Origin of the sequence: Mesorhizobium sp. L-8-3, assembly GCF_016756615.1 — a bacterium.
In the GTDB taxonomy this organism is placed as follows: Bacteria; Pseudomonadota; Alphaproteobacteria; order Rhizobiales; family Rhizobiaceae.
In genome coordinates, this window is record NZ_AP023262.1 from 5,014,475 (window position 1) to 5,070,719 (window position 56,245).

54 protein-coding genes (2 of these 54 cut by a window edge) are annotated in these 56,245 nt (G+C 64.8%); 36 read left to right on the forward strand and 18 right to left on the reverse strand.

Annotation, left to right across the window (positions count from 1 at the left end):
- Together JN302_RS23235 and JN302_RS23240 are read left to right on the forward strand one after the other, a co-directional pair.
- A protein-coding gene (locus tag JN302_RS23235) for a VWA domain-containing protein (RefSeq protein WP_202329301.1) crosses the window boundary here: on the forward strand, nt 1-327 show its final stretch. It extends 408 nt beyond the left edge of the window; 327 of the gene's 735 nt are visible here — the last part of the coding sequence; its start codon lies beyond the left edge, outside the window; it ends in the stop codon at nt 325-327.
- Complete coding sequence (locus JN302_RS23240; protein ID WP_202305676.1) at nt 324-1,019, forward strand: DnaJ domain-containing protein; 696 nt, start codon at nt 324-326, stop codon at nt 1,017-1,019. The genes JN302_RS23235 and JN302_RS23240 overlap by 4 nt, the downstream gene beginning before the upstream one ends.
- Before the next feature lie 53 nt (nt 1,020-1,072).
- Here the strand turns inward: JN302_RS23240 and JN302_RS23245 are convergent, their stop codons facing one another.
- On the reverse strand, nt 1,073-2,464 hold the full coding sequence (locus JN302_RS23245) for a D-alanyl-D-alanine carboxypeptidase (protein ID WP_244845838.1): 1,392 nt from the start codon (nt 2,462-2,464) through the stop codon (nt 1,073-1,075).
- A gap of 295 nt (nt 2,465-2,759) precedes the next feature.
- On the opposite strand from JN302_RS23245, the gene JN302_RS23250 reads away from it, so the two are divergent.
- The 5 genes from JN302_RS23250 (at nt 2,760) to JN302_RS23270 (ending at nt 7,408) form a co-directional block, all read left to right on the forward strand.
- A complete protein-coding gene (locus JN302_RS23250) occupies nt 2,760-3,089 on the forward strand; it encodes a phasin family protein (RefSeq protein WP_202305678.1) in 330 nt (109 codons plus the stop codon).
- Nucleotides 3,090-3,335: 246 nt separating this feature from the next.
- Nucleotides 3,336-3,686 carry an ATP-dependent Clp protease adapter ClpS gene (clpS, locus tag JN302_RS23255; RefSeq protein ID WP_202314991.1) on the forward strand — a complete coding sequence of 117 codons (351 nt, stop codon included), beginning with the start codon at nt 3,336-3,338 and terminating at the stop codon, nt 3,684-3,686.
- A gap of 8 nt (nt 3,687-3,694) precedes the next feature.
- Nucleotides 3,695-6,157 carry an ATP-dependent Clp protease ATP-binding subunit ClpA gene (gene clpA, locus JN302_RS23260; protein WP_202305680.1) on the forward strand — a complete coding sequence of 821 codons (2,463 nt, stop codon included), beginning with the start codon at nt 3,695-3,697 and terminating at the stop codon, nt 6,155-6,157.
- A 157-nt stretch (nt 6,158-6,314) separates the two neighbouring features.
- Complete coding sequence (locus JN302_RS23265; RefSeq protein ID WP_202329303.1) at nt 6,315-7,058, forward strand: AzlC family ABC transporter permease; 744 nt, start codon at nt 6,315-6,317, stop codon at nt 7,056-7,058.
- Nucleotides 7,058-7,408 carry an AzlD domain-containing protein gene (locus tag JN302_RS23270; protein ID WP_202305682.1) on the forward strand — a complete coding sequence of 117 codons (351 nt, stop codon included), beginning with the start codon at nt 7,058-7,060 and terminating at the stop codon, nt 7,406-7,408. The genes JN302_RS23265 and JN302_RS23270 overlap by 1 nt, the downstream gene beginning before the upstream one ends.
- 90 nt (nt 7,409-7,498) lie before the next feature.
- Here JN302_RS23270 and JN302_RS23275 read toward each other — a convergent pair whose 3' ends face one another.
- The 4 genes from JN302_RS23275 to JN302_RS23290 form a co-directional block, all read right to left on the reverse strand.
- Nucleotides 7,499-7,930 carry an HIT family protein gene (locus tag JN302_RS23275; RefSeq protein ID WP_202305683.1) on the reverse strand — a complete coding sequence of 144 codons (432 nt, stop codon included), beginning with the start codon at nt 7,928-7,930 and terminating at the stop codon, nt 7,499-7,501.
- A gap of 76 nt (nt 7,931-8,006) precedes the next feature.
- Nucleotides 8,007-9,224, reverse strand: coding sequence for a GNAT family N-acetyltransferase (locus JN302_RS23280; protein WP_202329304.1), 1,218 nt, complete (start codon nt 9,222-9,224; stop codon nt 8,007-8,009).
- A gap of 51 nt (nt 9,225-9,275) precedes the next feature.
- Nucleotides 9,276-9,998, reverse strand: coding sequence for a glycerophosphodiester phosphodiesterase (locus JN302_RS23285; RefSeq protein WP_202329305.1), 723 nt, complete (start codon nt 9,996-9,998; stop codon nt 9,276-9,278).
- Nucleotides 9,999-10,005: 7 nt separating this feature from the next.
- A complete protein-coding gene (locus tag JN302_RS23290) occupies nt 10,006-10,470 on the reverse strand; it encodes a RidA family protein (protein ID WP_202329306.1) in 465 nt (154 codons plus the stop codon).
- 138 nt (nt 10,471-10,608) lie between these two features.
- Between JN302_RS23290 and JN302_RS23295 the strand changes: the two genes are divergently transcribed.
- From JN302_RS23295 to lpxB, 17 genes are all read left to right on the forward strand, one after another.
- Complete coding sequence (locus JN302_RS23295) at nt 10,609-11,436, forward strand: cell envelope integrity EipB family protein (protein WP_202329307.1); 828 nt, start codon at nt 10,609-10,611, stop codon at nt 11,434-11,436.
- Nucleotides 11,437-11,489: 53 nt separating this feature from the next.
- Nucleotides 11,490-11,780 carry a hypothetical protein gene (locus tag JN302_RS23300; protein WP_202329308.1) on the forward strand — a complete coding sequence of 97 codons (291 nt, stop codon included), beginning with the start codon at nt 11,490-11,492 and terminating at the stop codon, nt 11,778-11,780.
- Between the two features lie 97 nt (nt 11,781-11,877).
- Nucleotides 11,878-12,162, forward strand: coding sequence for a DUF4031 domain-containing protein (locus JN302_RS23305; RefSeq protein WP_202305694.1), 285 nt, complete (start codon nt 11,878-11,880; stop codon nt 12,160-12,162).
- The gene (locus tag JN302_RS23310) at nt 12,159-12,764 is read left to right on the forward strand and encodes a LysE family translocator (RefSeq protein WP_202329309.1); all 606 of its coding nucleotides are present in this window, start codon (nt 12,159-12,161) and stop codon (nt 12,762-12,764) included. Before JN302_RS23305 ends, JN302_RS23310 begins: the two co-directional genes overlap by 4 nt.
- 210 nt (nt 12,765-12,974) lie before the next feature.
- Nucleotides 12,975-13,757, forward strand: a complete 783-nt coding sequence (gene rpsB, locus JN302_RS23315; protein WP_202329310.1) for a 30S ribosomal protein S2 — start codon at nt 12,975-12,977, stop codon at nt 13,755-13,757.
- 122 nt (nt 13,758-13,879) lie between these two features.
- Entirely contained in the window at nt 13,880-14,803 is a 924-nt protein-coding gene (tsf, locus tag JN302_RS23320; RefSeq protein ID WP_202305700.1) for a translation elongation factor Ts, read from the forward strand.
- 121 nt (nt 14,804-14,924) lie between these two features.
- Nucleotides 14,925-15,644 carry a UMP kinase gene (pyrH, locus tag JN302_RS23325; protein ID WP_202305701.1) on the forward strand — a complete coding sequence of 240 codons (720 nt, stop codon included), beginning with the start codon at nt 14,925-14,927 and terminating at the stop codon, nt 15,642-15,644.
- A 280-nt stretch (nt 15,645-15,924) separates the two neighbouring features.
- Entirely contained in the window at nt 15,925-16,485 is a 561-nt protein-coding gene (gene frr / locus JN302_RS23330; RefSeq protein WP_202305702.1) for a ribosome recycling factor, read from the forward strand.
- A 39-nt stretch (nt 16,486-16,524) separates the two neighbouring features.
- Nucleotides 16,525-17,244, forward strand: coding sequence for an isoprenyl transferase (locus tag JN302_RS23335; RefSeq protein ID WP_202329311.1), 720 nt, complete (start codon nt 16,525-16,527; stop codon nt 17,242-17,244).
- Nucleotides 17,245-17,273: 29 nt separating this feature from the next.
- Nucleotides 17,274-18,086, forward strand: a complete 813-nt coding sequence (locus tag JN302_RS23340; protein WP_202334414.1) for a phosphatidate cytidylyltransferase — start codon at nt 17,274-17,276, stop codon at nt 18,084-18,086.
- 162 nt (nt 18,087-18,248) lie between these two features.
- The gene (gene rseP / locus JN302_RS23345; RefSeq protein WP_202329312.1) at nt 18,249-19,388 is read left to right on the forward strand and encodes an RIP metalloprotease RseP; all 1,140 of its coding nucleotides are present in this window, start codon (nt 18,249-18,251) and stop codon (nt 19,386-19,388) included.
- 220 nt (nt 19,389-19,608) lie between these two features.
- On the forward strand, nt 19,609-21,993 hold the full coding sequence (bamA, locus tag JN302_RS23350; RefSeq protein ID WP_202329313.1) for an outer membrane protein assembly factor BamA: 2,385 nt from the start codon (nt 19,609-19,611) through the stop codon (nt 21,991-21,993).
- A 51-nt stretch (nt 21,994-22,044) separates the two neighbouring features.
- Nucleotides 22,045-23,103, forward strand: coding sequence for a UDP-3-O-(3-hydroxymyristoyl)glucosamine N-acyltransferase (lpxD, locus tag JN302_RS23355; protein ID WP_202305706.1), 1,059 nt, complete (start codon nt 22,045-22,047; stop codon nt 23,101-23,103).
- Nucleotides 23,096-23,566: a 3-hydroxyacyl-ACP dehydratase FabZ gene (gene fabZ / locus JN302_RS23360; RefSeq protein ID WP_202305708.1), complete on the forward strand. Its 471-nt coding sequence runs from the start codon at nt 23,096-23,098 to the stop codon at nt 23,564-23,566. Before lpxD ends, fabZ begins: the two co-directional genes overlap by 8 nt.
- A 16-nt stretch (nt 23,567-23,582) precedes the next feature.
- Nucleotides 23,583-24,410, forward strand: coding sequence for an acyl-ACP--UDP-N-acetylglucosamine O-acyltransferase (gene lpxA, locus JN302_RS23365; protein ID WP_202314993.1), 828 nt, complete (start codon nt 23,583-23,585; stop codon nt 24,408-24,410).
- Nucleotides 24,397-25,278, forward strand: coding sequence for an LpxI family protein (locus JN302_RS23370; RefSeq protein WP_202305710.1), 882 nt, complete (start codon nt 24,397-24,399; stop codon nt 25,276-25,278). Before lpxA ends, JN302_RS23370 begins: the two co-directional genes overlap by 14 nt.
- Nucleotides 25,275-26,453, forward strand: a complete 1,179-nt coding sequence (lpxB, locus tag JN302_RS23375; RefSeq protein ID WP_202329314.1) for a lipid-A-disaccharide synthase — start codon at nt 25,275-25,277, stop codon at nt 26,451-26,453. Before JN302_RS23370 ends, lpxB begins: the two co-directional genes overlap by 4 nt.
- Nucleotides 26,454-26,645: 192 nt before the next feature.
- Here lpxB and gltA read toward each other — a convergent pair whose 3' ends face one another.
- Both gltA and gltX read right to left on the reverse strand, forming a co-directional pair.
- A complete protein-coding gene (gltA, locus tag JN302_RS23380) occupies nt 26,646-27,935 on the reverse strand; it encodes a citrate synthase (RefSeq protein ID WP_202329315.1) in 1,290 nt (429 codons plus the stop codon).
- A 179-nt stretch (nt 27,936-28,114) separates the two neighbouring features.
- On the reverse strand, nt 28,115-29,539 hold the full coding sequence (gltX, locus tag JN302_RS23385; RefSeq protein ID WP_202329316.1) for a glutamate--tRNA ligase: 1,425 nt from the start codon (nt 29,537-29,539) through the stop codon (nt 28,115-28,117).
- Between the two features lie 115 nt (nt 29,540-29,654).
- Here gltX and JN302_RS23390 point away from each other — a divergent pair, with 115 nt between their 5' ends.
- On the forward strand, nt 29,655-32,129 hold the full coding sequence (locus tag JN302_RS23390; RefSeq protein ID WP_202329317.1) for a ComEC/Rec2 family competence protein: 2,475 nt from the start codon (nt 29,655-29,657) through the stop codon (nt 32,127-32,129).
- Here JN302_RS23390 and JN302_RS23395 read toward each other — a convergent pair.
- Both JN302_RS23395 and lexA read right to left on the reverse strand, forming a co-directional pair.
- Nucleotides 32,113-32,985, reverse strand: a complete 873-nt coding sequence (locus JN302_RS23395) for an NAD-dependent epimerase/dehydratase family protein (RefSeq protein WP_202305718.1) — start codon at nt 32,983-32,985, stop codon at nt 32,113-32,115. The two genes, JN302_RS23390 and JN302_RS23395, sit on opposite strands and share 17 nt — an antisense overlap.
- A 25-nt stretch (nt 32,986-33,010) precedes the next feature.
- The gene (gene lexA, locus JN302_RS23400; RefSeq protein ID WP_202305719.1) at nt 33,011-33,730 is read right to left on the reverse strand and encodes a transcriptional repressor LexA; all 720 of its coding nucleotides are present in this window, start codon (nt 33,728-33,730) and stop codon (nt 33,011-33,013) included.
- Nucleotides 33,731-34,351: 621 nt separating this feature from the next.
- Between lexA and JN302_RS23405 the strand changes: the two genes are divergently transcribed.
- Nucleotides 34,352-35,191 (forward strand): FkbM family methyltransferase, encoded by an 840-nt coding sequence (locus tag JN302_RS23405; RefSeq protein WP_202305720.1) that lies wholly within the window; start codon nt 34,352-34,354, stop codon nt 35,189-35,191.
- A gap of 26 nt (nt 35,192-35,217) precedes the next feature.
- On the opposite strand, the gene JN302_RS23410 is transcribed toward JN302_RS23405, so the two are convergent.
- Genes JN302_RS23410 through JN302_RS23430 form a run of 5 tightly spaced genes read right to left on the reverse strand, consistent with a single transcriptional unit; the run spans nt 35,218 to nt 40,654 of the window.
- Nucleotides 35,218-36,429: a molybdopterin molybdotransferase MoeA gene (locus JN302_RS23410; RefSeq protein WP_202329318.1), complete on the reverse strand. Its 1,212-nt coding sequence runs from the start codon at nt 36,427-36,429 to the stop codon at nt 35,218-35,220.
- Nucleotides 36,426-36,923: a cyclic pyranopterin monophosphate synthase MoaC gene (gene moaC, locus JN302_RS23415; protein ID WP_202329319.1), complete on the reverse strand. Its 498-nt coding sequence runs from the start codon at nt 36,921-36,923 to the stop codon at nt 36,426-36,428. Before moaC ends, JN302_RS23410 begins: the two co-directional genes overlap by 4 nt.
- Nucleotides 36,924-36,926: 3 nt before the next feature.
- Nucleotides 36,927-37,739 (reverse strand): indole-3-glycerol phosphate synthase TrpC, encoded by an 813-nt coding sequence (trpC, locus tag JN302_RS23420; RefSeq protein ID WP_202329320.1) that lies wholly within the window; start codon nt 37,737-37,739, stop codon nt 36,927-36,929.
- 4 nt (nt 37,740-37,743) lie between these two features.
- Complete coding sequence (gene trpD / locus JN302_RS23425) at nt 37,744-38,754, reverse strand: anthranilate phosphoribosyltransferase (protein ID WP_202329321.1); 1,011 nt, start codon at nt 38,752-38,754, stop codon at nt 37,744-37,746.
- Nucleotides 38,755-38,764: 10 nt separating this feature from the next.
- Nucleotides 38,765-40,654, reverse strand: coding sequence for a SurA N-terminal domain-containing protein (locus tag JN302_RS23430; RefSeq protein ID WP_202329322.1), 1,890 nt, complete (start codon nt 40,652-40,654; stop codon nt 38,765-38,767).
- Between the two features lie 143 nt (nt 40,655-40,797).
- On the opposite strand from JN302_RS23430, the gene tpiA reads away from it, so the two are divergent.
- From tpiA to JN302_RS23450, 4 genes are all read left to right on the forward strand, one after another.
- Nucleotides 40,798-41,568 carry a triose-phosphate isomerase gene (gene tpiA / locus JN302_RS23435; protein ID WP_202329323.1) on the forward strand — a complete coding sequence of 257 codons (771 nt, stop codon included), beginning with the start codon at nt 40,798-40,800 and terminating at the stop codon, nt 41,566-41,568.
- A 170-nt stretch (nt 41,569-41,738) separates the two neighbouring features.
- The gene (gene secG, locus JN302_RS23440) at nt 41,739-42,143 is read left to right on the forward strand and encodes a preprotein translocase subunit SecG (protein ID WP_202329324.1); all 405 of its coding nucleotides are present in this window, start codon (nt 41,739-41,741) and stop codon (nt 42,141-42,143) included.
- Nucleotides 42,144-42,417: 274 nt separating this feature from the next.
- On the forward strand, nt 42,418-43,509 hold the full coding sequence (locus JN302_RS23445; protein WP_202329325.1) for a L,D-transpeptidase: 1,092 nt from the start codon (nt 42,418-42,420) through the stop codon (nt 43,507-43,509).
- 150 nt (nt 43,510-43,659) lie between these two features.
- Complete coding sequence (locus JN302_RS23450; protein WP_202305731.1) at nt 43,660-45,288, forward strand: CTP synthase; 1,629 nt, start codon at nt 43,660-43,662, stop codon at nt 45,286-45,288.
- Nucleotides 45,289-45,448: 160 nt separating this feature from the next.
- Here the strand turns inward: JN302_RS23450 and JN302_RS23455 are convergent, their stop codons facing one another.
- Nucleotides 45,449-46,798: a serine hydrolase gene (locus JN302_RS23455; RefSeq protein WP_202329326.1), complete on the reverse strand. Its 1,350-nt coding sequence runs from the start codon at nt 46,796-46,798 to the stop codon at nt 45,449-45,451.
- A 901-nt stretch (nt 46,799-47,699) separates the two neighbouring features.
- Here JN302_RS23455 and JN302_RS23460 point away from each other — a divergent pair.
- Entirely contained in the window at nt 47,700-48,794 is a 1,095-nt protein-coding gene (locus JN302_RS23460; protein ID WP_202329327.1) for an AI-2E family transporter, read from the forward strand.
- Between the two features lie 34 nt (nt 48,795-48,828).
- On the opposite strand, the gene cax is transcribed toward JN302_RS23460, so the two are convergent.
- Nucleotides 48,829-49,914 carry a calcium/proton exchanger gene (gene cax, locus JN302_RS23465; RefSeq protein WP_244741952.1) on the reverse strand — a complete coding sequence of 362 codons (1,086 nt, stop codon included), beginning with the start codon at nt 49,912-49,914 and terminating at the stop codon, nt 48,829-48,831.
- A 316-nt stretch (nt 49,915-50,230) separates the two neighbouring features.
- On the opposite strand from cax, the gene JN302_RS23470 reads away from it, so the two are divergent.
- From JN302_RS23470 to ppk2, 4 genes are read left to right on the forward strand one after another with little or no spacing between them, the layout of a single operon-like run.
- On the forward strand, nt 50,231-50,671 hold the full coding sequence (locus tag JN302_RS23470; protein ID WP_202329328.1) for a hypothetical protein: 441 nt from the start codon (nt 50,231-50,233) through the stop codon (nt 50,669-50,671).
- 3 nt (nt 50,672-50,674) lie between these two features.
- Entirely contained in the window at nt 50,675-51,904 is a 1,230-nt protein-coding gene (locus JN302_RS23475; protein WP_202329329.1) for an HlyD family secretion protein, read from the forward strand.
- A 17-nt stretch (nt 51,905-51,921) separates the two neighbouring features.
- On the forward strand, nt 51,922-53,640 hold the full coding sequence (locus JN302_RS23480) for a SulP family inorganic anion transporter (protein WP_202329330.1): 1,719 nt from the start codon (nt 51,922-51,924) through the stop codon (nt 53,638-53,640).
- A gap of 15 nt (nt 53,641-53,655) precedes the next feature.
- Nucleotides 53,656-54,489 (forward strand): polyphosphate kinase 2, encoded by an 834-nt coding sequence (gene ppk2, locus JN302_RS23485; protein WP_202329331.1) that lies wholly within the window; start codon nt 53,656-53,658, stop codon nt 54,487-54,489.
- Nucleotides 54,490-54,542: 53 nt separating this feature from the next.
- On the opposite strand, the gene JN302_RS23490 is transcribed toward ppk2, so the two are convergent.
- Nucleotides 54,543-55,421, reverse strand: a complete 879-nt coding sequence (locus tag JN302_RS23490; RefSeq protein ID WP_202305740.1) for a LysR family transcriptional regulator — start codon at nt 55,419-55,421, stop codon at nt 54,543-54,545.
- A gap of 85 nt (nt 55,422-55,506) precedes the next feature.
- Here JN302_RS23490 and JN302_RS23495 point away from each other — a divergent pair, with 85 nt between their 5' ends.
- Complete coding sequence (locus JN302_RS23495; protein ID WP_202305742.1) at nt 55,507-56,145, forward strand: class I SAM-dependent methyltransferase; 639 nt, start codon at nt 55,507-55,509, stop codon at nt 56,143-56,145.
- Nucleotides 56,146-56,221: 76 nt separating this feature from the next.
- Here JN302_RS23495 and JN302_RS23500 read toward each other — a convergent pair whose 3' ends face one another.
- Nucleotides 56,222-56,245 carry the final stretch of a VOC family protein gene (locus tag JN302_RS23500; protein WP_202329332.1) on the reverse strand. It continues 612 nt past the right edge of the window, so 24 of the gene's 636 nt are visible here — the last part of the coding sequence; its start codon lies off the right edge, out of view; it ends in the stop codon at nt 56,222-56,224.

Genomic DNA, 56,245 nt, shown 5'->3' on the forward strand with positions numbered 1-56,245 from the left:
GTCAATGCCGTGGTCTTCATCGGCGACGCCATGGAGGAGAGCATCGACGATCTCGCCGACAAGGCCGGCAAGCTTGGCCTGCGCGGCGTGCCGGTGTTCGTTTTCCAGGAAGGAGCCGACGCCGCCGTCGAGCGGGCTTTCCGCGAGGTCGCCCGGCTGTCGCGCGGCGCCTGGTTTCGCTTCGATCGCGACGCGGCCACCACACTGGCGCGTCTGTTGTCTGCCGTGGCCGTCTTCGCTACCGGCGGGCTGAAGGCCCTCGAAGCAAGGGGACGGTCCGAGGACAGGCTGATGATCGAGAATTTGCGGGGTAGCGGCAAGGGATGACAGTGGCCGTCTATGCCTTGCTGGTGCTGCTGTTCGTCGTCGGACTGGCGGCGGTGTTCGTGCGCGCCGATCCGGCACGATTGGCGGAAGGTTTGCGCAAGAGCGGTCCGATCGTGCTCGGCATCGCCGGCGCCCTGCTGCTCGTCACTGGCCGGGCAGGAGTGGGCGGCATGCTGATGTCGCTTGCCTTCGGCTGGTACGGCTATCAGCGCAGGAACCGCAACCTGCGCAAGACGCCGGGGAAACGATCCACCGTCAGAACCGCCGCGCTGGAGATGGAACTCGACCACGACAGCGGCGTATTGGAGGGCATCGTGCTCGCCGGCAGATTCGAAACCCGCATCCTCGGCGAGATGACGCTGCACGAGCTTGTCGAACTCCACGCCGAGTTGGCCGGCGACGGCGAGAGCCGGCAGCTACTTGAGGCGTATCTTGACGGCCGTTTTCCCGTCTGGCGCAAGGACGCTGAGGCGGATGTTGGCCGGGGGGAGCGAGTTGCGCCAGGTTCGGGCGCCATGACTAAGGAGGAGGCCTACAAGGTCCTTGGTCTTGAAACGGGGGCCTCCGCGGCGGATGTCCGCAAGGCGCACCGCCGCCTGATGCAGCGCCTGCACCCCGACATTGGCGGATCGTCTTTCCTGGCGGCGCGGATCAACGAAGCCAAGGATGTCCTGCTCTCCGATCACGATTAGATCTCCTTCGACACCGGTACTCTTCCTGGAGACGGTTCCATTGCCTCGACTGTTCACTGCTGGACCGCGTAGCAGGCGATCTTCTTCTTCTTGAGCGCGCCGCAGGCATCCCAGGCCGCGGTCTTCGTCGCGAAGCCGCCGAAGCGGGCGCGATAGTAGGTGATGCCCCCCTTGTCGAAGGTCGATGTGAAGCCCGAAGCGTCAGCCAGGATCGTTGGCGCCTGCTTGCTGACTTTGGCGAGCGCGGCCTTGGCTTCGGCATCGCTCGGCGAGGACGCGATCTGAACGACCCAGCCGGAAGGCTGCGTCGACGCGGTCTGCACCGCGTCCAGCGCCGCCGGGGTGGGAGCGACCTCGGCGTAGCCCTGCTCGACGGACGCGACTTCGGTGACGACCTTGACGGACTTGCCCGATGCCTTCGGCGCTTCCACCTCGGCAGTGGCGAGCTCGACCGCAAGTTCGGGGCGGCTGTCCGGAGTAGGTGCGTTGCGCTTCGGCAGGACCGCAGCGGCGACCGCCGTGGCGGCATTGTCGGCGGTGATCTGCGGCCGGAGGTCCGCCGGCTCGGCGCGGGCGACAAGGTCGCCGCCGTCGCGGCCGGATGCTTTCGGCAGATACTTCTTGATCAGCTCGGCCATATGGTTGTCGCGGGCGCGGCCGCTGGCGCCACCCATCACGACGGCGACGATCTTGCGGTCGCCTGATTTCACCGACGAGACAAGGTTGAAGCCCGACGCATTGGTATAGCCGGTCTTGATGCCGTCGACGCCCTGGACGCGGCCGAGCAGCTTGTTGTGGTTGCCCATGCGCTGACGCCCGAAGGTGAAGGAGCGGGTCGAAAAATAGCTGTAGTACTGCGGAAAATGCTCGCGCAGCGCGATACCGAGGACGGCAAGGTCTCGTGCGGTCGAGTGCTGCGCGGAGTTCGGCAGGCCCGAGGCATTCCTGAAGGTGGTGTCGCTCATGCCGAGGCGGCGCGCCTTGTTGGTCATGATGCGCGCGAAATTCTCCTCCGATCCGCCGAGATATTCGGCGATCGCAGCGGCCGCATCATTGGCCGACTTGGTGACCAGCGCGTAGACGATGGTCTCGACCGTGACCGAACTGCCGGCCTTGACGCCGAGTTTCGTCGGCGGCTTCGCGGCGGCGGAGGCCGAAAACGGAACACGCGTGTTCTTGGTGATCTTGCCGGACTGCAGCCCTTCGAAGATGAGGTAGAGGGTCATCATCTTGGTCAGCGAAGCGGGATAGCGCTGCGCGTCGGCATTGGCTGAAAACAGCGTCTTGCCGGTGTTCGCGTCGACGACGATGGCGGCATATCGCGAATTCGCCGCCGCCGCTTCCGATGCCCCCAGGCCGAGCGTTGCCGCGAGGAGGAGGGCGAGGAAGGGTTTGAGGGATATGGGAGATCGAGGAAGGTGACGGACCAGCGACGCCTGACGCACTGTTACATCCTTTGAGTTTTCGTTGGTACCCGGGGCGCGGCAAAGGATCCGGCCTCGCATTCGAAAACCCTAAGGCAAGCAATCTTACCAATCCGTTTATGGTAACCAGGATGTTGACGATTTCCGTCCGGCTTTACGCTTATTTCATTCGAATTTCTTTCGAACTGTGGCGACCGTCGATCGCCTTTGCGCGCGGCAGGTCCGGCTTGACTTTTTGTGCAATGCACAATAAGTAGGCTGCAGCGCACTATGGCGTGCGTGCATTGCTTCCACGTCGCAGCCGAGAGGTCCACCGATGACGCAGCCTTTTGAAGACGCCAACAAAGCTGGCAAGGAATATCTCGACGCCAGCCTCAAGAGCTTCGCCTCTATCTCCAAGAGCGTGCAGGCGATCGCCGCCGAGGCGAGCGAATACACCAAGAAGTCGTTCGAGGCGGGCAGCGCCGCTTTCGAGAAGCTGGTTGCGGCCAAGTCGCTGGACAAGGCCTTCGAAATTCAGGCCGACTACGCCAAGCAGGCCTATGAGAGCTTCGTCGCCGAGGCGACCAAATTCGGCGAGCTTTACGCGGACGTCGCCAAGGAAGCCTACAAGCCGTTCGAGGCCGTCGTCGCCAAGGCGAAGTAAGCGTCGCCCTGCAAGCTTCGCAAAAGGACCCGGCTGCATGGTCGCAGCCGGGTCCTTTTGTTTTTTCAGGCAGGATGAATGTCGACGATCTCCGCGTATCGCTCACCCGAATTTTGGCGCCTAGCCGAAAGGGCCATATTGTCAGCAGGAAAGAAGGCCTTAAAATCTGCCAATGAGCACCTACATGTCGAGGCCGGGAAGGGATTCGGCGACAAGGACAGCATTTTGACGATCGGCGGGTTTGCCATGCAAGCGAGCACGGCGCGTATGCAGAACGGCGAGGGCGGTGGCAACGGCCCCGGCCGGGGTACTGCGGTCATCACGCGGCCCAGAGCCAAGACCAAGAAGCCCAGTCTTTATCGCGTGCTTATCCTCAACGACGACTACACCCCTATGGAATTCGTGGTCCACGTGCTGGAGCGCTTCTTCCAGAAGGACCGGGAGGCGGCGACCCGCATCATGCTCCACGTTCACAATCACGGAGTGGGCGAGTGTGGGGTCTATACTTTCGAAGTGGCGGAGACCAAAGTGACGCAGGTCATGGACTTCGCCCGCCAGCACCAGCATCCGCTGCAATGCGTGATGGAGAAAAAGTGAGGTTTTGAATGCCGGCTTTCTCGCAAGGCCTCGAAAAGGCGCTTCATCAGGCACTCACCCTTGCCAATGAGCGTCACCACGAATACGCGACCCTCGAGCATCTCCTGCTCGCGCTGATCGACGACAACGATGCGTCGGCGGTCATGCGCGCGTGCAACGTCGATCTCGACGAACTCAAGCAAACCGTCCTGACCTACATCGACACCGAACTCGACAATCTGGTCACGGGCTACGATGAGGATTCCAAGCCGACCGCCGGGTTCCAGCGCGTTATCCAGCGCGCGGTCATCCATGTGCAGTCGTCGGGCCGGGAAGAGGTGTCCGGCGCCAATGTGCTCGTCGCCATCTTCGCGGAGCGCGAGAGCCACGCCGCCTATTTCCTCCAGGAACAGCAGATGACGCGCTACGACGCGGTCAACTACATTTCCCACGGCATCGCCAAGCGTCCCGGCGCCAGCGAAAGCCGTACGCCCCGTGGCGCCGAGGAAGACCAGTCCAGCCAGGGCAACGGTGAAGCGGCGGAAGACAACGGCAAGAAGAAGCCGCAGGACGCGCTTTCCGCCTACTGCGTCAATCTCAACCAGAAGGCCAAGTCCGGCCGCATCGACCCGCTGATCGGTCGCGAGTCCGAGATCAGCCGTACCATCCAGGTGTTGTGCCGCCGCTCGAAGAACAATCCGCTCTATGTCGGCGATCCCGGCGTCGGCAAGACGGCGATCGCCGAGGGGCTGGCAAAGCGGATCGTCGAAGGCGACGTGCCCGAGGTGCTCGCCGGCGCGACCATTTTCGCGCTGGACATGGGCACGCTGCTCGCCGGCACCCGCTATCGTGGCGATTTCGAGGAGCGGCTGAAGCAGGTCGTCAAGGAGCTCGAGGATTATCCGGGCGCGGTTCTGTTCATCGACGAGATTCATACTGTGATCGGCGCCGGCGCGACGTCGGGCGGCGCCATGGATGCATCGAACCTGCTGAAGCCGGCCCTGTCCTCCGGTGCGATCCGCTGCATCGGCTCGACCACCTACAAGGAGTTCCGCCAGTTCTTCGAGAAGGACAGGGCGCTCGTACGCCGCTTCCAGAAGATCGACGTCAACGAGCCGTCGGTGGTCGACGCCATCGAAATCATGAAGGGTCTGAAGCCCTATTACGAGGACTTCCACAAGGTCCGCTACACCAACGACGCGATCAAGGCGGCGGTGGAGCTTTCGGCGCGCTATATCAGCGACCGCAAGCTGCCGGACAAGGCGATCGACGTGATCGACGAAACCGGCGCTTCGCAAATGCTGTTGCCGGAAGGCAAGCGCAAGAAGACGATCAGCGTCAAGGAAATCGAGGCCACCATCGCCACCATGGCGCGCATTCCGCCGAAGACGGTCTCGGCGGACGACGAGAAGGTGCTCGCCGGGCTGGAAGATGAACTGCGGCGCGTCGTCTACGGGCAGGACACCGCCATCAGCGCGCTCGCTTCCGCGATCAAGCTCGCCCGTGCCGGCCTGCGCGAACCGGAGAAGCCCATCGGGTGCTACCTGTTCTCCGGCCCCACCGGTGTCGGCAAGACCGAGGTTGCCAAGCAGCTCGCCGCCTCGCTCGGAGTCGAGCTTCTGCGCTTCGACATGTCGGAATATATGGAGCGCCACACCGTCAGCCGGCTGATCGGCGCGCCTCCCGGCTATGTCGGCTTCGACCAGGGCGGCCTGCTGACGGATGGCGTCGACCAGCACCCGCATTGCGTGCTGCTGCTCGACGAGATCGAAAAGGCGCATCCCGATCTGTTCAACATCCTCCTGCAGGTCATGGATCACGGCAAGCTGACGGATCACAACGGCAAGCAGATCGACTTCCGTAACGTAATCCTGATCATGACCACGAATGCGGGCGCCTCCGAGATGGCCAAGGCTGCGATAGGCTTCGGCTCGTCGAAGCGGGAGGGCGACGACATGGAGGCGATCAACCGGCTGTTCACGCCGGAGTTCCGCAACCGTCTCGACGCGATCATTCCCTTCGGGTCGCTCCCGGTTCCGGTCGTTCACCAGGTCGTTCAGAAATTCGTCATGCAACTCGAAGCCCAGCTGTCGGAGCGCGGCGTCACCTTCGACCTGTCGCCGGATGCCGTCGCCTGGCTCGCCGAGAAGGGTTACGACGAGCGCATGGGCGCGCGGCCGCTCGCCCGCGTCATCCAGGAGCACATCAAGAAGCCGCTGGCGGAAGAGGTCCTGTTTGGCAAGCTCAAGAAGGGCGGCACGGTCCGCGTCACGATCGAGACGAAGGAGACCGGTGAAACCGGCCTCAAGCTGGAAACGATCGCCGACGAGGTTCCGGTGAAGCCGAAGAAGGAAGAGCCGAAGAAGGATCCGGCGCCGCGCCGCGCGGCCGCAAAGAAAACGGCCAAGAAGGCCGTTGCGCAGAAGCCAAGACCCGGGGGCAGGGACGGTGCTAAGCGCAGCCTCGTCCCACAGCTGCCCCGTAAGGGCTGAGAGAGGTTCCGGTCAGGTCAAGGCCCCGGCAACGGGGCCTTTCCACTTGGCGGCAGCCCTCGGTTGGCTGGCCCCCGGGATCCACCATCGTGGCGCAACATATCGCCTGGGCCGGGCGCTGACTCGGGGTTCTTTCCCGTGTTAAGCGCAGGAGCGCATGCCTGAAGTCGAACCATCCTTTCCCCCGAGCTTCGATCTGCACTGGACCTGGTTCCGGCGCGGGGTTCGGGCGTCGGTGTCCATTCCCGGCCTGATCCTGACCAGTGCCTTCGTGGGCTTCGCCGGTCTTGCCAAGGACGCTGGCCTCGGCCTCGGCGAGACGGTCTTCATGGTCGCCGTCGTGTGGGCCTTGCCGGCGAAGGTGGTGCTGATCGGCGCTGTCTTGTCCGGCAGCTCTGTCTGGGGCGCGGCCTTCGCCGTGGCGCTTTCTTCCGTCCGGCTGATGCCGATGGTGGTCGCCCTGGTTCCCGAGATGCGCGGGCCGCGGACGCCGAGATGGGTGCTCTACGCGCTCTCGCATTTCGTCGCCGTCACCTCCTGGGTCCTTGCGATGGACCAGTTGCGCCACGTGCCGCGGGATCTGCGCACGACCTACTATGCCGGGCTGGGCGGGACGCTCGTGCTCGCCAACATGGTCGTGGTCGCGGTCGTGTTCTCGATCGCGGGAAGCTTGCCGCCGCTCGTTTCCGCGGCGCTGCTGCTCCTGACGCCGATGTATTTCCTCACCTCGCTCTGGGGATCCGCCAGGGAAAGGGCAGGGCATGTCGCTATGGCGATCGGCCTCGTGCTGGGACCGCTGTTCCACATACTGCTGCCCGGCTTCGACCTGCTCGCCGCCGGCGTGATCGGCGGCGGTGCGGCGTATGCCTTTCACCTCGCTGCCCGGCCGAAGGCGTCATGATGACCTTCGATGCCCTCGACGCCTGGTGGTGGCCCTTTCTCTTCATCCTGATCGCGGGCTGGCTGGCCACCGACGCATGGCGATTTCTCGGCGTGTATTTCGGCGGGCGGATTTCGGAGGGGGCGGGCTTGCTCGTTCTGGTCCGCGCCGTTGCCACGGCACTGGTGGCAGCGGTGATCGGAAACCTGATCGTGTTCCCGTCAGGCGTGCTGGCCGCGGCGCCGCTCGCCCTGCGTGTCGGGGCGGCGGCAGCCGGGTTCGTCGCTTATCTGTGGCTCGGCAAACGAATCCTCGCAGGCATCGTGGTCGCGGAGGTCGTGCTCGTCGCCGGATTGATGCTCGGTGCCTGACGGCCTGCGCCGCGATTTCTGGCGCGCGGCCGATTTCCCCACCGATGGCGCGGGGCACGACCGTTGGCGACCTGTTTCCCTGAAAGGACGTCAGGCCTCGGAGAGTGCTGCCCTGATCCGCTCGGCATTGGCCGCGAGCACTTCGGGCTTTTCCATCTGGCCGGTATGGGGCTTCAGCGCCACGCCCTCGAAGCGGGGCAGGATATGGACATGGAGATGGAACACCACCTGTCCGCCGGCCTGCTCGTTGAACTGCTGGACGGTGACGCCATCGGCCGAAAACGCCTTCTTGACGGCGCGCGCCAACCTCTGCGTGGTCCTGGCAACGGCTGCAAGGCTATCCTGCTCGACGTCGAGGATGTTGCGCGACGGCTTCTTCGGGATGACGAGGCAATGACCGTCGCCGCGTGGCATGATGTCCATGAAGGCGAAGGTGTCCGTGTCCTCGTAGAGCTTGTGAGCGGGCAACTCGCCGCGCAGGATTTTCGCAAAGACGTTGTTGGTGTCGTAGGCAGCGGTCATCGTGTCCCTCGTCGTTTCGTGCCCGGCGGTGTTCACCGGCGCAGGCGGTCCCAGTGTCGAAGATGGCGGCCCGCCGTCAAGCCGTTCCCTCGTCCTTGCGGAACGGTCCGTGCCCCTCCAGATAGGCGCCCATTCGCGCAACGTCCCGGCGCTCGGCGACGAGATAGTCCGCGACTGCCTTGCGCAGTCCGGGATGGGCGATGTAGTGCGCCGACTGCACCGTCACGGGCAGATAGCCGCGGGCGAGCTTGTGCTCGCCTTGCGCACCGGCCTCGACCACCTTCAGTTTCCTTTCGATCGCGAAATCGATCGCCTGGTGGTAGCACACCTCGAAATGCAGGAACGGATGATCCTCGATGCATCCCCAGTTGCGGCCGTAAAGAGCCTCCGACCCGATGAAGTTGATGGCGCCGGCAATGTAGCGTCCATTTCGCCTGGCCATGACGAGCAGGACGTCGTCGGCCATACGCTCGCCGATCAGTGAGAAGAAGCGCCGATTGAGATAGGGCCGGCCCCATTTGCGCCCGCCCGTGTCCATGTAGAAGGCAAAGAAGTCGTCCCATAAGGCTTCGGTGATATCGGCCCCCGTGAGCCGGTCGATCGTGATGCCATCGGCCACGGCCTTGCGCCGCTCGGCCTTCAGCGCCTTGCGCTTGCGCGAGGCAAGGGAGGCCAGGAAGTCGTCGTAGCTTCCATATCCTTCGTTGAAGAAGTGGAACTGCTGGTCGTTGCGCACGAGGTAGCCGGCTGCGTCCAGTGCCGTCATGTCGGCCTCCTGCGCGAAGGTCACATGCGCGGACGATACGCCGAGGCGGTCGGTCACCATCTTCAGGCCGGTGGCGAGGGCCGCGCGCAGGCTGCCGGCGTCGCCGTCGGAAGCGACCAGCAGGCGAGGGCCGGTCACCGGCGTGAACGGGACGGAGACTTGCAGCTTCGGATAATACTGCCCGCCGGCCCGTTCGAGTGCATCGGCCCAGCCATGGTCGAACACATATTCGCCTTGACTGTGGGACTTGGCATAACAGGGCACCGCACCGACAAGCCTTCCGTCCGACGTCTCCAGCCTCAGATGGTGGCCCTGCCATCCTGCACGGGCGACAGCGCAGCCGGATTCTTCCAGCGCGGTCAGAAAATCAAATGAAAGAAAAGGGTTGTAGTAGTTCTGTGAACTGATTTTCGAGGTTCCTGCGAGCGATTCCCATTCGCTCCTGCGGAAGGCGCCAATGCTGGTGGCGGCTCGGATGGCATAAGCGCCATCCGCTTCCGGTCGTGCGGCTTCGGTCCCGTTACCCATGGCGTTTACTTACGTCTCGTTCCGCAATGCGCAAGGCCGGCACGATCACCTTCATGCGACGCGCGCCGGTTCAAATCCTTCGAACGTCATCTGGTCGGCCTCGGCGAAGGTCTTGTCGACCATCGGCTGGTCGCGCACCGTCCAGGTGATGACAGGCATCGCCAGCCTTTCGCGCACGAAGGTGACGAACGGGTTGGGCAGATGGACGACGCTGTAGGAGACGAAGGAGATGCCGTTGGCGAGCATGGAGAAATGGGCCTCGATCTCGTGCGGCTTGTCTCCCCAGGCGGTGAGACCGGCCGGAATTCCCGACGCCTGCGTCGGGAACTCGCGGATCAGCCAGTGGTCGAAGGACATGATCGCCACCTCGCCCTTGTAGTTGCGCAGCGCCGCGGCGACCTTGGCGACCAAGCCCGCATCCTTGCCGGGAATGCCCTTGAGCTCGATGACGAGGGGCACGCGCCCGCGAACCAGCGACAGCAGTTCGCCCAGCGTCGGCACATGGTCCGCGGTTCCGCCGACACGCAGTGCGCCGAACTCGGCCGCCGTGCGCTGCCACACATAGCCTTCCGTGCCGGTCAGGCGCCTGAGGTCGTTGTCGTGGAAGACGACCACCTCGTCGTCGAGCGTGAGATGCACGTCACATTCGATCGCGTAACCGCGTTCGGCTGCGGCCTCGAAGGCCGAGAGCGTGTTCTCCCAGCGCGCCTTGTTCATGTCGTGGAAGCCGCGATGGGCGACCGGCGTCTTCGTCAGCCAGGAAATGTCGCGCATGGCGGTCCTACTCGAACTCGATGATGGCTTCGATCTCGACCGGTGCATTGAGCGGGAGGGCGGCGGTGCCGACGGCCGAACGCGCATGCTTGCCCTGCTCGCCGAGCGCGGCAACCAGGAAGTCGGAGGCACCGTTGGCGACGAGGTGCTGCTCGACGAAGTCCTTCGTGGACGCGACGAAGACCGTGATCTTGACCACGCGCACGATTTTTTCGAGATCGCCAAGAGCGGCCTTGGCCTGGGCAAGGATGTTGATTGCGCAATATTTGGCGGCCTCCTTGCCGGCTTCCACGTCGACGTCGCGCCCCAGGAGCCCTGTCGAGGAAAGCTTTCCGTCCTTGAAAGGAAGCTGCCCGGCCGTCAGGAGCAGATTGCCGGAGCGCATGAAGGGAACATAGTTGGCGGCAGGGGCAGCAGCGGCCGGCAGCGTCACGCCGAGATCTGCCAGGCGGGTTTCGATCGTTTGGGCCATGATGCGGTCCTTGTTCGGGGTGGGATGGCGAGAAGCGGGGAAGGTGCTATTTTTGCCTCGCTTCCGCCACGACTTTTTTTATTGTGGCCTATCGATCATCGCGGCCTGATGAAAGGCCGTGCTTCCGGAGTTTTCCTGATGCGCTTGAAGCGCCTTGTCCTGCTTGCCCTGGCCTCTCCGTCGCTGCTCGTAATCCAGCCCGCTTTGTCGGCGCCGATTCTCGCGCCTCATCGCGCCGTCTACGATCTCATTCTCGACAAGGCTTCGGACCGCTCGGGGATCACCGGAATAGCCGGACGCATGGTCTACGAGTTCAACGGCTCGCCCTGCGAAGGCTATACCGTGAAGTTCCGGTTCGTCACCAAGATGGACACGCGCGATGTCTCGCGGCTTACCGACCAGCAGACGACGACTTTCGAAGATGGTGCCGGCAAGTCCTTCAATTTCGTCACGAAATCCTTCGTGGACCAGAATCCCGATCGCGAGGTGAAGGGCTCGGCCCACATCGAGCCGTCCGGAGTGCGGGTCGACCTGGAAAAACCCGACAGGAACATGCTCGAACTTGGCAAGACGCAATTCCCGACCCAGCATCTGATCGAGATGATCGATAGGGCCAACAAGGGCGAGACCTTCTACGAGACGACCCTGTTCGACGGTTCGGAGGATGCCGATCGGGTGATGACTACCACGGTCGTGATCGGCAAGGAGGAGAAGTCCGGCAAGGACGATCCGGAACTCCCCGTCATGAGCGAACTGGCGCCGGAACCCTACTGGCCGGTCGACATCGCCTATTTCGATCTGTCTAAGGCCGGCAGCAGCGGCGAGGAAGTGCCGGAGTACCATATCTCCTTCAAGCTGCATGAGAACGGCGTCACCCGCGATCTCCTGATGGACTACGGCGATTTTTCCATGAAGGGCAAGCTCGTCAACCTGTCGCTGTTCGATGCCCCGAAGGACTGCGACTGAAAAGGACTCCTGGAGAGCCGTGCGTCCGCGTGGATGCACGGAGATTGCCGAGCATGTTTAGCGGCTGCGCGACGACTACTGCAGGGTCGCTGCGCGACACGGTCAGCCGATTCGTCCCGCAGCCGGCCGGACCGCGCAGGGCGCATATCCGCGTGCCCGATCCACTGCCGCTGCACGGTTTCGAAGGCTCGGTCGGCGCGGCGCTCGGCGAGTTGCGCTGCCGCATGCGATCCGCGATCGACTACGTGATGGGCGAACGTGAGGCTGCCGGCGGCTTCATTTCCTATGGCAATCCATTCTATCTTCCCGCAGTTGAGCGCACACTGGGGATATCTGGGTCTTGAAGAGCATCCTGCATCTGCAACGGCGTTTGCTACGCCCGGCTCCATGCGGCGACACGCCGAGAGTGCGGGGCGTCCTGCCGGCCGCAGGGGAGGTCGCATGACGGTCTATGTCGACGATGCGATCTGGAACTGGGCGGGGCGAAGATGGTGCCACATGCTGGCAGACGACATCGCGGAGCTTCATCGCTTTGCCGCACTGCTCGGCATCCATCATCTATCCTATCAGGGACCGCCAAAGACGTCGGCGCCGCATTACGACATCACCGGCTTCGAGCGAGATCGCGCGGTCAGGCTGGGCGCGGTGCCGTGTGGCCGAGAGGAAATCGTGGAGGTCTTCCGGCGCGTGCGCGTGGCGCGGCGGGCAGGGAGCGTGGCGGCATGACCCTGGCGGCATTTTTGGCCTATTGCGCTGCGATCACCCTTGCCGCGGCCACGCCGGGGCCGGCGATGTTCGCTGTCATATCGACGGGACTGTCACGAGGTTTCACGCCGGCCGTCCTTGCCGGCGCCGGTGTCGCCTTGGCCGATGCAATTCTGGTCGTCCTTGCTCTGCTCGGTCTGGTAGCGCTCGTGCAGGCTTTCGAGTGGATACTCCTGGTCCTCAAATATGCGGGCGCTGCCTATCTGGTCTGGCTCGGCGTGAAGATGTGGCGTGCTCCGGCTGCGGCCGAGGGCAAGCCTGCAGGTGGCAGCCGGGCGCGCCCCTTTGTTCTCGGCGCGTCGATAGGCCTGAGCAATCCGAAGGCGATTCTCTTCCACGCCAGCATTATGCCGCTGATCCTCGACCTCGACGTCCTCACCATCACGGACGGTATGGTCGTGATCGCAGTGGTGATCGGCGCGAATGCGGTGGTGATGGGCATCTATGCCGGCCTCTCAACCGGCGCCGCGCGCCTCTTCGGGACGGAATGGCGCATGCGCATGGTCAACCGCATTTCCGGCGGTGCGATGATCAGTGCCGGGGCGCTGATCGCCTCGCGCTGACCGCTTTCCGCGCCAGCCGACCAGGTGCGGGCGCATAAGTCGGGTGCAGGCGCTTGCTTTTCCGGCGCGCAGCCTCTATATGGCCGCCCATTCCACACACGGACATGGGTTACCGGCCGGGAGAAATCCGGCGGAACCTCCGGTGGCGTAGCGGGACCCTCCCGACAACGTCAAGCGTCCGTGGAGGCTCAACCGGAAAGGAAAGTTGTAATGGCTCTGCCAGACTTCAGCATGCGCCAGCTTTTGGAAGCTGGTGTTCACTTCGGCCACCAGACCCATCGCTGGAATCCGAAGATGGCGCCTTATATCTACGGCGCCCGCAACAACATCCACGTCATCGACCTGTCGCAGACGGTTCCGCTGCTTCACCAGGCCCTGAAGCAGGTGTCTGATGTCGTCTCGCGCGGCGGCCGCGTGCTCTTCGTCGGCACCAAGCGCCAGGCGTCCGACATCGTCGCCGACGCCGCGCAGCGTTCGGCGCAGTACTATGTCAATTCGCGCTGGCTCGGCGGCATGCTGACCAACTGGAAGACGATCTCCAACTCGATCCAGCGCCTGCGCAAGCTCGACGAGCTGCTCGCCGGCGAAGCCCAGGGCTTCACCAAGAAGGAGCGCCTGAATCTCGAGCGTGAGCGCGAGAAGCTTGACCGCGCGCTGGGCGGCATCAAGGACATGGGCTCCACGCCGGACCTGATGTTCGTCATCGACACCAACAAGGAGGCGATCGCCATCCAGGAGGCCAAGCGCCTCGGGATCCCGGTCGTGGCGGTGATCGATTCGAATTGCGATCCGGACAAGATCGACTACCCGATCCCGGGCAATGACGACGCGCAGCGCGCCATCGCGCTTTATTGCGACCTCGTCGCCAAGGCCGCGATCGACGGTATCGCGCGCCAGCAGGGCGCGCTCGGGGTCGATCTCGGCGCTTCGGCCGAGGCCCCGGTCGAGCCGGCCCTCGACGAGGGTGCCGCAGGCGACCAGGCCGGCGCCTGATCCGCGAAGGTTCACCGCGACCTTCACATTATCTTGGACTTGGCGCGCTATGTCGCGCTGGCGGCCGGCGCATCATCGATCCCTCGGTGATGCGCTGACGCGTTGAATATGAAGAGGCGAAAATGAGCATTTCTGCTGCACAGGTTAAACAGCTCCGCGACATGACCGGCGCGGGAATGATGGACTGCAAGGCGGCCCTTGCCGAGACCAACGGCGACATGGAGGCCGCAGTCGACTGGCTGCGCAAGAAGGGTATCGCCAAGGCCGACAAGAAGGCCGGCCGCACTGCCGCCGAGGGCCTGGTCGGCGTCGCTTCCGACGCCAACGGCGCCGTCGTGGTCGAAGTCAATTCCGAGACCGACTTCGTCGCCCGCAATGCCGCCTTCCAGGAGATCGTGCGCAACGTCTCGCAGCTTGCGCTCGCCACCGACGGCTCCTCCGAAGCTGTAGCCGCCGCGGCCTATCCCGGCACCGGCAAGAATGTCGCCGACACCATCAAGGACGCCGTCGGTACGATCGGCGAGAACATGAGCTTCCGCCGTTCGGCCAAGCTTTCGGTGTCCGCCGGCGCCGTCGCGACTTATGTCCACAACGCCGTTGCCGACAATCTCGGCAAGATGGGCGTGCTGGTGGGCGTCGAGACCACGGGGAATGCGGAAGCCGCGCGCGCCTTCGGCCGCCAGGTCGCCATGCATGTCGCCGCGACCAATCCGCTCGCCTTGACGGCCGAGGAGATCGATCCGGCAGTGGTTGCCCGCGAGAAGGACATCTTCTCGGATCAGGCGCGCCAGTCCGGCAAGCCCGAGAACATCATCGAGAAGATGGTGGAAGGGCGCCTGCGCAAGTTCTACGAGGAAGTTGTGCTCCTGAAACAGGCCTTCGTGCTCAATCCCGACATCACCGTCGAGAAGGCGCTGAAGGATGCCGAGAAGGAGATCGGCGCTCCGGCGAAGATCACCGGCTTCGTGCGTTTCGCGCTTGGCGAGGGCATCGAGAAGGAAGAGAGCGACTTCGCCGCCGAAGTCGCCGCGGCAGTGAAAAAGTAACGCCGCATCAAACGCTTCCCGCCAGTTACTGAAGGGCGCCCCGTGACATGGCGGCGCCCTTCGTGTATCGAGCGGCTCCAGGCGGGATGCAAGGCGGCAGAAGAGGATTGACGAGGAACCAATGACGGCGAAGCCCCTTTACCGGCGTGTCCTGCTGAAAGCGTCGGGTGAGGCGCTGATGGGTGACCAGCATTTCGGAATCGACGTCTCGGTCGTCGACCGCATCGCCGCCGACATCGCCGAGGCAAGGGCGCTCGGCGTGGAAGTGGGCGTGGTGATCGGCGGCGGCAACATCTTCCGCGGCGTCGCCGTCGCCTCCAAGGGCGGCGATCGCGTCACCGGCGACCATATGGGCATGCTGGCGACCGTCATCAATTCGCTGGCCCTGCGCACCTCCCTCGTCAAGATCGGCGTCGACGCCGTCGTGCTCTCCGCGATCGCGATGCCGGAACTCTGCGAAAGCTTCTCGCAGCGCCAGGCGACTTCCTACATGAATGCCGGCAAGGTGGTGATCTTCGCCGGAGGTACCGGCAACCCCTTCTTCACCACGGATTCCGCCGCGGCGCTGCGCGCCGCCGAGATCGGCGCAGACGCCCTGTTCAAGGGCACCCAGGTTGATGGCGTATATTCGAGCGACCCGAAGAAAGACCCCGACGCCGTTCGCTACGACCGCATCAGCCACGAGGAAGTGCTGGTCAGGGGGCTCGCCATCATGGATACCGCTGCGATTGCACTTGCGCGGGAAAACCACATTCCGATAATCGTCTATTCGATACATGAAGCGGGCGGCTTCGGTGCGATCCTCAGGGGCGGCGGACACTGCACCGTCGTCACGGATTAGGGCATGTCGCTCGAAAGGGGGCCCGGTTTCGGGATGGCGACATGCGCAAAGTCAATTACCCGCAGCATGTTGCGTGAACCTTCTTCGCACAGCATGCTGCGGGTGCCGCGATCGGGGATCACGCTGCACTCATGCTGGAAGCGAGTTCCGGCGGAGACGGTTTGGTGAAACCGGCGGGTCCGGGTTTGACGTTCCGGGCGCGAGCGCCAGATGAAATGCTAAGATGGCCACACGGGCAGGCGGTTCGGTTTCCGCATCGCGGGTGGAAGGAGACTTCAGGATGAGCAACGGGGTTGATTTCAAGGATCTGCAAAGGCGCATGGACGGGGCGGTGGCCGCCTTCCACCACGACCTCGCATCGCTGCGCACGGGACGCGCGTCGAGCAACCTGCTCGACCCCATCCACGTCCAGGCCTACGGCTCGCCGATGCCGATCAACCAGGTCGCGACGGTCTCCGTGCCGGAGCCGCGCATGATCTCCGTATCGGTGTGGGACAAGCAACTCGTCGGCGCCGTCGACCGTGCCATCCGGGAATCCAATCTCGGTTTCAACCCGATCGTCGACGGCACGACGCTGCGCATTCCTCTGCCGGAGCTCAACGAGCAGCGCCGCAAGGAATTGGTCAAGATCGCGCATCAATATGCCGAGCATGCGCGCGTCGCGGCGCGCCACGTTCGCCGTGACGGCATGGAGCATGCCAAGAAGGCCGAGAAGGACGGCGAGATCGGCCAGGACGAATCGCGTGTCCAGTCCGACCGTGTCCAGAAGCTGACCGATGATACCATCGCCCAGATCGACAGCATGCTCGCCGAGAAGGAAGCCGAGATCATGCAGGTCTGACCGTGGCGGCGCGGTCGGCGAGAAGGCGGTAGGCACAAAATGACGACGCCCGCGCATGTCGCGATCATCATGGACGGCAACGGTCGCTGGGCCAAGGCGCGCGGCCTGCCGCGCGTCGCTGGACACCGCGCCGGCGTCGAGGCGTTGCGCCAGACGGTGCGCGCCGCCGGCGAGATGGGGATCAACTGGCTGACGGTCTATGCCTTTTCGTCCGAGAACTGGTCTCGGCCGAAATCCGAGGTCAGCGACCTGATGGGTTTGCTGAAGCTGTTCATCCGACGCGACCTGGCGGAACTTCACCGGAACGGCGTGCGCGTCCGCGTGATCGGCGAGCGGGAAAATCTCGCCCCGGATATCCGGGCGCTGCTCGAAGAGGCGGAGGACCTCACCCGTTCCAATCGCTCGCTCAATCTGGTGATCGCCTTCAACTACGGCTCCCGGGACGAGATTGCGCGAGCGGCCCGCAATATGGCGATGGCGGTCAAGTCCGGCCAGATCGACGCCGATTCGATCACCGCGGAGTCGTTCGCCGGCTTCCTCGATACGGCAGGAATTCCCGACCCCGATCTCATCATCCGGACGAGCGGCGAGTTGCGCCTGTCGAACTTCCTGCTCTGGCAGGCAGCCTATGCCGAACTGGTGTTCCTGCCGTGCTATTGGCCTGATTTCGGACGAGCTGACCTCGCCGAGGCCTTGCGCAGCTTTGCTTCGCGTGAAAGGCGATTCGGCGGCGTCATCGCAAGCGACATCGCCTTATGACCAATGGCGCGACCAAGCCCGCCGGGCGGTTGAGCAACCTGCAGATGCGGATCATATCGGCGGTCGTGCTGGGCATTGTCGTTCTGGCGCTCACCTGGTTCGGCGGAGCGGCTTTCAGGCTGCTTTGCGCGGTGATTGCGGCGGCGATCTTCTATGAGTGGACCAGGATGTCGCGACCCGCAGGCATAGCCCCGCACCAGATGGTCGCGGCGGCGTTGCTCGCCGTGGTGCTGCTCGTGTTCCTTGCGCAGCCTTCCGCCGCTCTCGTCTTCGGCGCCGCGGCCGGCGCGGTCGCGCTCTGCGCTCTGGACTCCAGGTTGCGCGGTCAGCAAGCGGGCACGACGGTCGGGCTGGCCTACGCCGCGCTCTCCGGCACATCGCTTGCGCTGCTGCGCGACGACGACCGCGAAGGCTTGATGGCGATGCTTTTCCTGTTCGCGACCGTATGGGCGACCGACATCATGGCCTATTTCGTCGGGCGGGCGCTGGGCGGGCCGCGGCTCGCCCCCGCCATCTCTCCCGGCAAGACCTGGAGCGGGGCGATCGGCGGGGCTGCCGGAGGCGTCCTTGCCGGGGGAGCGGTGGCAGCCGTCACCGGTCATGGAGGTCCCGCGCTGCTGGTGACGGCGTTGCTGCTGTCGGTTGTCTCGCAGGTCGGCGATCTTTTCGAATCGTGGGTCAAGCGGCGCCACGGCGTGAAGGATTCCAGCGGGCTGATCCCCGGGCACGGCGGCGTGATGGACCGCGTCGACGGGCTCGTGGCGGCGGCCTTCGTGCTGTACCTGATCGGCGCTCTGCTCGGCGGTGCGGACCGGCCCGCCCATGGCCTGTTCGTCCTGTGAGGGAGGCGCCGCCGTGCCCCGAGCGGATCCGCCCGCCGGACCGCGTAAGCCCCGTGACAGGTCTTCCTGCGAAGATCAAACTCCAGCGTCACGGATTCGCCCGTTTTCACATGACATTTCGAGCCGCGGCTTCGGCCGCGGACGCACTGCCGAGGACCTGACTTGACCGAGCTTTTCTCCTCTATCTTCAGCACGGACAACGTCCTCCTCGGCACGATCGTGCCGTTCCTGTTCGTGCTCACCGTGGTCGTCTTCGTGCATGAGATGGGCCACTATCTCGTTGGCCGCTGGTGCGGCATCGGCGCTACCGCCTTCTCGATCGGATTCGGACCCGAATTGATCGGCTTCAACGATCGCCACGGCACGCGCTGGAAGCTCTCGGCCATTCCGCTCGGCGGCTATGTGAAGTTCGTGGGCGACATGACCGTGACCAGCCAGCCGGACAAGGCGGAAGCCGACGCGCTGCCGGAAGGGCTGCGCAAGGTGGCTTTCCACACCCAGCCCGTCTGGAAGCGCGCGGCGACCGTCTTTGCCGGGCCGCTGTTCAGTTTCCTGCTCACCATTGCCGTCTTCGCCGTGATGTTCTCCCTCTACGGCCGCTTCGTCACCGAACCTACTGTTGCCGAGGTCAGGCCCGGCAGCCCGGCCGCCGAGGCCGGTTTCCTGCCGGGTGACCGCTTCGTCAGCGTCGACGGCGCCAAGGTGGAGACTTTCGCCGATGTCCAGCGGCTCGTTTCAGGTCGGGCGGGGGATCCGATCCGCTTCGTCATGTTGCGCGACGGCAAGGAGGTGACGCTCCAGGCGACGCCCGAGGTCAGCGAGCAGACGGACGCGCTCGGCAATGCCATAAAAGTCGGCATCATCGGGGTCGTCAACAATCAGGCGATGGGGCAGCCCCGCGTGATCAGCTACTCGCCGCCCCAGGCGTTTGGCGAGGCTGTGATCGAAACCGGGCGTATCATCGCCCGGACCGGACAATTCCTGAAGCGTTTCGTCGTCGGGCGCGAGGACAAGTGCCAGCTCGGTGGCCCGGTGAAAATTGCCGACATGGCGGGCAAGGCCGCCAAGCTGGGATTCGAGTGGCTCGTGCAACTCGTGGCGCTCCTGTCCGTCGGCATCGGAATCCTGAACCTTCTGCCAATTCCGCCTCTGGACGGAGGTCATCTGGTCTTCTATGCCGTCGAGGCTGCGACCGGTCGACCCGTGTCGGAGCGCGTGATGGAATTCGTCTATCGCGCCGGATTTTTTCTGGTACTGGTGTTCATGGGATTCGTTTTCTGGAACGATCTGTTCGGCTGTTGAAATCATGAGGAAATTGGCTTCGGGGGAAGCCGAATTGAGATTGCATTTACCATCCGGCGGAATAGGCGTGACGCGAAAGCCACGCTCGTCGGTTTAGTAAATTCAAATTAACCAGAAGCCTTGCGTGTAGGGAAAATCCGGCTATTACGGTATCGAGTTTGACGCCGCGACGTCCGGATTTCTCGCCGTGGGGACTACGAGAAAAAGGTTCTACAGCCCGATGAAGGCAGCATTGAAGTTTATGAGCGCCGCTTCGGCGGTGGCTTTGTCCGCGGGTCTGGTTGTTCCGGGTGCGGTGGCCGTCCAGTTCATTACTGTGTCCGCGGCCGAGGCCGCCGTCGTCAGTCGTATCGAGGTGCGTGGCAACCAGCGCGTCGATGCCGAAACGATTCGCAGCTATGTCGGCATCGCGCCGGGCCAGCAGTTTTCCAATGTCGACATCGACGAGGCCGTCAAGCGCCTGTTCGGGACGGGCCTGTTCTCCGACGTTCGCATCAACCAGGCGGGCGGCACGCTGGTCGTCGAGGTTGATGAATATGCGATCGTCAACCAGGTGCTCTTCCAGGGCAACAAGAAGATCAAGGACGCCGAACTCGCTGCCAACATCCAGCTGAAGCCGCGCGCGACCTTCTCGCAGTCGCAGCTCGAGGCCGACGCAGAGACCGTGCGCGGCGCCTACCGCCGCATCGGTCGCGAGGACGCGCAGGTCACGACGCAGGTCGTCGATCTTGGCGACAATCGCGTCAACGTCGTCTTCGAGGTCAACGAAGGCGGCCGCACCAAGATCGCGACCATCAACTTTGTGGGTAATGAAGCCTTCGGCGACCGCCGTCTTTCGGACGTCATCTCGACGAAGGAGTCCACCATCCTGTCGTTCCTGTTCCGCAACGACATCTATGACGAACAGCGCTTGCGCGCCGACGAAGAAGCGCTGCGCCGCTTTTATTACAATCGCGGCTACGCGGACTTCCAGGTCATCTCGTCCACCGGCGAACTGAACGAAGCCAACAACGAGTATGTGATCACCATCACCGTCGAGGAGGGTGAGAGATACACCTTCGGCGACGTCAGCGTGGAGAGCACGATCGAAGGTGTCGACGCGCAGTCGCTGAACTCGCTGATCGAGACCCGTACGGGCGATACCTACAGCGCCAAGAACGTCGAGGACACGATCATCGCGATCACCGAGCAGGTGGCCGGCAGGGGCTACGCTTTCGCCCAGGTGACGCCGCGCGGCGACCGCAATTTCGAGAACCGTACGATCTCGGTCGTCTATACCGTGGACGAGGGCCCGCGCACCTATGTCGAGCGCATCGAGATTCGCGGCAACAGCCGCACGCGCGACTATGTGATCCGTCGCGAGTTCGACGTCAGCGAGGGCGACGCCTTCAACCAGGTGCTGGTCCAGCGCGCCAAGCGCCGGCTGGAGAAACTCGATTATTTCGAGAAGGTCGAGATTGCGACCGCTCCGGGTTCGGAGCCGGACCAAGTCATTCTGGTGGTGGATCTCGTCGAGAAGTCGACGGGCGAGTTCTCGATCGGTGCCGGCTATTCGACGGGCGGTGAGAACGAAGGCGTCAATGTGGAAGGCTCTATCACGGAGCGAAACTTCCTCGGACGTGGTCAGTATATCAAGCTGTCGGCGGCGGGCGGCGCGAATGCGCGCGATTTCACGCTCTCCTTCACCGAGCCTTACTTCCTGGGACGTCGTATCTCGGCGGGCTTCGACATCTATCGCCAGACCCGCTACTACACCAATTACGACAGCGAGCTCACGGGCGGTACGATCCGCTTCGGCTTGCCGATCACCGAGGCTCTGACCACGCAGTTGGCCTACAATCTGTCGCGAGAGAACTACGCGCTCGACGACGATTGCATTCCCATAACTGACGCCACTCCCAATGGAAATTGTTACATCTCCCAAGCGATCCTGAATGGTATCGAGACGAGTCCATGGATCAAGTCCTCGGTCAGCGCCACGCTGCTCTACAACACGATCGATGACATCAAGAATCCGCATGACGGCTTCTATGCGACTGCCACGACCGAGTTTGCCGGCCTGGGCGGTGACGCCCAGTTTGTGAAGTTCTCGGCGCGCGGCAACTACTACAAGACCCTGTCGGAAGAACTCGATGTCGTGGGCCTGCTGGTGGTGGGCGGCGGCTATGTCGCCTCGACCGGCAACGACCTTCGCGTGTTCGACATGTTCAAGAGCAGCGACCGCATGATCCGCGGCTTCGAATACAACGGCATCGGCCCGGCGGATCAGCTTCCCGATGGAACCTTCGAACAACTCGGCGGCACGACCTATTTCAACGCCACGGCGGAAGCGCAGTTCCCGCTCCCGGTCATCCCGGAGAGCTACGGGCTCAAGGGTGCCTTCTTCGCCGATGCCGCGACGCTCTATGGCAACAACATTCGGAACGACGACGGGTCCTACTCCGCCGACGTTTCGAGGGGCATGGAATGGCGCGCTTCGGTCGGCGCCAGCTTGATCTGGGCGTCACCGTTCGGGCCGCTTCGCGTCGACTACGCCGTCCCGGTCATGAAGCAGGACTCGGACCAGGTCCAGAATTTCAATTTCGGCATGTCGACCCGCTTCTGATAGCGGCGGGCGACGCTTCCGGGCCGTTCCGGCCCGGAAGAAAAGGCATATATGACAGATCCGGTCTTCTTCGCGCCGTCACGCCGGTATACAGCCGCTGAGATTGCCGCCCTGACCGGCGCGCAACTCCTTGACGGCGACGCCGCTTCCGTGGCGGTGACCGGCATAGCTCCGGCAACGCAGGGGGGCGTCGGCAAGCTCGTCTTCGTCGAAGGCAAGCGCAATGCGAGCCTTCTTGAAGGCCTCGCGGCGGCCGCCATTCTATGCACCGCTGAACTCAGCGGGCAGGTGCCGGCCGGGATCGCGCGGCTGATAACGCCGCGCCCTCAATATGCTTTCGCACTGGTGAGCCGGGTCCTTTATCCGACCTCCGTCGCGTCTCGTCCGCTGACCGGCGAGACGGGCATATCGCCTGCAGCGCATGTCGCGAAGTCCGCAAGGATCGAGGAGGGCGCCGTCGTCGAGGCCGGCGCCGTGATCGGCGAAGAGGCAGCAGTCGGGCGCGGCACCGTGGTGGCGCCGAATGCCGTGATCGGCGCGATGTGCCAGATCGGCCGCGATTGCTATATCGGGCCCAACGTCTCGGTGCAGTACGCCTTGCTTGGGGATCGAGTCTTTGTTCATGGGGGCGCCCAGATCGGTCAGGACGGCTTCGGCTTCGTGCCGGGCCCGGCGGGGCCGGAGCGCATTCCGCAGATCGGTCGCGTCATCATGCAGAACGATGTCGAGATCGGCGCCAACACCACCGTCGACAGGGGAGCGATGGCCGACACCATCATCGGCGAGGGCACGAAGATCGACAATCTGGTGCAGATCGCCCACAATGTCCGCATCGGCCGTGGCTGCGTGATCGCGGGGCATTGCGGCCTGTCCGGTTCCGTGACCGTGGGCGATTTCGTCATGCTTGGCGGCCGGGTCGGTATCGCCGACCACATTACCATTGGCTCGAGGGCGCAGATCGCGGCGTCGTCCGGCTTGATGCACGACGTGCCATCGGGCGAAAGGTGGGCGGGCTCGCCGGCGCGTCCGATGCGGGAGTTCTTCAAGGAAGTCGCGGCGATCCGAAGCCTGATGAAGCCGAAGTCATCGAAGGGGGACAATAATGGCTGACACGGCCGGAGCAACTCTCGAGGCCATGGACATCATGCGGCTGATGAAGCTGCTGCCGCATCGCTATCCTTTCCTGCTGGTCGACAGGATCATCGAGGTCGACGGCGACAAGTCGGCTGTCGGGATTAAGAACGTGACCGTCAACGAGCCGCATTTCCAGGGACATTTCCCCGGGCACCCCGTGATGCCGGGTGTGCTGATCATCGAGGCGATGGCGCAGACGGCGGGCGCGATCTGCATCAACAGCACGGCGGGCGACAGGCCTTCGCTGGTCTATTTCATGACCATCGACAATGCGAAGTTCCGCCGGCCGGTCGTGCCCGGCGACCGCTTGGAAATCCGCGTCACCAAACTCAAGCAGCGCGGCAATATATGGCGCTTCGGCTGCGAGGCGACCGTCGACGGCGCCAAGGCGGCCGAGGCCGAAATTTCGGCGATGATGTCGCCCAAGGTAGCGGAATAGACAGATCTTGACCGGGATGCAGAACGTGATGATTCATCCGAGCGCCGTCGTCGAAGACGGAGCGGTGATCGGCGAGGGCAGCCGCGTCGGTCCGTTCTGCCATGTCGGCAAGGATGCGGTGCTCGGCCGGAACGTCGAACTCGTCAGCCATGTATCGGTCATGGGGGCCACCACCCTCGGCGACGGCTGCCGCGTATTTCCCCAGGCTACCCTCGGCGGCGCACCTCAGAACCTGAAGCACTCCGGCGCGCGCACCACGCTTACCATCGGCCGCAACACCATCATCCGCGAAGGTGTGACGATGCATGTCGGCTCGGACACCAGTCGTGGCGCGACCATCGTCGGCTCGAACGGCTATTTCATGGGCTACTCACATGTGGCCCATGACTGCACGGTTGGCGACAACGTCACCTTCGCCAACGGCGCGACCCTGGCCGGGCATTGCGACATCGGTGACAACGTCGTCATCGGCGGATTGACCGCCGTTCACCAGTTCACCCGGATCGGCAACAATGCCTTCCTCTCGGGCTGTTCGGCGATACCGGGCGACGTGATCCCGTTCGGGCTGGCCCGCGGCAACCTTGCCAAGCTGCGTGGCCTCAACGTGGTCGGCATGCGTCGGACCGGCATGTCCAAGGCCGACATACAGGTCGTGCGCCGGGCCTATCGCACCATTTTCGACCGTACGCGGACCGTCGGCGAGAATCTCGATATCGCCCGCCGCGATTTCGCGGACTCGGCCGTCGCCATGAGCCTGGTCTCGTTCCTGTCGGAACGCGGCAAGCGCTATTTCCTGACGCCCCCTCTCGGTGCCGGCGACGACGGCGGCGATGACGAGGACTGATCCCACCATCAGGCTCGCTCCAACCGACCGCGTGGCGGTACTCGCCGGTAGCGGTCGTCTGCCGGTCAATGTGATCGAAGGTCTGGCCGCGTCAGGCCACGAGCCTTTCGTGGTGCTGATCGGAGGCGAGGCCGACGACGATCCGCGTCTTACGGCCCACGACCATGCCACGCTCGAGCTGGAGAATTTCGGTGGGCTGGTTTCGCTTCTGAAAGCCAACCGCGTCACGCATGTCGTCATGGCGGGCGGCATCGGCCGGCGTCCGAGCTGGTGGCGCATGCGGATAACGCCGGCATTCCTGTCGGTCGCGGCGAAGGCGCTTTATGGCCTGTCGCGAGGCGACGACGGCCTGCTGCGGACGATTGTCCGCGCCTTCGAGGGCAAGGGGTTCAAGGTCGTCGGCGCTCATGAGATCGTACCCGACCTGCTCACCCCCGAAGGCCGGCTCACCCGGGCCGGGCCGACCGCCGCCGACAGGCGCGATCTTGACGCGGCCTGGGTCGCGGCGCAGGCGATCGGCGCGCTCGATATCGGCCAGGGCGCGATCGCGATCGGCGGGCGTGTTATCGCGCTCGAAGGCATCGAAGGCACGGACGGGCTTCTGGAACGGACGAAGGCGTTGCGCAGCCATGGCCGACTGGCTTCGGCGAAACGGGGCGTCCTGGTCAAATGCGCGAAGCCGGGCCAGGAACTGCGCGCGGACTTGCCGGCGATCGGTCCCGCGACCATCGATGGGGCCCATGCGGCCGGGCTCGCCGGAGTGGGCGTGGAAGCGGGAAGATCGCTGATCCTCGATCATGGCGCGATGATCGCGCGCGCCGACGCGCTCGGCCTCTTCGTCGTCGGTCTTTCATCGGACGCGCGATGACGGCCGCTGACGCTCCGCTGAGGATCGCGATCGTCGCAGGAGAAGAGTCCGGTGACCTGCTCGGTGCCGACCTCGTGCGGGCGCTTGCCGCGAAATCGCGCCGCAGCGTCGAACTGACGGGCGTGGGCGGCCGCCACCTCCAGGAACTGGGGCTGAAGCCGCTTTTCGATCCCGGCGACATCGCATTGATGGGCCTGATGGCGGTGCTGAAGGATCTGCCGCGGCTGGTCAAGCGTATCGGCCAGACGGCCCGCTTCGTGGCGGACCAGAAGCCGGACTGCCTCATCACGATCGACGGCCCGGATTTCACGCTTCGTGTGGCAAAGAAGGTGCGCTCGCTGGCGCCCTCGATCCCTATCGTCCACTATGTGTGTCCGAGCGTCTGGGCCTGGCGGCCGGGCAGGGCGCCGGCCATGCGTCCGCATGTCGACAGGGTGCTCTGCCTGTTGCCTTTCGAACCGGCGGCATTGAAACGGCTCGGCGGACCGCCCGGCACCTATGTCGGACACCGGCTGAGCAACGATCCCGGCGTCGTCGCGGCGTCGAAGGCGCAGTCGGCGAACCGTGATCTTTCGCCCGATCGCGAAAAGACGCTGCTTTTGCTTCCCGGCTCTCGCCGCGGCGAGGTCCGCGGCCTGATCGATGTTTTCGCCAAGACGGCCACGATCCTGGGCGAGCGGGGTCACCGGCTGCGGCTGTTGTTGCCCACGGTTCCCCATGTCGCCGGTCTCGTGAAGGAAGCGGTCGCCCATTGGACGCACAAGCCGGATGTCATCGTCGATCCCGCAGGCAAGTGGCGGGCTTTCGGCGAAGCCGACGCTGCGCTCATTGCGTCGGGCACGGTCTCGCTGGAACTCGCGCTTTCCGGTGTCCCGATGGTCTCCTGCTATCGCGTCGAGCCTGTGATGCGTCCGGCACAACGCTTCATCACCGTATGGTCGGCGGCGTTGCCCAACCTGATCGCCGACCGGCCGGTCGTGCCGGAATTCTACGATCCCTATGTGAAGCCCGAGAACCTCGCCCGCCAGCTCGAAGCCCTGATGAGCGACAGCGGCATGCGTGCCTGGCAGAAGGACGGCTTTGCCGAGGTCCGACGCCGCATGGCCACGGATCGCCCGGCGGGCGAGCTCGCCGCCGACGCTGTCATCGAGACTATCGCAACCCATAGGGGTTAAGATAAAACATCGACCGCTGGCGCGCGTGACCGTGTGGCCCACGTCTTTTTGGTGCGAAGCCGGGCGACCCGGATCGGCCGTGCCGGCGAGCGAGGCCGCGCTCGGAACGTCTCCGCACAACCGCGCCGGAAGCACCCCGTGGAAACAGAAAAGGCGCCCGGAGGCGCCTTTGGGACCAGGTGGCGGAGCCGATCAGCGCTTGGCGATCGGAACGTAGTCGCGCTCCGTCGCGCCGGTGTAGAGCTGGCGCGGACGACCGATCTTCTGGTGCGGATCCTCGATCATCTCCTTCCACTGCGCGATCCAGCCGACGGTGCGTGCCAGCGCGAACAGCACGGTGAACATGGTGGTCGGGAAGCCGAGCGCCTTCAGCGTGATGCCGGAATAGAAGTCGATGTTGGGGTAGAGCTTCTTTTCGATGAAATAGTGGTCGGTCAGAGCGATCTTCTCCAGCTCCATTGCCACGTCGAGCATCGGGTCGTCCTTGATGCCGAGTTCGCCCAGCACCTCATGCGTGGTCTTCTGCATGATCTTGGCGCGTGGGTCGTAGTTCTTGTAGACGCGGTGGCCGAAGCCCATCAGGCGGAACGGATCGTTCTTGTCCTTGGCCCGGGCGATAAATTCCGGGATACGATCGACGGTGCCGATCTCGCTCAGCATGTTGAGCGCCGCCTCGTTGGCGCCGCCATGCGCGGGTCCCCACAGGCATGCGATGCCGGCCGCGATGCAGGCGAACGGATTGGCGCCGGAGGAGCCGGCGAGACGCACGGTCGAGGTCGACGCGTTCTGCTCGTGATCGGCATGGAGGATGAAGATGCGGTCCATGGCCCGCGCCAGGACCGGGTTCACCTTGTATTCCTCGCAAGGCACGGCGAAGCACATATGCAGGAAGTTCGCCGCGAAGTTCAGCTCGTTCTTCGGATAGATGAAGGGCTGGCCGACATGGTATTTGTAGGCCATTGCCGCGATCGTCGGCATCTTGGCGATCAGGCGGATCGAGGCGACCATGCGCTGATGCGGATCCGAGATGTCGGTCGAGTCGTGATAGAAGGCCGAGAGGGCGCCGACCACGCCGCACATCACCGCCATCGGGTGGGCGTCGCGGCGGAAGCCCGTGAAGAAGCGCGACATCTGCTCATGCACCATTGTGTGGCGCGTGACGCGGTAGTCGAAGTCGTCCTTCTGCGCCTTCGTCGGCAGCTCTCCGTAGAGGAGCAGATAGCAGACTTCGAGGAAATCACCGTGCTCGGCGAGCTGGTCGATCGGGTAGCCGCGGTGCAGCAGGATGCCCTCGTCGCCGTCGATGAAGGTTATCTGGGACTCGCAGCTCGCGGTCGAGGTGAAGCCCGGATCGTAGGTGAAGGTACCGGTCTGGCCGTACAATGAGCCGATATCGATCACGTCGGGCCCAACCGAGCCACTTCGCACCTTGAGCTCCAGAGTTTTGCCGCCAAACTCGAGCTTGGCCATCGAATCGCTCATTGCAAACTCCTTTTGCTTCAAATCGCCCGGACGGGCCCGTACTTGCATGGCATCGGGTTGAAAAAGCCGTAAAGCGCGCTTTTGCTATCGCATTTTGGATGGCGTGCCAAGTTCGCCCGGAACGTAATGTTGCACCGCAACAGACCGGATTCAACGGAGGAATCCGGCGCTGTCGGCATTCAATCGATTTGGTCTCCGATGCGTGCGAGACTTTCCTCCCGGCCGAGCACGGCCAGCACGTCGAACACGCCGGGTGACGTGCTTCTGCCGGTCAATGCAGCCCGCAAGGGTTGCGCGACGGCGCCCAGCTTGTGACCCTGAGCGGTCGCGAAATCGCGGATCGCGGCCTCCGTCGTCGCGGCCGTCCACTCGGCGCCGACTGCCTCCAGCGATGCCTTTGCGCCGGCCAGGATCTGCTTTGCCGGGCCGGCCGCCAAGGCGGCCGCCTTCTCGTCGAGTTGCAGCGGCCTCCCGGCAAAGAGATAGCCGGCGCTGTCGGCGAGTTCGACCAGCGTCTTGGCGCGCTCCTTCAGGCCGGGAAGGGCGGCGAGCAACTGCTTCTTCTTCGTCTCGTCCAGCTTGGCGAGGATGGCCGGTCCGTTCTCCAGATAGGGAAGCGTGGCGACAAAAATGTCGAGCAACTCCTGATCCGGCGTTTGACGCATATAGACGCCGTTCAATGCCTCCAGCTTCTGGAAGTCGAAGCGCGCCGCCCCCTTGTTGACGTCCTCGATCTCGAACCATCGAATCATGTCGTCGAGGCTCATGATCTCGTCGTCGCCGTGGCTCCAGCCGAGGCGGACCAGATAGTTGCGCAGCGCAGCCGGCAGATAGCCCATGGCGCGGTAGGCGTCGACGCCGAGCGCGCCGTGCCTCTTGGAGAGTTTCGCGCCGTCCGATCCGTGGATCAGCGGTATATGCGCCATGACGGGCACCTCCCAACCCATGGCATCATAGATCACCGTCTGGCGCGCGGCATTGGTGAGGTGGTCGTCGCCGCGGATGATGTGCGTGACGCCCATGTCGTGATCGTCGACCACGACGGCGTGCATATAGGTCGGCGTGCCGTCCGAGCGCAGGATGATGAAATCGTCCAGGTCCTTGTTGGGGAAACGCACGTCGCCCTGCACGCGGTCGTACACCACCGTCTCGCCCTCGGTCGGCGCCTTGATGCGGATCGCGGGTTTTACCCCAACTGGCGCCTCTGACGGATCCTTGTCGCGCCAGCGGCCGTCATAGCGAGGCGGTCGGCCCTCGGCACGCGCCTTCTCGCGCATCTCCTCGAGTTCAGCCGGAGTCGCGTAGCAATAATATGCGTTGCCGCGGCGCACCAGTTCCTCGGCCACCTCGCGGTGGCGCGCGACGCGGCCGAACTGGGAGATCGGTTCGCCATCCCAATGCAGGCCGAGCCAGGTCAGGCCGTCGAGGATCGCCGCGGTCGCGGCGTCGGTCGAGCGCTCCCTGTCCGTGTCCTCGATGCGCAGCAGCATCGTGCCGCCCGTGTGGCGGGCGTAGAGCCAGTTGAAGAGCGCAGTGCGGCCGCCGCCGATATGCAGGTAGCCGGTCGGCGAAGGAGCAAAGCGCGTGACGACGGGTTTGGACATGACATTCGTTTCCGGGGTTTGCGCGGCCCGGTCGGGCGGGAGGCGGCGGCCTGCGCGTGGCATTCGATCGAAGGCTCATGTAGCATAGGCGGTCGAGCGTGCAAGGGGCGCCCGTATGAGTGAGGGCAGGGCGGGGGAGATCGCAGGCGAAACGTCGCTTTTCGCGATGCGGCCGGCTGCCCGCGATCATCCCGGCGGCGCTCCAGCCGATCCAGTCGAAGAGAACGATCGTGGCGGCATATCCGCTCGACCGCCAGGTGCCATCCGCCGCCGCCTCCCGTCGGGTTTGCGCCTGCCCGAACTCGGAACCGCGATCGGTGAGGCCCTCGTCACCGAATGGGAGCGCGGCACCGCCTTCCTCTTCATCCCGGTATTCCTGGCGGCGGGGGCCATCGCCTATTATTCTATCGAGACGGAGCCGGGCCTTTCCTCTCTGGCGGGAGGCGTCGCGATTCTCTGTGCCGCGAGCCTGCTTGCCAGGACACGTCCGCTGCTGCAACTGGCCGTGGCGGCGCTGCTGCTCATCCTTCTCGGCATGCTCTTTGGCTCGGTCGAGACCCGCCGGGCGGGAACGAGGGTGCTCGGCAGCGAGATATCGACGGTGTTGACGGGCCGTGTCGCCGCGATCGAACACCAGGCGAACGGTCGTGTCCGGCTGACGCTCGACGTGCTCGATACGGCTCGCCCGAAGCTTCGCTATGCCCCCGAGCGCGTACGCGTCTCCGCCAGGGCCGTCCCGGCCGATCTCGTCGCCGGATCGGTGGTGACCGGCGTCGCCCGGTTGTTCCCGCCGTCCGGGCCTCTCCGTCCCGGCAGCTACGATTTCTCCTTCGAGAGTTTCTTCGACGGCATTGGCGCCAATGGCTTCTTCCTGAAGGACCCCGAGGTGACGACATCAGTCTCGGCGCCGGTGCCGCTCGAAGCCCGCTTTCATGCCGTGGTCGAGAACGCCCGTACCGCACTTGCCCAACGCATCCGCGGCCGGATAGGCGGGCCCGAAGGCGAGATCGCGGCGGCGCTGATCGCCGGCACGCGCGCCGGTATCCCGGAGGAGGTGAACGAGGCTCTGCGCCGCACCGGCCTGGCGCATGTTCTGTCGATCTCCGGGCTGCATATGGCCTTGGTGGCAGTTACGATCATGACCGCCCTGCGCCTCGGCTTTGCGCTCTTCCCTGGCTTCGCCTCACGCAGGCCGGTCAAGAAATATGCGGCTGTCGTCGCGCTTGCCGCGACTGCCGTCTATCTCTTCATCTCGGGGTCGGCGGTCGCCGCCGAGCGCAGCTTCATCATGCTGGCCGTGATGCTCCTTGCCGTCATGGTCGATCGCGCGGCTCTCACCATGCGCAACCTTGCGATCGCGGCGATTGCAGTGATCGCGCTCTCACCCCATGAGGTCGTGGGGCCAAGCTTCCAGATGTCCTTTGCTGCGACCGCCGCGCTGATTGGCGCCTATGGCTGGTGGGCGGAGCGGCGGGCAAGCCGTCCCGCCACGGCACCGCCGGCGGATGCTTCGATCGTGATGCGCCTCGCAAGGGGCGTGACGCGCAATCTCGCCGGCCTCGTCATGGTGTCGATGATCGCCGGGCTCGCGACCAGTGTCTACGGCGTCTACCATTTCCAGCGGGTTTCTCCGCTCAGCATCGTTGCCAACCTGGCCGCGATGCCGATCGTGTCTGTCATCGTGATGCCGTGCGCGGTGGTGGCGATGGCGGCCATGCCTTTCGGCCTCGACGGGATATTCCTCGACACGATGGGCCGGGGGCTGGCGGTCATGGTCTCGGTCGCCGATTGGTTCTCCGACCGCTCGCCCCTGGACGCCGTCGGAACCGTCCCGGTCGCAGCGGTGGTGTCGATCACGGCAGCACTCGTCATTGCGACGCTCGCCTCCACCTGGCTGCGCGCACTGTCGCTGCCGTTCGTGGTCGCCGGCCTCGCCCTGGTCGCAACGCGCTCTTCGCCCGACGTGCTCGTCTCCGAGGATGCGCGCCTGGTCGGGATGCCGCTCCAGGATGGCCGGCTCGCCGTCAACCGCTCCCGTCCGAACGGCTTTACGGTAGAGGATTGGCAACGCGCTACAGGAACGGCGGCCTTGGCGAAGCCCAGCCGGACGGGATCGGGCGCCGCCGCACCGGAAGGGGCGAAAGCCGGACGGACCCAAGAGGGTGCGTCCGGCCCGGTCGGCGTGTCTCCTGCAAGGTTGCTGCGGCACGGCGACCTGCCGGTGACCGTCGGCTTTCTCTGCGGCGGGGGCCTGTGCCTTGGGCGACAGGCGCCCGACGTCTTCGTGGCTCATGCTGAGACGGCCGAGGCGGCTCTGGCTGCCTGCGGCTTCGCCGCACTCATCGTGATCGACGATGCGACCGCTGAGAACCCGTGCCCGCACGACAGCTCGCTCGTGATCACGAAGCGGCATCTGGCGCGCCAGGGAACCGCACAAATATCGCTGTCCGGCGAGAGGCCGATCGTCAGATTCACCTTGGCGGAGCCCTATCGGCCATGGCACGCGCATCGGCAATTCTCGCGGGAGGCGCGCGGACTGCCGCCGTTCCGGCCGAAGGCGCGGAAGTCTGCGGTCACGATGCCGGACTAGGCAATGGCGAAGGATCGCAGTCGCCTGCAAGGACGGCCAGACCGTCGTATCGCGGTTGGAAGCCCAATCCCCTGCGAGCCTTCTCCGTGGCATAGATACGATCGATCCGTGCCGGCAGACGATACCCCGCCCGCCGGAAGGCGTGGGCGAAATCCGGCGCGCGGGCTTCGATGACGCCGCGCGCGTCGTTCCACAAGGCTTCGGCATCGTCGGGCAGGAACGGCGACGAGGAGGAGATCACATAGACTTCGCCGCGCGGGCCTTTGCGCCGCAGCGCAGCGAGATGGGCATCGACCACGTCACGCCGGTCGATGCCGCGATACAAGCGCCAGAGCGCCATGTCTGGCGAGGGTTCGGAAAAGCAGCGGCCCATGCGCAGGATGGTCGCCCGGATTCCGGACGCCGCGGCCAGCACATGCTCCTCGGCCGCGCGCTTCGTCACATCGTAGATGTCGCGCGGTTCCGGCGTGACGCTTTCATCGATCCAGGCTGCGCGTCCCTCGGCAACCAATGCATGTCCGTAGACGGATGTGGAACTGGTAAAGACGAAGTGGCTGGCGCCGTGGGCGACCGCCAGATCGACGAGGCGCGCCGTGCCCTCCGCATTGACCTTCCAGAACCGTGCCTCGTCGATCGAGCCGACATGAGGCGCATGCAGCGCCGCAGTGTGAACCACCGCCTCCACATTCTCAAAGGCGCGCGAAAGCTCGTCGCTGCGACAGGCAACATCCGCCAGCACATCGACCTGGGCGCCCGGCCTGATATCGACGCCGACGACTTCCGCCGTTCTGCGCAACGCGGCCGCGATCGCGGAACCGACCAGACCCGCCGTGCCGGTGACAACGATCCGTCCCACACGAATGCCGGATGCGCCGTCGGTATCAGTATCTGCGGATCAGGCCGACCAGTCTTCCCTGCACCTTCACCCTGTCGGGTCCGAAGATTCGTGTCTCGTAGGCGGGATTGGCCGCTTCGAGCGCGATCGACGCGCCCCTGCGGCGGAAGCGCTTCAACGTCGCCTCTTCGTCGTCGACCAGCGCCACGACGATCTCTCCGGGGCTGGCCGTGCTGGCATTGCGGATGATGACCGTGTCTCCGTCGAAGATACCGGCTTCGATCATGGAGTCCCCCTTGACCTCGAGCGCATAGTGCTCGCCGCCGGCGATCATCTCCGGTGGAACGGAGATCGAGTGGGTCTTGTGCTGTATCGCCTCGATCGGCACGCCGGCCGCAATCCGGCCCATCACAGGTATGGCGACCGCCACAGTCGCTTCGTCGTCGTTGCCGGCGGCGGGAAGACGGGCAGGGGGCGCGGGTTTCTTGCCCAGGCTGCCTTCTATGACGCTCGGCGAGAACTTGCGCGCGCCGCCAAGCCCCGGCGCGATCGAATCGGGCAGTCGGATGACCTCGAGCGCCCGGGCCCTGTTCGGCAACCGGCGAATGAAGCCCCGCTCCTCGAGCGCGGTGATCAGCCGGTGAATTCCCGATTTGGAAGCGAGGTCGAGCGCCTCCTTCATTTCGTCGAACGACGGCGGGATGCCCGCTTCCTTGAGCCGTTCATGGATGAACAGAAGCAGTTCATGTTGCTTGCGCGTCAGCATGCCGTTCCTCAAGGAATCAGATCATAAACAAAACCAGAACAAACACTATCTGTTCCAGTTGTGTTCCGCAACTGGCTAAATTCGGGTGAACTGCGAGCAGCGCCGGCGGCGGTCCCCGTCATTCGGCGCCCGGTTCGGTCCTATTGCAATCGATTACGCTGACGTTGTCGGCTGGCTCTCCATTCGACTCTAGCGCTGCTTGCCAAGCGGCCTCACCATCACAGCTGGGGCAAGTGTCAAGCGCACCGAAGGGGCGTAAACGATCCCGTAGCACAGGGCCGACGATACTGGATGGCTCGGTGCGCCGGTTAGACCGGAGGATAGACATGGGGTGGCGCAAGGATCGCAGGCTTTCTCGCTTTGCGGTGCTTCTGGCTTCCCTGTCGGGCATGCCGCCTTCCCGATCCAATCCCAAAGAGCGCGGCGGTCGACGCCGCCGACTACTCAAAGGATACCATCTTGTTACGCCCTTAATCGTCGCTGCGCCTGGTGCGATGCGATAATCGCTGTGCCAGCCTTCATGTTTCAGGACGAGTTTCAGAGCTTCCGCAGATTACTGTGCATGGACATTTTCTTTCGGGGATGGAAGAAGGAACTCGCTCAAGCGAGGGATCCGACGAGATGAGCCTGTCAGAAGTTGCGATCGGTCCGGTCAGGCTGCACACATTGCCGCAGGACGCCGACTGGTACCGGCAGCGCCGGCAATTCGAAGAGATGGCGTCAGGTCTGTATCGGCTGCTCGCTCAGGAACATTTCCGAAACTTCATCGATGTCGGCGCAAACAGTGGCATGGTTTCCGTATTTGCTCGCCGCTCCGCTCCGGACCTTCGCATAGTCGCGATCGAAGCCGACCAACGACTAGTCGAGATCATCCCCGGCAACTTCGCCCTCAACGGGCTCAATGAGCCGGAACTGATCCATGCCATCGCGAGCGCGAAGACCGATGCCGGCGGCTCGTTTTCTCTCAACCCGAAATCCACCTTGGATAACCGCGTAGCGATGGACGGCTGGGCCAAGGTTTCGGTACCGCAGATTGCGTTGGATGATCTGTTCAAGGATCGGGGCATCGAGGGCAAGACCTTCCTCAAGGTAGACACTCAAGGCCATGAAAAACATGTCTTGGAAGGTTTTGCGACCACCATGCGAAGCCGATCCGATTGGATCATCAAGATGGAATTCGCCCCGATGTGGCTGAAGTCCCAGGGGACGGACCCCGCAGAGCTTGCCCGTTCCCTGTCAGCCGACTATCTCGTGGCCGAGTATCCGGAACGCATTGCCTACAACTACCCTGCTGTGTCCACACTCCTTTCGCATACGATCTCTCCAGATCAAGCCGAACACTTTGTCTCCTATGTCGAATCCTTAGACCGAAATGGGCGGGGCTGGGTCGACTTGGTCGTGGCGCCCCGATCATGGCGACCGAAGGGCCTGCGAAGCGGACTGAAGGCACTGTTCGGCTGACATGGTGGCAATGCGAGTGTGGCCGCTCACCCTCTGAGATAAAGCACCCGGCAGGCGTCGCCCTTCGCCGCCGCCGGCGCGTGCGGCTCGCGAACGATGAGCGCGTTGGAAGCGGCGAGCGTTCGCAGCATCGAGGAATCCTGGACGGGGAACGGCGTTGCCACGGGCCGGCCGTCTTCGGCGGTGCTCATGCTGGCGCGCACATAATCCTGCCTGGTGTCGTTGGCGGCCATGGCGGCGCCGAGCACGGCCTCGCCGACGTCGGATCGGTGGGGCAGGCCGCCGAGCCGCGCCAGCAGTGGTTTCAGGAACAGGTGCGAGCAAACCAGGCTGGCGACCGGATTGCCGGGCAGGCCGATGAAGCGCGTCGGGCCGCGCCGGCCGAACATCAGCGGCTTGCCGGGGCGCATCGCGATCTTCCAGAAGTCGAGCGTCATGCCTTCGCCGGTCAGCACGTCGTGCACGAGGTCATGTTCCCCGACTGACGCGCCGCCGAGGGTCACGACGACGTCGGCGCCGGCGTCGAGCGCCCGTCTGACCAAAGCGGCTATCGCTTCCTTGCGGTCGGGCGCGATGCCGAGATCGAGGGCCTCTGCGCCGGCCGACTTCGCCACCGCCGCTACGCCATAGGCATTGGACGCTATGATCTGGTCAGGCCCGGGCGTGCTTCCCGGGGGGAGCAGTTCGTCGCCGGTAGCGATGATTGCGACGAGCGGCCGCTTCACGACGGCGATCGCCGGATGGTTGGCGGAGGCGGCGAGCGAGAGTGCCGCGGGGTCGAGCACGCGGCCTGTATCGAGCAGCACGTCGCCCTCGGCGAAGTCGAGCCCCTTGCGGCGGATGTGTCGTCCGGCCGCCGCGGGCTCCAGCGCCTCGACGGTATCGTCGTCCAGCCTTCGCGCGTTCTCCTGGATCAGGATCGTGTCCGCGCCTTCGGGCACGGGGGCCCCGGTGAAGATGCGAACGGCTTCGCCGGCGCCGACCTTTCGGTCGAACAGCTTTCCAGCCGGCGCCTGGCCGATGACCCGCAGGCGAACCGGCGCCGCCGCGATGTCGGCGGCGCGCAGCGCATAGCCGTCCATGGCTGAGGCAGGGAAGGGCGGCTGGGTGCGCAGCGCCCTCAACGGCGCGGCGAGCACCCGCCCCGCCGCCTCGTGCAACGGGATCGTCTCTGCCGGTCCGGCCTCCGCCCCATCCAGCAACCGTTCGAGCGCGTCGGCGACCGGAAGCAGCGTCATGGCCGGTTCTCGCCTGCGCGATAGTCGCCGGACTTGCCGCCGGTCTTCTCGACGAGGCGAATGCCGCCGATCACCATGCCGCGATCGACCGCCTTGGCCATGTCGTAGATGGTGAGGCAGGCAACGGAGGCGGCCGTCAGGGCTTCCATCTCGACGCCCGTCTTGCCGGTCACGCGGGCAAGCGCCCGGACACGCAGCCCCGGAAGCGCCTCGTCCGCATCGATGTCGACCGACACCTTGGTCAAAAGCAGGGGGTGGCAGAGCGGGATCAACTCATGGGTGCGCTTGGCAGCCATGATGCCGGCAATGCGCGCCGTGCCGAGCACGTCGCCCTTGCGGGCATCGCCGGCGAGGATCAGGCGCAAGGTGTCGGGCTGCATGGTGACGGTGCCTTCGGCCACCGCGGTCCGCTCGGTTGCCGCCTTCTGCCCGACATCGACCATATGCGCCTCGCCGGAGGCGCCGATGTGGGTGAGTCCGGACTTGTCGGCCATGTCTCAGCCGGCCGTCACGGCTGCGTCGCCGCGCAGCAGGGCGCGCGTCGCTCCAGTCACGTCGGCCTGGCGCATCAGGCTTTCGCCGACGAGGAAGGTGCCGATACCGTGTCGGGCGAGGCGCCGGCAGTCGTCATGGGTGAAGATGCCGCTTTCGCCGACCAGCAGCCGGTCAGCCGGCACCATTCCGGCCAGTCGCTCCGAGGTCTCCAGGCTCGTCTCGAAGGTCCTCAGATTGCGGTTGTTGATGCCGATCAACCGCGACGACAGCTTCAGCGCCCGTTCCATCTCGGCTTCGTCATGCACCTCCACCAGCACGTCCATATCAAGTTCGAAGGCGGTCTCCTCGAGCGCGAGCGCCTCATCGTCGGAAAGGCTCGCCATGATCACCAGGATGGCGTCCGCCCCCCAGTCGCGCGCCTCGTAGACCTGATAGGGCTCGAACATGAAGTCCTTGCGCAGCGCCGGCAGGGCGGCGGCCTTGCGGGCCGCGACGAGGAAATCGGGAGCGCCCTGGAAGGAAGGCGTATCGGTCAGCACCGAGAGGCAGGCAGCGCCGCCTTCCGCATAGGCGCGGGCGAGCGCCGGCGGGTCGAAGTCGGCCCGTATCAGCCCCTTGGAGGGGCTGGCTTTCTTGATCTCGGCGATCAGTGCGAATTCGCCTTGTGCGCGCCTTGCCGACAAGGCGGAGAAGAAACCGCGCGGCTCATCGGCGTCGCCGAGGCGCGCCTTCAGCTCCGACAGCGGCAGGCGAGCCTTGGCGGCGGCGATCTCGTCGCGCTTATAGGCCTCGATCTTCTTCAGTATGTCGGCCATGACCCTACTCGTTGGAGATGAGGACGAGCTTGTCGAGCACCCGCAGCGCGTCGCCGTCGTCGATCGCGCGTGCGGCAATCGCCACGCCGTCGGCAAGTGTCGGGGCCCGGCCGGCTACGACCAATCCCGCCCCGGCATTCATCAGCACAGTGTCGCGATAGGCGCCCGACTTTCCCTCGAGCACGGCGCGCAGGGCGGCGGCGTTGAAGGCGGCATCGCCGCCGCGCAACTCCTCGCGGGCGTGGCGCTTCAGCCCGACCGATTCCGGGTCGATGGAAAAACTGCGCACCTTGCCCTCGCACAGTTCCGCGACCTGGGTCTCGCCCGTCGTGGTGATCTCGTCGAAGCCGTCGCCGTGCACGACCCAGACATGCTCGGCGCCGAGATTTCTCAAGGTCTCGGCCAGCGGCTCCACCCATTCGGGGGCGAACACGCCGACCATCTGCCGCTTGACGCCGGCCGGGTTGGACAGCGGGCCGAGCAGATTGAAGATCGTACGGGTGCCGAGTTCCACGCGGGTCGGCCCGACATGCTTCATTGCGGGATGGTGGGCGGGCGCGAACATGAAGCCGACGCCCGCCTCGTGGATGAGGTGGCTGATCGCCTCGGGCGACTTGTCGATCTTCACGCCCAGCGCCATCAACACGTCGGCGGCGCCGGTCTGGGAGGAGAGGCCACGATTGCCGTGCTTGGCGACGGGCACGCCTGCTCCGGCGATCACGAATGCCGATGCGGTCGAGATGTTGACGCTGTGCGAGCCGTCGCCGCCGGTGCCGACGATATCGATGGCGCCGACGGGCGCGTCGACGCGCAGCATCTTTTCGCGCATGGTAGCGACCGCGCCGGAGATCTCGTCGACGGTCTCTCCGCGCATGCGCAGCGCCATCAGGAAGCCGCCGATCTGGCTGGGCGTGGCTTCGCCCGACATGATGATGTTGAAAGCGGCCCTGGCCTGGTCGAAGGTCAAGACCTTGCCCGCGGCGACATGGGCGATATGGGATTTGAGCTCGCTCATCGATCGGGTCTCAGAAGGCCAGTGCCTGCGCGATCGCCCCGCGATCGACGCTCACGCCATATTCTGCCTGCAGCATCGCCGCCATCTGCTCGAGCAGGTCGTTGCCGTAAGCCGTGGTGAAATTGGCGCGCACTTGCTCGGGCAGGGCATCGGGGCCGGAAGCGGCCGGCTCGAAGACTTCCGTGACCTTGAACACGATCTGCGCGCCGCCGTCGGGTGCGGGTGTCGTTCCGATACCGTTCGGCGCCACGCCGAAGACGGCGGCGACGCCGGTCTTGCCGAAATCGGCGTCGTCGGCCTCACGCTTCAGTCCGCGCTTTGTCTGCTTGACGAGCGAGAGCTCGGTCGCGATTGCGTCGAGCGTCGCGCCGTCCCTGACGCGCTTCTCGATCTCGGCGGCCTTGGCCGCAAGCCGCTGTCCGGCCTGGTCGGCCTTCCAGTCCGCGATCACCTTGGCGCGCACCTCGTCCAGCGCACGATCCCGTGCGGCTGTTACCGAGTCCACCTCGTAGAAGAGGAAGCCATCCGTGCCGATGTTGAGCGGCGCGTTTTCGGTATTGGCCTCGGCTTCGAAGGCCGCGCGGATGAGATCGCGCGACTGCGGCAGGTCGGACACGATCGTGCCGTCGGGACGCAAGGCGGTGCGGTCGATGGCCTCGACGGTGACGACCTTGAGCTTCAGCTTCTCGGCGGCCTCGCGCATCGAAGCGCCACCGGCGCGCGCATCCTCATAGGCATCGTGAACGTCGAGAAGGATTCGGCTCGCCTCGTCGGCGGCGAGCGACTTGCGGATCTCCTCCTTCACCTGGTCGAGCGGCCTGACCACTTCGGGCTCGACCGTCGTTACCCGCACGAGCACCGGGCCGAAGGCGCCCTTGACGACGCCGCTCACCTGGTTGGCGTCGAGCGCGAAAGCTGCCTGGGCGACGGCAGGGTCGGGGATGCGGTCCTTGGCGAGCGTGCCGAGCTGCATGTCGGCTGCGGTCTTGCCTTCGGCCCTGGCGATGTCGTCGAAGGTCGAGCCGGCATCGATCGCCGCGCGCGCCTTGCTGGCGGCGTCTTCGCTCTTGAACACGATCTGCTCGATCGTCCGGCGTTCCGGCGTCGTGTAGCGCGCCTTGTTCGCTTCGTAGTCCTTGGCGACCTGGTCGTCGCTGATTGCCGATGTGTCGGCGATGTCCTCGGGCTCGAGTTTGACGTAGGAAATCCTGCGGTATTCCGGCGCGGCGTAGTTTGCCTTGCGCCCCTCGAACCAACTCGGCAGGACGGCGTCGGAGGGGTCCTCGATGGGCTCGACCAACGATTTCGGCAGGACGAGGTAGTCGACCGTCCGGTCCTCGCCGCTGTAGAGAGCGGCCGCATTGAGAAACGCTGCCGGCGCCTTCAGCCCGTCGGACACCGCCTCGACGATCTGCTCGCGCACCGCCACGTCCTGGCGGTTTCGCAGATAGTCCTCCGGCGTCATTCCGACCTCGCGCAGGACAAAGTCGAAGCGCTGGCGGTCGAACCTGCCGTCGGGACCGGCGAAGGCGGGATCCTCCCGCGTCAGGGAGGCGAGGCGGTCCTTCGACAGGCCGAGGCCGAGCTTGCGCGCCTGCTCGTCCAGCACGGCACCGGCGATCAACTGCGACAGAACCTGCTGGTCGACGCCGAAGGCGGTCGCCTGCTCGCGGGTGAGCCGCTGACCGAGCTGCTGCCCCCAGACATTGAGCTGGCGATCATAGGCCAGCCGGTAGTCTTTGGCCGAAACGGAAGTGTCGCCGACCGTCAGGACATTGCCGCTGCCGACACCCTGGATCAGCTGCCCTGAGATACCCCATATGGCAAAGCTTACCACGAGCAGCAGAAGAAGCAGCTTCGCGACCCAGGTTCCGGCGGCACTTCTCAAGGTGTCAAGCATGGTCAAATCCGGTTTGGCGCCTCGCTCTTAGCGCCGTTTGCGAATGGACGGCAATAGCGCCCTTGGCGGTCAGTGTCGATTGCTTTGTGCCCGGTTTTTGGTAGTGAGGCGGCATCGGCAACCCGCATGGAGGACTTTCATCGATGACACCCGGTATTCGCCCCCTGGTCGCCGGCAACTGGAAAATGAACGGCACATCCGCCTCGCTGCCTGAGCTTCTGGCCATCGGAAACGGATTTCTCGGCGGTCTCGATGCCGAGACCGAAGCGCTGGTCTGCGTGCCCGCCACGCTGCTGGCAAGGGCGGCCGAAGCGATCGGCGGGCGCACCCCGGTCAGGCTCGGCGGGCAGGATTGCCATACCGTGGCGAGCGGTGCCCATACCGGCGACGTTTCCGCCGAGATGCTGAAGGACGCGGGCGCCAGTCATGTCATCGTCGGCCATTCGGAGCGGCGCATCGATCACGGCGAAACCGATGCCGTGGTGCTCGCCAAGGCAGAAGCGGCGTGGCGGGCCGGGCTCGTCGCCGTCGTCTGCATCGGCGAAACCAGGGCCGAGCGCGAAAGCGGGGCGACGCTCGACGTCCTGTCGCGGCAGGTGGCCGGCTCGGTGCCCGCAGATGCGACCCATGCCACCACGATCGTGGCCTATGAGCCGGTCTGGGCCATCGGCACCGGCTTGACCCCGACCGCCGCCGACGTTGCCGAGGCCCACGCTCACATCCGCGGGCAACTCGCCGTGAAGCTCGGCGACGAAGCCGACAGGATTCGCATCCTCTACGGCGGCTCGGTGAAGCCGTCGAATGCCGCCGAGCTGCTCGCCATCGCCAATGTCGACGGAGCGCTGGTTGGCGGCGCGAGTCTCAAGGCTGCGGATTTCCTTGGGATCGCCGAAGCCTATCGGGCCATCGGCTAGGTCGTGCAGCCGCCGGCTGGGCGGGGGTCTCCACGGGGGGCGATTGCAAATCGTCCCGGCGTTCCCATATTCCGGCCACGGGCTTGGAAATGCCGTGAAACCCGTGTAAGGAGCCGCCTCCTATACTGGGCCGGCTCGGCCCGCTTCTCGAGAATTTGCCGGATCGCCTGATGCAAACCGTCCTTATCGTCATTCATCTGATGGTCGTCGTCGCGCTCGTCGGCGTCGTGCTCCTGCAGCGTTCGGAGGGTGGCGGCCTCGGCATCGGTGGCGGTTCGGGGTTCATGACGGCGCGCGGCGCGGCCAATGCGCTCACCCGCACCACCGGCATCCTGGCGATCGCGTTCTTCGCGACGTCGCTCGGATTGTCGCTCTTCGCCCGCTACAGCGAGCGGCCGATCGACATCCTCGATCGCGTGCCGGAGCAGAGTGAGCAGGGCACTGGCGGCGGCCAGGGCGTGCTCGACCAGCTCGGAGGAGCCGATACACAAGCTCCGTCGGCCAGCGGCAATACGGTGACACCGCCGGCTGCCGGTGCGGCACCAGCGCAGCCCGGCGTGCCGAACAGCCAGTAAAGTAGCCGCCCAAAGATCAGCGACAATGGAAGTGCCCGCTTTGCGGGCACTTTTGCTATGGTGCGGCAGTTGTACCCGGAAACTGTTGTCAATCGGACACAGTTGGCGCAAATGGCGAATCGATTCAAGCATTTCGCCTGCCTTCGCTTGGTGGTCGCGCTTGAGAGACTTTGCATTAATGGCTTATAAATTTCGTGAAGGCAGTTTGGCCGGGGCTTGGGAATCGGCCAGCCGCCGAGGCGGCATTCGCATCAACATTTTCGGGTAGCAGACCATGAAGCTTCGCAGCTTGGCATCGCTCGGCCTTGGGGCCGCGCTAGTTTTCGGCACATTCTCTTTGGCGTCGGCCGAAAGCGGCGGGCTCGACATGATGACGACGGCGGCCATGGCCGCCGAGAAGCCGAAGACCGAGGACAGCGGCAAGAGCAAGGCAACTGCCAAGGCGAAGGACGCGGCCAGGAGCAAGAACGCCGCAAAGGCCAAAGATCCGAAGAAGGATACGAGCAAGGCCACTGCAAAGTCCAAGGACAAGAGGGACGCGGCCGGGAAGGCGGAAGTGGCCAAGGCAGAGCCGGAGAACTTCTTCTCGACCATTTTCAAGCCGATGCGCAGGATCGAGCCGGAGCAGGCCCAGCCTCAGAAGAAGCTGACGGCCAGGGAGAAGCGCGAGGCCGAGAGGGCGCTCGCCAAGGCCCAGAGAGCAGAACCGAGGCCGGAAGCACCGCAGCTCGCGGTGGTTGCCACCGGCAACAACGGTGAGTTGCGCAGCGAGATGAAACCGGAGAACCGCGACATCTTCTCGACGCTGTTCGGGGGCCAGCCGCGCCAGCAACTCTTGCCCGAGACGCGAGCGCTGGACGCGGCGCTCGCTGCCCGAGACGCGCGCAAGCAGTTCAAGGTGAAGTCGGACTTCGAGCCCCAGCAGGTCTCCTTGTCCGGCTACAAGCGCGGCACGATCGTTATCGACACTTCGACCCGCTATCTCTACCTGGTGGAAAGCGGCTCTTCCGCACGCCGCTACGCCATCGCCGTCGGTCGCGAAGGGCTCGAGTTCAAGGGCAGCGCGACTGTCGGCGACAAGCAGGAATGGCCGCGCTGGATCCCGACGCTCGACATGCAGAAGCGCGAGCCGAAGAAGTATGGCCAGTACAAGGACGGCATGCCCGGCGGTCCTGACAACCCGCTCGGCGCCCGCGCCATCTACCTCTATCAGGGCAAGAAGGATACCCACATCCGCATCCACGGCACCAACCAGCCGCAGACGATCGGGACCAATTCGTCGAACGGCTGCTTCCGCATGGTCAACGAGCACGTCAAGGACCTCTACAACCGCGTCAGGATGGGCACCGAAGTCATCGTCATGTAGTTGCCCGCAGATTTCAGCCACGAAGGCCGGCCTCGCGCCGGCCTTTCTGTCGTGTGGGGGCGGGGCGCGGCTCCGCCGGTTGCGGAAAACGACGGTGCGGATCGTTTTTCTCTGGCGGAATCAGAATCGGCGCGCTAAGCCCTGACTCCCATGGCGCGATATGTATTCATCACTGGCGGCGTGGTTTCCTCACTTGGAAAAGGCATCGCTGCGGCAGCCCTTGGGGCACTCCTGCAGGCACGCGGCTATCGCGTGCGTCTGCGAAAACTCGATCCCTATCTCAATGTCGACCCCGGGACGATGTCGCCTTACCAGCATGGCGAGGTGTTCGTGACGGACGACGGGGCCGAGACGGATCTCGACCTCGGCCACTATGAACGCTTCACGGGGCGCTCGGCCAACCAGAGCGACAACATCACGACCGGTCGCATCTACAAGAACATCATCGAACGCGAGCGCCGGGGCGACTATCTCGGCGCGACCGTCCAGGTCATTCCGCACGTCACGGACGAGATCAAGAACTTCGTCCTCGACGGAAACGACGACTATGATTTCGTACTCTGCGAGATCGGCGGCACGGTGGGCGACATCGAGGCGATGCCGTTCCTGGAGGCCATTCGCCAACTGGGCAACGACCTGCCGCGCAACAATGCGGTCTATGTGCATCTGACGCTGATGCCCTACATCCCGACCGCCGGCGAGCTGAAGACCAAGCCGACGCAGCATTCGGTCAAGGAACTGCGCGGCATCGGCATCGCACCCGACATATTGCTGGTGCGCGCCGACCGCCCGATTCCCAAGGAAGAGCGTCGCAAGCTGTCGCTGTTCTGCAACGTCCGCGAATCGGCCGTCATCCAGGCGCTCGACGTACCGCACATCTACGATGTGCCGATGGCCTACCACAAAGAAGGGCTGGACGGCGAAGTGCTCGCCGCCTTCGGCATCGATCCGGCGCCCAAGCCGCGCATGGAACACTGGCAGGAAGTCTCCTCGCGCATCCACAATCCGGAAGGCGAGGTGACGATCGCCGTTGTCGGCAAATATACCGGGCTGAAGGACGCCTACAAATCACTGATCGAGGCGCTTTCCCATGGCGGCATCGCCAACCGGGTCCGCGTCAGGCTCGAATGGATCGAAAGCGAGATCTTCGAGAAGGAGGACCCGGCGCCGTTCCTGGAGAAGGTGCACGGCATCCTGGTGCCCGGCGGCTTTGGCGAGCGCGGCTCGGAAGGCAAGATCCTTGCCGCCCGCTTCGCTCGCGAGCGCAAGGTGCCTTATTTCGGGATCTGCTTCGGCATGCAGATGGCGTGTATCGAGGCCGCCCGGTCGCTGGCCGGCATCGACGCCGCTTCGTCCACCGAATTCGGCCCGACCAGGGAGCCAGTCGTCGGTCTGATGACGGAATGGCTGAAGGGCAACATGTTGGAAAAGCGTCAGGCGGCGGGCGACCTCGGCGGCACCATGCGCCTCGGCGCCTATGACGCGAGGCTCTCGGCCGGGTCGCGGATCGCGACGATCTACGGCGACACCCAGATATCGGAGCGCCACCGCCACCGCTACGAGGTCAATGTCGACTACAAGGACCGGCTCGAGGAATGCGGGCTGGTCTTCGCCGGCATGTCGCCCGACGGCGTTCTGCCGGAGACGGTGGAGTATCCCGACCACCCCTGGTTCGTCGGCGTGCAGTACCATCCGGAATTGAAGAGCCGACCCTTCGAGCCGCATCCGCTGTTTGCCAGCTTCATCGAGGCGGCGGTGGAGCAATCTCGGCTTGTGTGACGAGGCGCGCCTCGCTCGGATACCGATCCATGCATCGGCCCGAAGATCGCCCCGGATCTTCAGGCCGATGCTTTCCCTACATGATCGACCGTTGGGCCGCGCGACTGCGTGGTCATAGCCCGTTGGCGCGAAAGCCAGGCGGACGGATGGGCCGCACTTTTCAGTCGAGCCGGGACGCGGACAGGTGTTGACCGTTCTGGTGTAGCACCAGGCCGAAAGCTCGCCCCCCGGCTTCGGTTTCGAACGATATCTGGGCGTCCACCACCTTATAGAAGAACTCTTTCTCGCCCTGCGGGAATATCTCGGCCTCGACCTGCCCGGTGGCCTGCGCGAAGAGGCGATTATCCCGGCGGGTAACGGTCAGGATGAAGTCAGGAGCGAGTTGATAGCGGCCGACATAGAAGTCGAACAGTTTCGGATCGACCTTGGCGACCTTGCGCGGCCGCTTCGGCTCTGCCAGCGGAAGGGCCGCGTCGAGCAGATGCAGGCCGATGTCGTCGAAGCCCGCCGGTGCGGCAGCATTGGCGAGCACGACGATGCCGGTGCGCGTTTTCGGGCGATAGCCGACAAAGGCCATATGGCCGCCCGTGCCTCCATTGTGCCAGATGATTTCGTCCCCGCCCTTCCTGCTGACCACCCAGCCAAGCGCCGTCTCGACGTCGCTCGCATCGATCGGTCGACGCGTGTCCGGCATGATGGCGAAGGCGGCGGCGAGCGGGGAATGACGAAATCCCAGCACCGCCTCCAGGAAGTTCAGGAGGTCGTCGGCGGTCGAACGCAGGGCGCCGGCGCCCGGAAGGGTCGGCAGGTCCCAGTACGGGACAGGCTCCAGGGTCGCGTCATGCGCGACGGCGGCCCGGTCGCGCATGTCGGCCGATAGCGCCACTGCGGTACTGCGCATGTTGAGCGGCGAAGTGATACGCGCGCGGACCAGGCTCTCGTAGCTGGCGCCGGCGCCCATGGCCAACACGTGGCCGAGCAGGCCGTAGCCGAGATTGGAATATTCGTAGGCGGCGCCGATCTCACGGGTCAGTTCATACCGGGCCAGGAACTCATAGAGTTGCCCGACTGAATAGTCCGCGTAGGGGTTTGCAGGGTCGGCAGGGTCGAGGTTGTCGGGAAGGCGCGGCAGACCCGAGGTGTGGGTGGCGAGATCGACCAGGGTGATGGTCTTGCCGCTTCGCGCGGGCAAAATGGCCGCCGCAGGCAGATCGACAGCGGCCGCATCGGAAAGCGCCGCCTCGCGCCTTGCCACCATGTCGGCAAGGAGAAGCGCGGTGAACACCTTGGTGACGGAGCCGACTTCGAACACGGTACCGCCGTCGACGGCGCGTGCGTCGTCGCGGCCGCGCCTGCCATGGGCAATGATGCGGCGGCCGGAGGGATAGATCATGCCGACGACGATGCCGACGCTCTGCGCCTGGCTGTCGACCCGGTCGGACAGGATCTTCCTGATCTCTTCGTCACGTAGTGCCTCGGGTGAGGGGTGAGCGAGAGTGCAGACGGCCATTGGGAGCAATCCTCCGAGGATGAAGCGGCGCATGTCGCCTCCATGAGACAGTCCGGATCAAGTCGCGGTTCGGGCAAGACCTGTTCTCATCCGGCGCGAGTCGGTTGAGCCGCCGACATCTGACGGTCGTTCGATTGCGTCAGCATTGCATTTCGGCGGGCACGGCCCGGGCTCGGGCAGTCCTCTTGTCGCCGCCCCGCATCGCACCGCATCATAGATCTCTTCCGAACTGATGAATCATGGGGGACCCGCGGCGAGCGCTCCTTCGACAGCCTCCTGATCCTGCGTTCAGGAGGGGCGAACAGTGGCCCGTGCCCGAGCGGGGCGGCGAAGGCACGGGCCGGCTCAGTTCCACGGGTCAGTCGAAGTCGTCGGGGCGAAAGTGAAGACTTCATTCGTCGCAGAGGCTGAGCCAATGTTGCGAGATCCGGGAATTGATATCGATTTGCCCCATCTCTCCGAAAAAATACACCGAGCCTATGGTCTTGCGGCCTACAGATCGCCGACGTCGGGTTCGCCTTTTCACTGTAAAGGCTTCTGACCGAGACTGTCACCCATCCGTTTGTAGGACGTCATCGACATTGCCGCCGACACGCTCGACCAATGTCTCCGATCGCCGGGGCAGGCGGGTTTTATGCCTCTTCCGAGCGTCGCGCCCGAGGCGCGGGCCGGGGAGCGGCGCGCCTCCGGAGCGTTCGCGGCCGATCGATCGATTTCAACAAGAACGAAAGCACCTATGACCCCGACCAAGACGGCGGGAAGTTTTCCTCAGCGCATCAAAATCGGGCGCATGGCAGCATCAGACGACGGGCTCCCAAGGAACTTTCTCACTTCCTCATGTCTGGACGCTTTTGTCATATGCTGGTTTCATCGAGCTACCGTTGTTGGAGACCAGACAAGAATGAGGCAAGCGAGCAAAGCCACGGCGGCCGGCGGTGGCATGCCGGCTTTGGAAGCGCGGGCGACCGACCTGGTAATTCGCCTGGCATTCCTGGGACTCTTCGCCTACTGGTCGATCGAGCTGGTGCGACCGTTCCTGCCGGTGGTGATCTGGGCGGTGCTGCTCGCGGTGGCACTCTATCCAGCATATGCATGGCTCGCCCGGCGCCTCGGAGGGCGGCAGAGCCTCGCGGCGGCTATCATCACCGGACTCGCGCTCCTCACCATTCTCGGGCCGGTCAGCATGCTCGCCGCGAGCCTCGTCGAAACGGTGCAGTGGCTCGCGGCCGGGCTGCAGGCGGGGACGCTCAGGGTGCCGCCACCGCCGGCCGGAGTGGCGGACTGGCCCGTGGTCGGAGAGCAGGCGCACGAGGCCTGGGCGCTCGCCTCGACCAGCCTCGACGACGCTCTCAAAAGGTACGGGACAGCGGTGCTTCCCGCCGGCGGGACGATTCTCGGCAAGATCGCTGCGATCGGCGGCGACATCCTGAAGTTTGTGGTTTCGGTGGTGATCATGGGCTTTCTCTTCCGGCCTGGGGCCCGGCTTGCGGAGGGCGCGCGGGCGTTCGCCGGCCGGCTGGTCGCCCCGCGCGGGGCCCATTTCGTGGACCTCGCCGGAGCCACCATCCGCAACGTCTCGCGCGGGGTCATCGGCGTAGCTCTGCTGCAGACGCTGATGGCAGGTATCGTTCTGGTGGTCGCCGGCGTTCCGGGTGCGGGTCTGCTCGCCTTCGGGATCCTGATATTCTGCACTGTCCAGATCGGCCCGGCGCCCGTCCTCGTGCCGACCATCATATGGGCGTGGACGGCGATGAGCGCGGGCGCGGCCCTGATCCTCACGCTCGTGCTGGTGCCAGTGATGCTGGTCGACAACGTGCTGAAGCCGATCCTCATCGCGCGCGGCCTGACCACACCGATACTGGTAATCCTGACCGGCGTGATCGGGGGGACCATCACATACGGCCTGGTGGGTCTCTTTCTCGGACCGATCGTGCTCGCCGTCTTCTACGAACTCGTCGTGGCCTGGGTTCGACTTGAGGACCCGGGAGCGTCGTGATCGGCCCAAGACCAGATCGTCGGCGTCCTCGGCACTATGCTGCGGGCGGAAGCAGGAAAAGGGTCAGCGCGAAGATCGCATAAACCATCAGGATCATGACTCCGGCGAACCAGGCGGACCGTCCCCCGTTTGCCATCAGCGTCGCCGTCATGGTCGCGATCAGCATCATCACGATGGCGCCCGGCCAGAATTGGAGGCTCATCGGCGCCGGCCCGATGACGTAGCTCAGGATCACAAGCAGCGGCGCCACAAAGAGCGCGATCTGTGCCGCGCTGCCGAGGGCAATGCCCACGCTGAGGTCGAGCCGGTCCTTGGCGGCCGCGGCGAAGGCGGTCGTCATCTCGGCGGCGCCGCCGACGAGGGCGACGACCACGAAGCCGACGAAGGCGGGCGTCATGCCCAGGGTCTCGGCCGCCATCTGCACTGACGCCACGAATATCTCGCTGACGAGCGCGACCAGCAGTGTCACCACGGCGAGGGTTACGAGTGCAACCGTTACGGGCCAGGGCGCCTCGCCGGCTTCACCATGGCCGATGCTTGCGAAGGCCTCCTTGTGGGTCTTCAGCGAAAAGACCATCCCGAGACCGTAGGCAAGGATCAGGAGCGCTGCCAGACCGAGGCTGAGCGGTTGGGCGACCGCCTCCCGGCCATCCACCTGGGCAACGAGGGAAGGTACGAGCAGGGCAACGGTGGCGAGGAACAGCAGAGCCGACTGAAAGCGGGCGCTTACGCGGTTGAACTGCTGCTCATGGTGCCTGAGGCCGCCGATCAGGAACGAGCCGCCGAACATGAAGAGGGTGTTGGTCACGATGGCTCCGGCGATCGAGGCTTTCACCAGCAGGTGCTGGCCGGCTTGAAGCGCCGTCAGGGCGATGACGAGTTCGGTCAGGTTGCCAAGCGTCGCGTTCAGCAGCCCCCCGACCGCATCCCCCGTGCGCTCAGCCACCGATTCCGTAGCGCGGCTGAGAAGGGCCGCCAACGGAATGATGGCGAGGACCGAGAGCAGGAACAGCAGGGTGTGCCGCTCCGGCCAGACTCGCTCGCCCGCGAAGACGATCGGAACGAACACCAAGAGCCAAAGCAATGGGGTGGCGCGAACCTCACCGAATATGCGTCTCACGTCCGGCTCCGTCCGATAAGCGCTGATGGCAACGATCCTGAGCAGGCAATGCGTATCACGTTCCACGTACCGGGTGTTGATTTGCGTCAAATCTCGCCCCGCCGAGGACAAAACAATCTGCTGCGTCAGAGATAACCCCCGCGCAGGTACCACATTGTGAAAGCCGGGGAGCGCCGCGGCTGGTCGAGGCTGCTATCCGCGGTGCCCCTTTGACAAAGATCAATGCTTGGGCTCTTGATATCATTCAGACATGAACCATTCCGCGCCGGGCTGCACGGGACCGCGCCAAGGCGGTTCTTTGGAAGGGTGACGCCTGATGGAACACGAAGCAGCGATCAACCCCGCGGCGCCCCACCACCTGCCGTTCTTCATCGCGGCACCCGGGCAGACCGATGTGCTTTTCGTGGCGACGGGCATCGTGGTGCTGCTCGCCGTGGTCGGTATCGGCATCTTCTACTTCAAGCTCCATGCGCTTCCCGAGCAGATGGCGCATCGCGGCCAGAAGGTGCAGTTCGAGATCGTCGCGGTGCTGGCGCTCATCGCGCTCTTCACCCACAACCATGCGTTCTGGATCGCCGCGCTGCTGCTCGCCCTCGTCCCGCTGCCTGATTTCTCGACCCCGCTGAACTCGATGGCCCAGTCGCTGGGGCGGATGGCCGGGCGCCGCGAGCCTGACGTGCCGGCGCAAGCCGACGAACCCGCCGTTCCGGCGGCCGCAGCGGCGGAGCCTCTGCCGCTCGGGCAGAAAAGGGCCTGAGCCATGCTGGAACTCACCCTCTGTTCGATACTGACGATCCTGCCGGACTTCCTCTACCGCCGTTTCGTGCAGGGCAAGCGGATCGGCCGCGAGATCACCTTGTTCTCCGTCTGGTATGAACTGCGCTGGGGGATCACCCTTTGCCTGATCCTGACCGTCAGCCTGATCACCACGATCTTCTATTTCCATCCCTCCACCAAGGCCGCCACCTCCATCTTCCGCACCGTCACCATCCTGCCGGAGACCAACGGCCGCGTGGCGGAAACCTTTGTCGAGATCAATCAGAAGGTGGCAAAGGACCAGCCCCTCTTCCGGCTGGACAGCACCGCGCAGGAGGCGGCCGTCGAGACCGCCAAGCGCCGGATCGCCGAGATCGACGCCACCATGGTCGTCGCCCGGTCGCAGCTCAAGGAAGCGGACGGCCGGATCGCCCAGGCGCGCGGGGTTCTGCGGCAGGCGCAGGACGAGTACGATACCCGCGCCGACCTGTTCCGGCGCAATCCCAACGCGATCCCCGAGCGGGAAGTCGAGCAGGCGCTGGTCAGGGTCGACACCCAGCAAGGCCTGGTGGACGCCGCCGAAGCCTCCCGGGAGGCCATCGTGTCGCAGATCGACTTCCAGCTCCCCGCCCAGAAGGCCAGCGCCGAGGCCGCGCTGCACCAGGCGCGGGTCGATCTCGAAAAGACCCTCGTCGTCGCCGGCACCGACGGCATCGTCCAGCAGTTCGCGCTCAGGCCGGGCGATGTCGTCAACCCGATGCTCCGGCCCGCCGGCATCCTGGTGCCCGAGCGCAAGGTCACGGGCCTCGTCGCCGGTTTCGGGCAGATCGAGGCGCAGGTGATAAGGCCCGGCATGGTCGGCGAGGTCGCCTGCATCGCCAAGCCCTGGACCATCGTCCCGATGGTGGTGACGGAGGTCCAGCACGTCATCGCCAGCGGCCAAGTCCGTCCGACCGACCAGCTCGTCGATGTCGGGCAAATGGCGCGCCCCGGCACCATCACCGTCATCATGCAGCCGCTCTTTGCGGGCCAGCTCGACGACCTGCCCCAGGGCAGCAGCTGCATCGCCAACGCCTATACCAGCAACCATGACGCGCTGCAGGACCCCGACATCGGCGCCTTCCGTGCCTTCGTGCTCCACGCGATCGACGCCACCGGCGTGGTGCATGCGATGATCCTGCGGATGCAGGCGCTTCTCCTGCCGATCCAGACGCTGGTCCTGGGCGGGCACTGATCGGAGACCCGCAGATAATGGCCAACGACGGACAAGCGTGGCGGCTTCCGGTGCTGACGAGCCTCGAGGGCTACAGACCCGCCTGGCTCCGGAGCGACATTTCTGCGGGGCTCGCCATCGCGGCGGTGGGGCTGCCGAGCGCCATCGCCTACCCGGCGATTGCCGGGCTGCCGCCGGAAACCGGTCTCTATGCCAGTATCGCGCCGCTGGTGGCCTACGCGGTCTTCGGCCCGTCGCGACAACTCATCGTCGGACCGGACGCGGCGACCATGACGGTGCTGGCGGCGGTGCTGGCGACGATCTTTGCGACGCCGGCGGTGACGGCCGACCGCGTCGCCGTGGCCGCACTGCTGGCGCTCGCCGTCGGGGCACTCTGCCTCATCGCCCGGGTGCTGCGGCTGGGCGTGCTCGCGACCTTCCTTTCGCGACCGATCCTGACCGGCTTCTTCGCAGGCATCTCGCTCTCGATCATGATCGGCCAGATCGGCCGGCTTACCGGCGTGAAGATCGAATCGGACGGGCTGCTGCGACCGATATTCGAGATCGTCGGCAAGGCCAGCCTCATCCACTGGCCCTCGCTTGCGCTCGGCGTGGCGATGTTCCTCGTGCTCCAGGCGGTCCAGCTTCGCAAGCTGCCGGTGCCCGGACCGGTCGTCGTCGTGGTGCTGGCGGTCGCGCTGTCTGCCCTGTTCGATTTCGAAGGACGCGGAATCGCGGTCGTCGGGGACATCCCAACCGACCTGCCACGGCTTGCCCTGCCGGCCTATTCCGGCGTCCCGCTCGATCTGATCGTGCTCGGTGCCGCCTCGATCTTCCTGGTCAGCTTCGGCGCGGGCATCGTGACGGCCCGAAGCTTCGGCGCTCGCGGCGGCTACGAGGTCGACCCTAACCGCGAACTGACGGGGTTCGGCGCAGCCAATGTCGCCGCTGGCTTCTTCGCCGCGTTTCCGGTCACCGCCTCCGATTCCCGGACTGCCGTCAACTCTACGGTCGGCGGGCGCAGCCAGATCGCAGCGATCGTCGCGGCGGCGGTGCTCGTGGCTGCGCTCCTGTTCCTGGGACCAGCCCTGCGCATCCTGCCCATGCCGGCGCTCGGCGCCATTCTGGTGGCGGCGGCCCTCAGCCTTATCGACGTCGAGGCGCTGCGCGAGATCTGGCGGATCAGCCGGATCGAGTTCCTGTTCGCTATGATCGCCCTGGCTGGCCCGCTCAGTCTGGGGGTCCTGCAGGGGATCGTGATCGCGGTCGGCGCAACCCTCGTCTACCTCCTCTACAAGTGGGCGAATCCCCGCGACGCGCTGCTTGGGCGCATTCCCGGCCGCGACGGCTTCTACAAGCTCCACCGCTCGCCTGAGGCGCGATCCGAGCCAGGCCTCGCGCTCGTCATGGTCCAGGGCAGCCTGCTGTTCTTCAACAGCGACAACGTCAAGGCGCGGCTGCGCGCCATTGCCTCCGAACTTCCGTCCGGAACCGAGTGGTTCGTGCTGGATGCGAGCGCGATCGCCCAGGTCGACAGCACCGGCGCCGCCATGCTGTCGGGCATCGCCGACGAGTTCGCCGCGCGTGGCCTCGCTCTCGGCCTCGCAGAGGTCCACAGCGAAGCGCTCGGGTTGCTCGAACGTGCCGGCGTGATCGACAGGATCGGCGCCGCGATGGTTTTCGACGACCTGGAAGACGCCTTGCGCGCGTTTCGGGCGCGGGAGCGCTTGCCCTCTGGTAGTATAGAACCGTCGTAGAAGAAACGTCCGGACATGGAGGAGACTTTGGCCAAGAAGAACAAGGATGCGGAAACTGGCGCCGAACTGACCAAGAAGGAGCGGAACCGCGCCTACGAGAAGGAAATCGCCCGCCTGCAGGTCGAGATCGCCCACCTGCAGGCCTGGGTGAAGGAGACAGGCGCGCGCATCGTCATTATCTTCGAGGGCCGCGACGCGGCCGGCAAGGGCGGAGTGATCAAGCGATTCGTCGAGCGGGTCAGTCCGCGGGTGTTCCGCGTGGTGGCGCTGCCCTCGCCGAGCGACCGCGAGAAGACCCAGATGTACTTCCAGCGGTACATGGCGCAACTTCCGGCGGCCGGCGAGGTGGTGATCTTCGACCGCTCCTGGTACAACCGCCCCGGCGTGGAGCGGGTGATGGGCTTTACCCCCGAGGACAAGATCACCCGGTTCCTCCAGGAGGTCCCGCACCTCGAGGGACTGATCGTCGAAGGCGGCATCATGCTCCTGAAGTACTTTCTCGACGTCAGCGAGGAGGAGCAGGAGCGGCGCTTCCGCCAGCGTATCGACGACCCTGTTCGCCAGTGGAAGCTGAGCCCGATGGACATCGAGAGCTACCGTCGCTGGTGGGACTACACCAGGGCCTACGACGAGATGATCCGCGCGACCGATTCGCCGCATGCACCTTGGTGGATCGTGGACTCCAACGACAAGAAGTCGGCGCGGATCAACTGCATCACCCACATCCTGAAGTCGATTCCCTACAAGCGGATCAAGTTCGACGAGCCGAAGCTTGGCAAGCGCCAGAAGCGCCCGGACGACTTCGTCGCGAACACGACCGCCCGCAACGTCGTGCCGAGCGTGTTCTGACCCCGCCCATCCGCCGGCCGAGTCGGGCGGTGTCGGCCGCCCGGCTCGTGATGCTAGATGCGCGCCAGTTCCTCGGCCAGAATTTTCTGGACGACGCGGATGCGGGGGCTGGGTTGCAGTTCCTGGTGGGTAACAAGCCAGATCGGCACGGGAACCGGCGTCATATCAGGCAGGAGCCTCACCACTCCAGGCGTCCGTTCCGCCACTTCGCGCAGCATCGCCGCCACGCCAATGCCCCGCCTGACCATTTCCCACACAGCAACCGAAGAATCCGAGACCAGCCTGAAATCGGCGGCTTCAACCGGAATGCCGATCTCGCGAAGGTAGCCGGAAAAGCGCACAGCGTCGTCGAATCCGATCAGTCCCGCCCTGGCCAGATCGGCCGGGCCTTCCGGCAAGCCGTTTCGGGCAACCCAGCCTTCGGACGCATAGAAGCACGCCAGCGTATCGCGGACATGGTGGCCGACCAGGCCGGACCGATCGGGCCGCACATGACGGATAGCGATGTCCGCTTCCCCGCGGTGCAGGTTGCTGAGCCCATTTGAGGCGACGATCGCGATCGTGATCTGCGGCGCTTCCGACCTGATGCGCTCGACGATCGGGGGAAGAATGTAGGCGGCGTAGGTATCGGTTGCGGAAATGCAGACCCGCCCGCTGATCTCCTGCACCCGACCGCTTGCGGCCAGGGCAACGGAGTCCGCGGCGTCACTCATGACGCGGACATGATCGAGCAGTTCCAGCCCGGTCTGCGTCAACACGAGCTTGCGGCCGCGCCTTTCAAACAGGGGCACGCCAAGATCGGCCTCGAGCGCCAGGACCTGCCGCGACAGCGTAGGTTGGGTCAAGCCGAGCTCGCGTGCCGCAGCCGACAGGGATCCGGCCGTGGCGGTCGCGTGGAATGCGCGAATGTGGTTCCAGTCGATGACTTTCATGCGTTTTCGTATATCATTGGTGCGATTTTCGGCAATTTTCTTCTTATGTGCATATGGTAAGCCGCTCAGCAAGGAGCATTTCACCATGAGCACAGCGAGCGACGCCCGTTTCTGGGACCGGTCTTCAGGAAAATACGCCAAGGCTGCGATCAAGGATCAGGCCGGATATGAACGCACGCTGGAGCGGACCCGCGCCTTCCTGGGACCGGATGACCGGGTGCTGGAACTGGGTTGCGGAACGGGCACGACGGCGCTCCGTCTTGCAGGCAGCGTGCAAAGCTATGTTGCGACGGATATTTCTGCCGGAATGATCGAGATAGCCGAAGAGAAAAACGCTTCCGGCGCTGTCGCCGGGCTTGCCTTCCGCGTTGCGACCGCAGAGGCGCTTGCGCATGAGGTGCACCGGTTCGATGCGGTTCTGGGCTTCAACTATCTCCATCTGGTGCGCGACGTGCCGGGCACGCTGCGCAGCATCCATGCACTGCTTGCGCCGGAAGGCCTGTTCATTTCCAAGACGCCGTGCCTCGGGGACATGAACCCGCTCATCCGGCTCGTCCTGTTGCCCGCGATGCGAGCGATCGGAAAGGCGCCTCATGTAAGCATCTTCCGGGCGACGGAACTGGATCAGCTCTTGCTTGACGCGGGCTTCGACATCCTCGCTGTTGAAAGCCACGCAACCGGGAGTAGCGACGGCCGGCCCTACATCGTCGCGCGCAGGAGATGACGTGGACGGCCGGGACTCTCGGTCGAAGCTCTGTCCGATAGCGAGAGGAAACCATCTCCGAACAGCCTCGCGATGGCTAATACAACTCTCGCAACCCGGC

Excerpts from the sequence above, each read along its gene's own strand:
- lpxA (WP_202314993.1), top strand. The coding sequence starts at position 23,583 with ATGCAGAACGTGATGATTCATCCGAGCGCCGTCGTCGAAGACGGAGCG.
- JN302_RS23490 (WP_202305740.1), bottom strand. The coding sequence starts at position 55,421 with ATGAAAGTCATCGACTGGAACCACATTCGCGCATTCCACGCGACCGCC.
- JN302_RS23405 (WP_202305720.1), top strand. The coding sequence starts at position 34,352 with ATGAGCCTGTCAGAAGTTGCGATCGGTCCGGTCAGGCTGCACACATTG.
- rpsB (WP_202329310.1), top strand. The coding sequence starts at position 12,975 with ATGGCTCTGCCAGACTTCAGCATGCGCCAGCTTTTGGAAGCTGGTGTT.
- gltA (WP_202329315.1), bottom strand. The coding sequence starts at position 27,935 with ATGAGCGATTCGATGGCCAAGCTCGAGTTTGGCGGCAAAACTCTGGAG.
- JN302_RS23265 (WP_202329303.1), top strand. The coding sequence starts at position 6,315 with ATGCCTGAAGTCGAACCATCCTTTCCCCCGAGCTTCGATCTGCACTGG.
- lpxB (WP_202329314.1), top strand. The coding sequence starts at position 25,275 with ATGACGGCCGCTGACGCTCCGCTGAGGATCGCGATCGTCGCAGGAGAA.
- JN302_RS23445 (WP_202329325.1), top strand. The coding sequence starts at position 42,418 with ATGAAGCTTCGCAGCTTGGCATCGCTCGGCCTTGGGGCCGCGCTAGTT.
- gltX (WP_202329316.1), bottom strand. The coding sequence starts at position 29,539 with ATGTCCAAACCCGTCGTCACGCGCTTTGCTCCTTCGCCGACCGGCTAC.
- JN302_RS23250 (WP_202305678.1), top strand. The coding sequence starts at position 2,760 with ATGACGCAGCCTTTTGAAGACGCCAACAAAGCTGGCAAGGAATATCTC.
- bamA (WP_202329313.1), top strand. The coding sequence starts at position 19,609 with ATGAAGGCAGCATTGAAGTTTATGAGCGCCGCTTCGGCGGTGGCTTTG.
- JN302_RS23370 (WP_202305710.1), top strand. The coding sequence starts at position 24,397 with ATGACGAGGACTGATCCCACCATCAGGCTCGCTCCAACCGACCGCGTG.
- tsf (WP_202305700.1), top strand. The coding sequence starts at position 13,880 with ATGAGCATTTCTGCTGCACAGGTTAAACAGCTCCGCGACATGACCGGC.
- clpA (WP_202305680.1), top strand. The coding sequence starts at position 3,695 with ATGCCGGCTTTCTCGCAAGGCCTCGAAAAGGCGCTTCATCAGGCACTC.
- JN302_RS23295 (WP_202329307.1), top strand. The coding sequence starts at position 10,609 with ATGCGCTTGAAGCGCCTTGTCCTGCTTGCCCTGGCCTCTCCGTCGCTG.
- moaC (WP_202329319.1), bottom strand. The coding sequence starts at position 36,923 with ATGGCCGACAAGTCCGGACTCACCCACATCGGCGCCTCCGGCGAGGCG.
- JN302_RS23460 (WP_202329327.1), top strand. The coding sequence starts at position 47,700 with ATGAGGCAAGCGAGCAAAGCCACGGCGGCCGGCGGTGGCATGCCGGCT.
- clpS (WP_202314991.1), top strand. The coding sequence starts at position 3,336 with ATGCAAGCGAGCACGGCGCGTATGCAGAACGGCGAGGGCGGTGGCAAC.
- pyrH (WP_202305701.1), top strand. The coding sequence starts at position 14,925 with ATGACGGCGAAGCCCCTTTACCGGCGTGTCCTGCTGAAAGCGTCGGGT.
- lpxD (WP_202305706.1), top strand. The coding sequence starts at position 22,045 with ATGACAGATCCGGTCTTCTTCGCGCCGTCACGCCGGTATACAGCCGCT.
- trpC (WP_202329320.1), bottom strand. The coding sequence starts at position 37,739 with ATGGCCGACATACTGAAGAAGATCGAGGCCTATAAGCGCGACGAGATC.
- trpD (WP_202329321.1), bottom strand. The coding sequence starts at position 38,754 with ATGAGCGAGCTCAAATCCCATATCGCCCATGTCGCCGCGGGCAAGGTC.
- JN302_RS23475 (WP_202329329.1), top strand. The coding sequence starts at position 50,675 with ATGCTGGAACTCACCCTCTGTTCGATACTGACGATCCTGCCGGACTTC.
- fabZ (WP_202305708.1), top strand. The coding sequence starts at position 23,096 with ATGGCTGACACGGCCGGAGCAACTCTCGAGGCCATGGACATCATGCGG.
- JN302_RS23455 (WP_202329326.1), bottom strand. The coding sequence starts at position 46,798 with ATGGCCGTCTGCACTCTCGCTCACCCCTCACCCGAGGCACTACGTGAC.
- JN302_RS23290 (WP_202329306.1), bottom strand. The coding sequence starts at position 10,470 with ATGGCCCAAACGATCGAAACCCGCCTGGCAGATCTCGGCGTGACGCTG.
- JN302_RS23310 (WP_202329309.1), top strand. The coding sequence starts at position 12,159 with ATGACCCTGGCGGCATTTTTGGCCTATTGCGCTGCGATCACCCTTGCC.
- JN302_RS23285 (WP_202329305.1), bottom strand. The coding sequence starts at position 9,998 with ATGCGCGACATTTCCTGGCTGACGAAGACGCCGGTCGCCCATCGCGGC.
- JN302_RS23390 (WP_202329317.1), top strand. The coding sequence starts at position 29,655 with ATGAGTGAGGGCAGGGCGGGGGAGATCGCAGGCGAAACGTCGCTTTTC.
- JN302_RS23430 (WP_202329322.1), bottom strand. The coding sequence starts at position 40,654 with ATGCTTGACACCTTGAGAAGTGCCGCCGGAACCTGGGTCGCGAAGCTG.
- frr (WP_202305702.1), top strand. The coding sequence starts at position 15,925 with ATGAGCAACGGGGTTGATTTCAAGGATCTGCAAAGGCGCATGGACGGG.
- secG (WP_202329324.1), top strand. The coding sequence starts at position 41,739 with ATGCAAACCGTCCTTATCGTCATTCATCTGATGGTCGTCGTCGCGCTC.
- JN302_RS23450 (WP_202305731.1), top strand. The coding sequence starts at position 43,660 with ATGGCGCGATATGTATTCATCACTGGCGGCGTGGTTTCCTCACTTGGA.
- JN302_RS23280 (WP_202329304.1), bottom strand. The coding sequence starts at position 9,224 with ATGGGTAACGGGACCGAAGCCGCACGACCGGAAGCGGATGGCGCTTAT.
- JN302_RS23335 (WP_202329311.1), top strand. The coding sequence starts at position 16,525 with ATGACGACGCCCGCGCATGTCGCGATCATCATGGACGGCAACGGTCGC.
- JN302_RS23270 (WP_202305682.1), top strand. The coding sequence starts at position 7,058 with ATGACCTTCGATGCCCTCGACGCCTGGTGGTGGCCCTTTCTCTTCATC.
- JN302_RS23480 (WP_202329330.1), top strand. The coding sequence starts at position 51,922 with ATGGCCAACGACGGACAAGCGTGGCGGCTTCCGGTGCTGACGAGCCTC.
- JN302_RS23470 (WP_202329328.1), top strand. The coding sequence starts at position 50,231 with ATGGAACACGAAGCAGCGATCAACCCCGCGGCGCCCCACCACCTGCCG.
- JN302_RS23240 (WP_202305676.1), top strand. The coding sequence starts at position 324 with ATGACAGTGGCCGTCTATGCCTTGCTGGTGCTGCTGTTCGTCGTCGGA.
- JN302_RS23300 (WP_202329308.1), top strand. The coding sequence starts at position 11,490 with ATGTTTAGCGGCTGCGCGACGACTACTGCAGGGTCGCTGCGCGACACG.
- ppk2 (WP_202329331.1), top strand. The coding sequence starts at position 53,656 with ATGGAGGAGACTTTGGCCAAGAAGAACAAGGATGCGGAAACTGGCGCC.
- JN302_RS23495 (WP_202305742.1), top strand. The coding sequence starts at position 55,507 with ATGAGCACAGCGAGCGACGCCCGTTTCTGGGACCGGTCTTCAGGAAAA.
- lexA (WP_202305719.1), bottom strand. The coding sequence starts at position 33,730 with ATGCTGACGCGCAAGCAACATGAACTGCTTCTGTTCATCCATGAACGG.
- JN302_RS23275 (WP_202305683.1), bottom strand. The coding sequence starts at position 7,930 with ATGACCGCTGCCTACGACACCAACAACGTCTTTGCGAAAATCCTGCGC.
- tpiA (WP_202329323.1), top strand. The coding sequence starts at position 40,798 with ATGACACCCGGTATTCGCCCCCTGGTCGCCGGCAACTGGAAAATGAAC.
- JN302_RS23305 (WP_202305694.1), top strand. The coding sequence starts at position 11,878 with ATGACGGTCTATGTCGACGATGCGATCTGGAACTGGGCGGGGCGAAGA.
- JN302_RS23410 (WP_202329318.1), bottom strand. The coding sequence starts at position 36,429 with ATGACGCTGCTTCCGGTCGCCGACGCGCTCGAACGGTTGCTGGATGGG.